This is a genomic window from Streptomyces sp. NPDC047072 (assembly GCF_040643855.1).
Lineage (GTDB): Bacteria > Actinomycetota > Actinomycetes > Streptomycetales > Streptomycetaceae > Streptomyces.
Genome location: NZ_JBEYVC010000033.1, coordinates 1 through 57671, shown reverse-complemented (window position 1 = coordinate 57671; position 57671 = coordinate 1). Strand labels below are relative to the sequence as shown.

The window sequence follows — 57671 nt, the reverse complement described above, 5'->3', positions numbered from 1 at the left end:
TAAGTGCACAGTTCGGGGGGCTCCATGAACGATGATGTTCCACCGGCGGGCTCACGCTCCCCGGAACCCGTAGCACCACCTGCTCATGTAACGCGCTGGCTCGGGGACAGCGCCGTACGCGCCGCACTGATCACTGGCGGATTCGGTCTGGTACCTCTGCTGGTGGGCTATTTGGGCCTGTCGGCAGCGGTGACGCCCCCGACTGCCGATATGCCAACGGTGACGGTGACAGTCACCGAGACGGTGCCACTGCCACCTTCCGCATCCGCTTCAAAGAGTGTGAGTGTGATTCCCACTTCAGATAGTCCCTCCTCCAAGGACTGGCTGAAGGCTTGGGAAAGGCAGGTCACGCTGGTGTCGACCTTCACTGACTTCGATGAAGACCCGCCCGCCCATGGCTTGAGCGACGTGAAAGCCGTCGGGTTTGTGGACGGCGTCTACCTCATGGCAACGGGACCGGGAAACCTGGCAAAGGTAGCAGCTGGTTCACCGGTGCCGTCCCCGGTCGCTTGCGGCTCCCTAATCGATGCGAATCACGACGAACCCAACAGGCTGCCCGTCATCACTGGCGACCGCGTGTGCTTACGGACGAACCTGGGGCGCATTGTCATCCTCGCCATAGGGACAACCACCGTCCGCGCGGCGGACAACAGCAGTGTGATCGCGCAGGCGGTCGTATGGACCGGACCTGAGACGTCTTCCTGAGGAACGGCACGGTGATGGCATGTATGAATCCACTAGCGCGGCCGATCCTCCACCACCTCCCGAGTACCCTCCGACGGTTCCGCATCGCGTCCAGGGGCGCGGATCGCTGCTCGTGGGCATCGCGGGCCTGATACTCGGGCTACTACTAGGGGCGACCGCAGTCGGAGTGCCGTGGCTAGTCAGCAGGGGTGATGAGAGTTCGCGGCCCGCCGGCCCTCTCTCCGTTCCCGAGAGGCTCGGCGACTTCGTCCACAGGGATATAGCAGTGGCTCAAACAGGGGGAAGCGCCGATGCAGAACAGGCAGCGCAATTCGTCAAAGCGGATCGGAAGAGCAGCGAATGGCTATCCGAGGCATATGGCGGCGTGCCAGCGGTCGTCCAGGGATTTACCACGAGCTCCGATAATTCCTCTTTTCAGTTGTCTGCTGTGCGCACCCTATCGCCAAAACCGTTCGTTTTCTATGAGGACCCCAAATCGATCGGGTTGGAGAAACCTCAGAACGAGGTAGTCAGCTTCCACGGCGTGGACTGTGTGATTTACAACTCGCCTACGGAATCCAGCGATGAGAGCGTGTACGTGTTGTCCTGTCAGCGCACTAGCACGGCGTTGACCGTGCAGATTCGTGATCTCAACGGCGATGTGGGCCATGATCCACACCAGGTTGCCGACCTCGTCGACGAAGCCTGGGACGCGCTGGCGTGATCCCGCCTGCCCGTGAACCGGCGTCGATGAGACGTTGCTCAAACCCACCTGCTGCCTCATCAGAGCTGGGTGCCGTCGTTGGCAAGCACGGTCGCTGAGAATGCAACGGACGTCGCGCCGAAGACGATCCCGTATCTCCGGGAACTTCGTCCCTCGGCGCTGGGATCCCCCTCCGTCGACGATGGCGGCACTACTCGAAATCGCGTTGGGGGGGCAGTATGACCGGTACGTGGTGGACTGGAAAACGGATGTCGGGCCGCGTGCTCGCATGGGCATTGTGGGGGCTCGTCGTCGTGTGTTCGGGTCTGTCGATGGTCTTGGTCGCGCTGTCGCGGTCAGCGCCAAGGCCGGACTGGCACCCATGGGAATTCGCACTCACCGAGCCGGTAGCGTTCGTCGCCTTCGCGGTGCCGGGACTGGTGGTTGCGGCCCGCCGGCCCCGCAATCCCTCCGGGTGGCTGCTGCTGTCGTGCGGGCTCGGGATGGCGCTGGACAATCTTGTCCGGGCCTACGGCGCCTACGCCCTCGTGCACGGCGCTCCGGGCGGTGTCATGGTGGTCTGGGCGGCGGGCTGGTCGTTTGTGTGTGTCAGCTTCCCGTTTTTCTTCCTCCTCCTGTACTTCCCCGACGGGCAGCTGGCCTCGCCGCGCTGGCGGCCGGCTGTCTGGTACACAGGGGTCTCCGCCGTGGTGATGTTCTTGGTGGGGGCGTTCCTGCCGGGTGCCGGCGCCTACGACTACTTCCCCACGGTGGAGAACCCGCTCGGCGTCCCTGCGCTGTCTTTCCTGCGGTCGGTCATCGGCGTGGTGACTGCGCTGTTCATCGGCGGGCCGTTGCTGGTGGCGGTGGCGTCGCTGCTGCATCGGTTCCGTGTCGCTGGCACGGTGGCTCGTAGGCAGCTGGAGTGGGTGGCCCTTGCCGTGCTGGTGGCTGTCACACTGGCGGCGGCGAGCGCAGTCTGGCAGGACGTGCTGGGATCGGTCCTGGTCGACGTGGGCACGGTGGTCTTCAGTACCGGGGTCATGATCGCCATCGTCCGGCACCGGCTGCTCGACATCGACCGCGTTCTGAGCCGCTCGTTGCTCTACGCCGCCCTCACCCTGAGCCTGACCGGGCTCTACGTCGGGGCTGTCACCTTCTTCCAACTCGTCCTGCAACGGTCCTCGGGCACGGTCCCGCTGCTGGCGACGGCGGTTGTTTCTCTGAGCCTGCAACCGCTGCGGAACGTGCTCCAGCGGTTGATCAACAGGCTGGTGTACGGGCTTCGAGACGACCCGTATGCCGTGCTGGCCGACCTCGGGCGGTGTCTGGAGGCGACGGCCGAGGCAGACCGCGTACTCCCAGAGGTAGCGCATACGACGGCGCGAGCTCTCCAATTGCCTTATGTAGCTGTGGAGTTGTGCCAGGAGAACGGTGAGCTGCAAGAGGTCGCCCGTCACGGCCAACCGGCACTGGAGCCGGTTCACATGCCACTGGTTCACCGAGGATCGCGGCTCGGAACCCTCCTCGCTTCTCCCAGGCCTGCCGAGGACGGCCTGTCGTCCGCCGATCTGGCCCTCCTGCATGAACTCGCCCGGCACATCGCCACCGCGGCCGCCGCAGTCAAGGCGGCTGAGCGGGAACGAAACCGGCTGCGCCGTGACCTGCACGACGGAATCGGCCCCAAGATCGTCGGGATCGGGTTCGCAATCCGGGCCGCTCGCGCGAGCCTGTTTCGCGATCAGGGCAGGACCGACCACGCGCTGGCCCAGGCCCTCGATGGGATCGCTCAGACGCAGTCGTCTCTCCGCCAGCTCGTCGTGGGGCTGCGACCGACCGACGTGATCGCGCTGGGCCTAGTCGCAGCACTGCACAAGAGGGCAGAACAACTCGGCCTCCGGCTCGACGTCGAGACGGTCGACCCGCTGCCTCCCATCCCCGCGGACATCGAGGCCGTGGCATTCCGCATCGGCGAGGGCGCTTTGGCGAACGTCGCACAGCACGCTCAGGTAGATCATTGCCGGCTAGATGTGACCACGGGGGACGCGACGTTCACACTGGTCATCGAGGACAACGGCCGGGGACTCAACGGCGCCCCTGAGGGGGCTGGCATCACCGGCATGCGTGAACTCGCCGGCCAGGTCGGCGCGACGTTGACCATCACGTCCATCGGTGAAGGCGGCACCCGCGTCGAGGCTCGCCTGCTCACAACCGACTCCGCGGCAAGGCCATGGCACGGGCATGCTTCCGCCAACGGGAGCGAGGACTGACATGGACCCCATCCGCGTACTCATCGCCGAAGACGAACCGGTCGCCCGCATGGGCATACGCGTCTGGCTGGAGGAGAGCGGCATCGAAGTCGTCGCCGAAGCGGACACCGGCAGCAAGGCCGTGGAACTGGCCCAGGCACACCGCGTGGACGTCGTGATCATGGACTTGAACATGCCGGACCAGGACGGCATCGCGGCCACCCGAGAGATCCGGCGCACGCGACCGGGCTCCAAGATTTTGGCCTTCACCTCTTTCTCCGACGTACGGCACCTGCGGGCAGCCGTGCGAGCAGGAGTACACGGATTCATCCTCAAGGACCGTGAGAGTGAGGACCTCGTCCGCGCTGTCCGGGCACTCGCCAACAGAGAGACTCACTTCGGTCGTGGCACCGCGCATCACGTCGTGGCCCTCTTTCAGGAAATTCCGGAACAACCTTGCCCACTGTCCTTGCAGGGCCTCAACGCCCGGCAGTTGAGCATCCTCGCTCTACTGGTCGACGGGCACGAGTACGCGGCGGGCGTCGCCCGCGAGCTCTCAGTGAGCGAAAAGACTGTCCGATCCCGCGTCTCTGAAGCCAAGGAGATCACTGGGGCCCGCACATTGGAGGAGTTGACCGAGCTCGCCCGGCACGCAGGCTTCGGCAGCCCGTTTCCCCGCAGGACCGGATCAGGAACTAGTTCTCTGGGCGCAACTGCCGATTCCCCCCGATAGGGAGACCCATAGGTGATCACTGCTGTGCACCCGTTTCCCACTCCTGTCAGTGCCACCTGCGGGTGATCGGTGAGAGCTGATCGTTATTCGGAAGCTTCCTGTCAGTCCCCTGTGTTTGGATGACGTCGACCCGGCGTGGACACGCCAGAAGTGACCGTGTCCACGCTGTTCTGACCACAAAACAGGGGACACAACTTGAGATTGAGAATGCTGCTGGCTTCGGGAGCCGCCACGCTCGGGCTCCTGGGCAGCTGCCTGAGCATCGCGCAGGCCGCCGAGGAGCCGACGTCTGGACCGGACGTCGCCGTGCAGGCCTCGCAGGGCACCGTGCCGGCGCCCGGCGACCTGGACGAGTCGTCGGAGGAACTGGACGACGAGCTCTCGGAGCCGGTACCGGAGGTACCGGAAGACGAGGTGCCGTCGAGCTTGGGCGACACTCCGGGAGACGAAAGCACTTCAGAGGACGACGTCGGGAACCCGGATCCCATGGCGGCCGCCGAGAACGACAGGATCCGCTGTACAGCAAAGATCCTGGCCGCGAAGCGGGACGGCAGTGAGGAACTCGTGCCGTGCGTGTCGTTCAACAGCACTGCGTCGGCGGCTGAGTTGCGGGCCGCGGTCGACGCTTGGCCCACCCCGAGCTGGTGTGACGATCACGGCGCCAACGGCCAGTGGTACGTCAACCGATTCAAGGCCTGCGGGGTCTTCGCCGCCGACTTGACGGTCACCAACCCCCGCACCGGGGCGGTCGTTGGCCGGATGCACTACCTCACGGTCGCCTACGCCTACAGCAAGCGCGACATCAAGACCTGGGCCTACCAAGTGCAGCTGCTGGAGGTGTCCAGCTCGGGCGTGGCCAAGGGCAGCAGCGTGGGCGGCAAGGCCACCTGCGCGGGCAAGTGCAAGGTGACCGAGAGCAAGTTCCCCTCCCAGCTGATGGGCGCGAGCCGGGACCCGGTCGGCCAGTTCTTCCTGGACACCACCATCAAGACGTCACCCAAGGGGCAGAAAGGTGAGGGCCAGGCCTCGGCGGTCTGGCAGTTCACCAACCCCCAGTGGTCCGGGCCGACCAACAGCGTTGCGCTGCCGACGCCCCCGGTGCGATGTGACAACGCCCTGCCGGGCACCTCGAAGACCGGCTGCGTCATGCCCTACATCCCGGACATGGTCTACGCGAAGAGCGGAGAGTTCCCCGAGCTGGCCAAGCACATCGAGTACGCGCAGACCACCAAGAACCTCCCCGGCAAGCACGGCACCAAGCGGTACCTGACCCGTCTGACCAACAAGGACAAGATCACCAAGAACCGCAACACGGCGTGCCCGTCGAGCCTGGAACGGCCGGCCGGCAAGCAGTGCGACGAGTACCCCTTCGCCTCGACCTGGCAGGGCGCCAGTACCGGCGGCGACTTCAGCCGGCGCATGATCAACGCGACCCAGAACGAGGACGGCGGCCGGGCCCTGAGCCGCTTCTACCTGTATAACCGCATCATCGAGAAGGACAGGTTCCTGGTGTGGATCAAGTAGCCACCTCGGCGGAGGACTCAAGATGAGCGACGAGGTCGAACGCGGCAGCGGCAGCGTCCCGGTGCAGTACCACCAGTTCGACATCAGCAACGAGGACGGGCCGACCGGTCCCGGTCTGGAGCGCGAGCACAACGGACTGGTCCGGGTCGCGAACGGCGTCATCATCGTCATGACCGGCATCCACACCGGTGACGTCGCCGTCACCGTCACCCTCCACGAAACCGAGCCGGCGCCCGACGACGGGGACTGGCAGGAGATCGTGGAAGTCTCGGCGCACTCCGCGTCCGGCGATCTCATGGTCCGCGGCATGATGGACGACCTGGACGCGGAACTCCCCGTCCTGTCGTTCAACGGTCCCGGCGACTACCGTCTGCGCCTTCATGCCCGCGGCAGGGACACCGCCATCGACCTGGCCCCGGACGAGATCACCGAGTGGTACCTCATCCAGGCCTGGCCGGCACCCATCCAGCAGGCACGGGTGCTCCGCCAGACCGACGGATATGGGGCATCGGTCCGTGCTCGCTGAACGGCCACCTACCCCTTGCCCGCCCACCGGCAGAAGGCGGGCGGGCAAGGGTATTAATTCCCTGGAATGACGTCCTCAGCCTCTGATCCCTTGATGAATCGTGCAGGGACCTCACATCGATCTCTCTGTACCCGTATTCTGAATCCTTCAGCACGCCTTCATCACCTGTAATCGGAGGTGGGGATGATGCGGCAGGATGCACTTGAGAAAGCAGTGGCTGAACTAGACCAGCTCTCTCGGGATGAGTACGATTCTGGCCTTTTCGATCTGTTAACTGATCGACATCGGCCGGAGCTGGAGAGGAATTGGCGGTTGGGTCGCCTCCTTGGAGTTGCCGTAAAGAAGCCATTCGCCGCCAAGTCGCCCCTTGACCCTGGTCTATCTCGCACTCAAGCGAGGCGCGCTTGGGAGCTCCTCCCTGAGACCTTCGACGATGGCGAAAGCCAAGCAACTTGGCAGTTCCAAGTGCTAGCTACGCTGGCGAGTGACGTCGAGGTGGCAGAGCTCTCCGGGCTATACCCTCCGGAGGAGGGTATTCCTATTACCGAACTGGTTCGAGCCGCCGCCACAAAAATGCAGCAGGAACGCGGATTCTTCCGATGTATGGCACTTTCGGCCCACAAGTACTTGTGCGGTGATCCCGCCGTGCGTGCCAATGTCGACGAATCCGTCCGCGCTTCTGGAGTTCAAAATCTTCCGCTCGATTCAAAATCTCTCGTGGGGGTTGGGGCGGCATCCGCAGCCGATGTCATATCGACTAACGTCCCTATGCTGGGCGTGAGCGGCGAGCTGCTAATCGTAGGCTTTCTGATCATCATCGGCAACATCGGCCTCGATGGCTTTTGCTCATGGGTCAGCGAAGACGTCATCAGGAGGGACCAGCCGTCAGCGGAGAGCTGAAAACGCCAACCGTGCTGGGGCGATGTTTCCCTGAGCCCGGCTAAGACGAGAGCACCTCTACGACCCCGTGTGGGTGACGTCATGCGTAGCGAGTCCAGTAATCACCCCGCAGATAAGCCAATCTCCAGCCCTGCGGATAAATCGCGCGAGTGGTGCTACTGCGAGGTACTCGACCGAGTCGAGACCCTAAAACGTCAGGAGAAGTCTGGGCCCAACTTCAAGTGCCGCAAATGCGGTCAGCTCTGGATCTGTACCAGGGCTCGACGATCTCTGGATGTGCTTCCAATAGACGGTCTCACTGCATCTGAGCTGTCGAAGATAGAAAGGAAGGATGAGCGGAAAGACCAAAAAGACTGATCAAGGGCCTCCCTCGTGAGCTGGGCATGATGTCACGTCCCAGCAGTACGTCCGACCGGGTGTATCAGCGGCCGCGTCACGGTTCCCGGCCTACTCGCACAGGTTTCAGTGATAGCGCATCGTCCAGCGCGACCGTCTGGAGTTTCGCATGAGCGTGTCCTCCCTTGCCGAGTCGAGCGCCTTGCGCCTCACGGCATCGAGCGTGCCCACCGCCGGAGCTGTCCCTGCCGCTCCTGTTATGGCAGAAGCCGCAGCCACAGCAGCCGTAAGTGCAGTCCAAGACGGAGCCGACGCAGCAACTGCAATCGAGGCGGGTAGGCAAGCGGGACAGGAAGTCCCTCTGCCACCTAGCGTCGGGCCCTCCGCCCTGGCGCAACTAGTCACATACATTCCCACCGAAACGCTGGTTCTCTACGTAGCCGTACAGACGGCTCTTGGGGAGCCCAAGGCGCCGGCTGGCGGATTGGTGTGCCAGGCCAGCTTCGGAGGGCGCTGGTGGTGGGTGCTAGCCCTGTTCCTCACCACTATCGCCCTAACGACCGGGCTCAGCTATCGCAAGCAGAAGGAAGCGAACGCCTCTGACCCCTTCCGCTTCCCTCTCGTCGAGGTGCTTGCCGCATCGGCTGGCTTCTTGGTTTGGGCCTTGTCCCTCCCCAGCACCCCGCTACGCGACTTCTGCGGCTACACCCCGTCCAGCTGGGGCCCGTTCATCCTTCTCGCTGGCACGATCACGATCGCCACGACCGTCTATATCGCCGGTAAGACCGTCACCTGGAAGAAGATGTTGACGGACTCTGGCAACGTGGTATAGGCGAGCTCAAACAAGCTCGGGAAAGCTCCAACAGTAACAACGAGCTCAGGCAAACTCGTGCAGTGTGCCGAGTCGGCGCCAGCTTCTTGTGCTGGCGCCTCACCGGGACCTGCTCAGTGAGCGGCTTCGTACTTCTCGATGACCTCACGCGATACACGGCCGCGGGAATTGACCTCGATGCCCTGACTCTGGGCCCACTCGCGAACCGCTGCCGGGTCGGGCCCTGAGCCTGCCTTCTTGGCGCTGGCGCCTCCACGGCCGCGAGACCCGACCGTGGTCTTGCGACCGGCACTCACGAAGGGGCCGAGGGCATCCAGCAACTGCTGGTAGCTGTCAGGATTAAGGTCCACTTCGTAGCCGACCCCGTCAAGGCTGAACGTGTGCTTGGCGACGTCCTCGCCCTCGATACCGGTGAGGTCGTCGAAGAAGATAGTGACTTTTCGCTGAACCATGATATTTCCTCGTTTCTAATGGGCGCGTCTGGATTCTAATCATGCGCGGCCAGGCAGCGGGCGACTTGCAACAAACTAAGTGACTATCCTGCCAGCTGTGATTCGCCGTACCGTAAAGTAGTTCGACGGTTCGGCGGTGCGTTATGCGGGCAACTCAGCACGACTGGTACGCGGTCCTCGGAGTACCACCGGAAGCCTCGCAACAAGCCATCACGCGAAGGTACCGCGAGCAGCTTCGACGTCTGCACCCGGATGTGCGCCCTGCCAACGAGCAGGCCAAAGCCAACGATGATGTCGCGCTGTTGAACCTCGCGTACGAGACGTTGAGCGACGAGCATAAACGGCGCGACTACGACCGCAATCGTCAGAGGACTGGCGCTCCGCCTCCAGCACCGAGCCCGCCTCCCGCACCACCGGACATCTTCGTGGAGCCGGCCAGCGTGGAGCTCGGAGCCGTGCAGGTCGGGCAATCACCTCAGGATCAGCGGCTAGCCATCCGCCTGAGCGATGGCTCGGTCATTGCCGGCTGCGAGCCGCTGACCGCGGCCGGTACGGGCTGGACGGTCGAAGTCGAGCGAGGCATGGGCCCGATCCTCGTGGTATGGCTGCGCGGCCGACCCGTTGCGCCGACCGCCGTGACCGGCCCGCAGGTGGACGAGTTGCGGCTGCTCATTCAACAGGCTGAGGTGGTCGTGTCGGTGACGATGGTGGTGGAAGTTCAGCACCAAGCTGTACAGCCACGGCGCCGCCGGCACGCGGCCGCTCTGGTCGTGGTCCTGCTGTGCGCGCTGGTCGGCCTGGCAGTCGTACACGGCCAACCTGGTGCCGACAGCACCTCCACCAAGCCGTACTGCGTCCTGTCGACCGAAGCGGGTAAGACGCTGTCGTTCTTCCGAACGCACTCCGGAACGGCTGAGCGGACAGGCCCGGTGGTCTGGGCGATGCGAGTGGGCAACACCAGTCGAGACCGGTTCGTGTACTGGTGGACACCGCAGTTCCCGTACTGGGAACGGGCCAACGTACAGCCTGGGCTCGTCCGGGACAGCTGGACCTATGGTCGGTACGAGTACGTCGAGGTCCTGGTCGACAAGAACAGGGGCTGGAAGCCGCTGGATGGGCTGTTCGAGCGCGAACCGCAGTTGGACTCGGTTGCCGAACGCGATCAGCGAGAGCACTTCTTGACTGGCTGGATTGGTGACCTCGACGTGCCGCAGTGCACTGTCGCCACCGGCGAGACAAAGTTAGCCCCCCGGGGTCCTGCCAAGCTGCATGACGAGTAGTTCGGACCTAGAATAGCCATGGGGATTACCCAGGGAGCTGATCCTGGTGAAGATCCGACGCCTAATCGGCCTGAACTTGGTACTGGTGGCCGCAGTTGGCTTTACGGCGCCGCAGTGCGTTCACGGCTCCTCGCCACCACCACCAACGATTTGGAACGATGCGTCACATATGCTCGGCAGCGCAATCAACCAGATCCCCCCGCTTCCAAACGGGACACGACGACTTCCAGATCTGTCCATCGTCATCCCTCCGCAAGTTGACGACTTCATCGCCCGCACTCGGCAGAAGATGCAGGAGATCACAGCCCAACATATCTCGAACCTCGACGAGGAAACGGCCCGCCGGATAGTGAGGGATGCCTGCACGACGAAGGATTGGGCCGAAGTTTTCAGCCCCTATTGGGACGAACCCTGGGATCCGGACAAGGTCTCAGAAACCGCACGTAAGGTACTGATCAACAACGGCGGCGATGTGACTCTTAAGGACCGGGTAGCGGAGTTGACCATGGACATCAAAAGAGCTGAAACATCGACGGATGCAGTAGTAAACGTCGCCTCCTTTGGACTCTGCGAGTGGGCCTGATCGTTTACACAGGTGAGTGGTGGTTGGAAGAGATCGAAGTACCTGCGGCATCGGTTGGAAGGGTGGGGTTGGCATGGCACGAGCTGGTTGGGGGCCAATTCGACACCTTCCCTCATTCGAGCAATGTCCTCCTACGGTATGAGCGGCGAGCGATGAGGGATCGGCTCCGGGGCTTCGCCCGGGACCGGCAGACCGCAGCCCACTGCTAACGTCGCGCCCATGACGCTCTCGGTTTCCAAAGGCCAGGCTGCAGATCTACGCGTACAGCCGGTTGACGAGGTTCTGGATCGCATCGAGCGTTCGCTCCAAGTGCACTTAGTCCCAGGCACGTTGGTGCGCAAGCGCCGGTCGGTCGGGGCCCAGACAGACCGCGACACCTGGGTGCGGGTCGAGCGGCGCCTGCTCGACAAGATTCCCGACCAGGGGTGGAACGGCACCGAGACCGCTGCCCTCCTGGAAGGCATCGCCCAGCCCGTGTGGCACGGCTGCGTGGTCTGGCGGGACCCGGACGAGCCCGTGATGTGGCGAGCCGACGAAACCGAGCTCCTGCCAGAGGCGCCGGTCGGCAACGCCATCCTCAGTGAGGCCCCGGAACTGCCGGACGTCTGGTGGACGGCCCTGAACGCCTCGCTCGACGCTCTGGTGGCTCAGCAGACGAGCCGGGTGGCCACCCCGGACACCGACACCATCACGCAGAGGTTGGTGACCGAGTCGATTCACGGGGTCTTCGCCGACGACTTCGATACGACCATCGAGCGGTGGGTGCCGGCCCACGCCGATTTGAACTGGGCCAACCTGACCGCGCCGGAGTTCAGCATCTTCGACTGGGAAGACTGGGGCACCGCCCCGCTCGGGCTGGACTCCGCCAACTTGTGGGCGAGTTCCCTTGCCGTCCCGACTCTGGCCGACCGTGTACGGCGCGAGCGCCGGTCTGACTTTGCGAGCCGGGACGGCAAGGTGATGACGTTGTTCGCCTGCTCGAAGATCCTCGGGCCGTACGCGCACCCGGAGGATCCCCGGCTGGAACCGGCTCGGCGGATGGCCGAGCAGATCATCAAGGAGCTTCAGGCCGGCTGACCGCGCAGACGGCCTTGGAGGAGACTGCGGTACTCCTCGACGGTCTGTTCGTCGATCTGGCCGGACAAAGCACCGACGAGTTCACCCAGGTGGGCCGGCTCGTCGGTGCCGACGGCCACGGCGTCCACCCGCGGCAGATGATAGGCGGCTCTGAACGCCGCCTGTACGCGCGCGAGTTGGTGGCTGTCGCGTAGAAAGATTCGCGGGTCGATCTTGCTCCAGACCGAGTCACTGGTGCTGCCACCGAAGGGACTCATCCCCCAGACCTCGATGTCGACCGGGCCCCATTTCTGGATGAGCGCGTCCGCGGCATCCAGCGTCCGGGCTCCGACCAGCAGGCCGGCGCGCACCATGACGACGGACGGTCTCGGTGCGATGCCGTCGATGTGGTCCAGGAACGGTGACGGGTCCCAGGAGGCGATGCCCCAGCTAGAGCACAGACCCTTGGCCGTGGCGTCGTCGAGGGCCGCACACGCCTCGGCCAGCACCTCCAGGCCGTGGGCGCCAGCCTCGCGGAGCGTGTGTTCCGGGTTGTGTAGGAACACCAGGTCCGGGTCCTGACCAAGGTCCCTCGCCGCCTGCTCGACCGCCGCGTGCAGCCGGACAGGATTAAGGGAATGCTCCGTCCCGCCAGCCGCCGGGAAGTAGCCAACCTTGGTGGAGACGGTGAACTGCGGGAGCAGGTCGCCGGCTACTCGCGCCAGGACCTGGTGCGAGCGGAAGCCGAGGTAGCTGGCGCTGGTGTCGATGGTGGTGACGCCGAGGTCCAGGGCGCCGGTCAGGAGACGGCGTTCGTGACGAGACCGGTGTAGCCCGAGGACAATTCGGGGGTCAGTACCGCGCACAGCTCCTCCTTCACCAGGATCTCGGCGACTTCCGGGACTTCGGCCCCGACGACGGCCGCGGCCTGTTCCAGCTCGACCGGCCAGCCGCCGAGCAGGAGCCGCAGGGCCGGCAGGGCCTTTGCTGCCAGCGTCAGCTTCTTACCCGAGGCCACCACATCGACGGTCTCGCCGTTCTCCTCGATCCGGGGTCGGAAGCGGGTGGTGCAGACGACGGCGTCGAGCGGCCCGAGTATGTCGAGGAACGGCACGTGCCGGGGCAGGGTCGTCTGCTGCTCGTAGGCGTCCAGGTAGTCGGCAGGCGAGCGGGTGCTGACCAGCTGGGCGGCAGCTGTGGTCAGGGCGTCGTCGCCGGTGCTGTGCCAGCGGTCGAGGTCGTGCCGGAAGATTTCCTGCTCGCGGCACCAGTCGGCCAGCCAGGCGAGGTAACTCGCTCCCGTGCGCTTGGTGATGCCGAAGGTGACGTGCAGGCTCTTGCCGGAGCCGCTGCCGGTCCGGGTGGCCTGGTGCCAGTGGCCGCGGGGGATGTGCATGACGTCGCCGGTGCGCATCAGGCCGGACCAGATGACCTGGTCGCTCGGAGTGTTGTTGGGGTCGGCGTCCCGGTACATCGGGACCGGGCGGGAGGTCGAGCGGACCTCCCACTCTTTTTCGCCGGCCAGCTGGACGATGACGACGTCGTGGTCGTCCCAGTGCAGGGGGAAGCCGGCGGCGTCGTTGGTCGTCAGGTAGGCGTTGACCTGGACCCGCTCGTGAGACCACCACTGGAGGGCCCGGCAGGCGACCTCCATGGTCGGGTCGAAGACGTTGGCCTGGTCCATGATTACGGTGGCGCCTTCGCCCAGGAGCCGGCCCAGGCTGCGCATGTTGACCATGGAGATGCTCTGGCCGCGGGGGCTGACGCTGTCGGTGTAGTAGATGGCCGGGTGTACTTCCTCGCCCTTCTGGAAGCAGCGGAACTGCGGGCGGTTCAGGCTGCGGCGCATGGCGATGTCGAGCAGGCGGTTCGGCGTCATGATCCGGGAGACGAGTCCGGGGTCGTCGATGGTCCCGCGGACGAAGTCCTTGCCGAGTGCTTCCGGTCCGTTCCATCCGAGCGCTGTCTCGATGGCGCTGATCAGGCGATGTTCCATCGCTGTGTCCTCCAGGGGTTCGACCGTGTGGTTGGGACACGGTGGGGCCGGCCAGGCCGACCCCACCGCTTAGTACCTACTCGCCGTCGTGCAAGTTGCCGTCGCCACCGGGCCACGGCGAATCACCGGAGCTGCCCTGGTTGTCGGACCGGAGACTGTCGTACCGGTCGTGAACGGCGGTCAGCTCTTTCACCGCCACTAGGAGGCCGCTCCGGGCCGGAGGCGGTGTCGTGGGTTCTGTCACTTCGAACTCCTTCCTCTTCTGTTCTCCTGCGCCGGGTTTCGGGCAGGAGGTCATGGCCGCTCCACGGCCGGGGAGTGGGGAGTTGCCGTGGAGCGGCGGTCATTGGGTGGAGCGGGTGGTCCTTACAACCGCGACCGGATGGATTCGCGGCTGCTCGGCCGGGCGCCCGTGTCCTGGTGCATGTTGATCTCCAGCACCCGCTGATCCAGTTCGTACAAACAGGCGCGGCAGGCGTAGAGGGCCGCGTGCAGGCCGCTCGACCGGACGGCTCCGATCCAGGTCACCTCGACGTCGTCCCGCCCGCACCACAACCAGCACTCGCCGTAGGACAACCACTCGTGGCGGTCCCACAGCGCGGATTCGGTCGGCAGCCGGGTAACGGGGTCGATGTCGCGGCGGGTCGGTCGGAAGACCACGTCGGGATCGGGCAGAGGGGTCGGCCGCAGCGCGTGCCGGCCCATTACACGACCGCCAGAGCCAGTGGCTCGGCCTCGGCCGGAGCCCGAAGCCTCGGCCGACGTACGAACAGTCTGCGCAGCACGGCGGCCCGGATCGCGGGAGCCGTCAGGGGCAGTTCGATCTCCGCCCAGACCCGCTTCCCTTCCGCGGACGGCTCCCAGCCGAGCCGTGACGCCAGGAGTTCGACCAGAGCCAGGCCCCGCCCGGATTCGCCGTCGATCTGGGCGCAACTCGCCTGTAGATACGCGGAGTTGCCGTCATGCACGTCGATGACCAGGCGGCCGGTCTTAAGGGACAGCTTGACGGTGACGGGTCCGGTTCCGTGGATCACGGCGTTGGCGATGAGTTCGGAGGCAACCAGCTGGATCGTGTCGGCGGTGTCGTCGTCCACCGGCACGCCCCAGGTACGCACCTGGTCGATGACCTGGTGCCGGGCGAAAGGCACTTCCGCTTTCGTACCCGCAAGGACGAAACGATGGACGAGCGTGGACATGGCGGACGCCTCCGAAGACCTGGAGAGCAGCTCCGTCCCCGACGGGGGAAACAAGGACGGAGCTGCCGATGTGGGGAACCGTTAGCGGACGCCCGACGTGGGCTCGCTGGACGGCTGATACTCAGTCAACGGCCCCAGCCGATACGGCGGAACGTTTCTAGGGGGTTCCTCATGGGGACGCCCTGTCCGTACACCGACACGCGAAGTAGCCTCGCCACAACGGCATGAGGGAATGACGGGAGGGATGACATGCCTGGTGAGCCACTGGCCGTCCACCCGCTGAGCTTCCTGCGCCAGATGCGCGGCTGGGGCAAAGCCGAGTTCGCCCGGTTCATGCAGGCCCACGGGCAGTTGCTCGGCATCCCGCTCGCGACCAACCGGACGACGGTCTGGAAGTGGGAGCAGGGCCAGGAGCCGGATGCCGACGCCCAGCGCGTACTGGCCGACCTGTTGCGGGTGCCGAACGAGCAGGTACGTGAACTGGGTTGGCCGGGCTGGCTGCCCGTCTGGGAGGTCACCGGGCTGACCGCCCCCTGGACCGAGGCCGGTACCGTTGAGGCCTTGTCCGAACTCGTCGGGAGTGGCCGCATGGACCGCCGGGGCTTCCTCACGATCACCGGCGCTGCCTTGACCGGGTTGGCGGCCAGCTGGGTGGACGCCCCCTCCGCCTTCGCCTCAGCCCTGGGCGGCGATCAGGTCACCGACACCATGGTCTCGACGATCGAGCAGCGCATCAGCACGCTTCGTACGCTCGACGACCAGCTCGGCGGCGCCCGGCTCCTGGAGCAATCCCGCGGCGACCTGGCCCTGGTGACCGGTCTGCTGAGCGCCGGCCGCTACACGGACAAGGTCCGGATCCGCCTCTACGGCCTGGCGGCCCGGGTATCCCACCTGACCGGCTGGATGGCGTACGACGCGGGTCTGCGGTCCGCCGGTCAGCGCTACTACGTCGGGTCCCTGCGCTCTGCCCGGACTGCTGGCGACGACGCCTTCGGGGCCTTCATCCTGGCCGAGATGGGCGTCCACGTCTCCGAAGCCGGCCGGACCGCCGAGCGGGTCGACCTGATCTCGACCGCCATCGACAACGCTCCCCGGACGTTGTCGCCGTACACCCAGTCGTTCCTCTACCTGCACAAGGCCGAGGCGCTGTCCCGCGACGGCGACCACCGTCAAGCCGGAACCGCCCTGAACCAGGCGGTCTCCCACTGGGAACGTCAGACGCAGGAGGAGAACCCGGACTGGCTGGACTGGTTCGGTGAAGCCCAGCTGAAGTCGACCGAGGGCAAGGTCCTGCTGCGGGCCGGACAGGTCGAGCGCGCCACCAGTTCGCTGGAGGCCTCGGTGAAGACCGCGGCCCCTCGGGACAAGGCCGTACGGTCCAGCCGCCTGGCCGAGGCCCGGCTGGCCGGCGGCGACCTGGAAGGGGCCCTCGACGCCGCCAACTACGGGGCCGGCCTCCTGGAGGACAGCGTCAGTTCCGTCCGAGCCGTCGACCGGCTGAAGGAGTTCTCCGCCCGGCTAGAACCGCGCAAGTCCGTCCCGGCTGTCCGTGAGTTCCGCGAGCGGCTCCAGGCGCTGCCCGCCGCCTGACAAGACCGATCCACCCTGTGCCACTCGCGGCTCCCGTCGAGCCCCACCTGACCGGCAGCTTTGTGCTCTGCTCCCGGACTTGCCCCACGCATCGTGGTTCGTCTCGCCCAGGATGGCAGGCTTCAACAGCGAATTATCGGCATATGGCTCACACAGATGCGAGCAATACGCTAAAACTCACCTCATGACCGACAGCTCTGAGAGAAGCGCTTCCGGCACCGCGCATGGCGCTGACGAATCCGAGACGACGCTCGATCGGGTGAACGAAGGCACGTCGACCCTCAACAATGTCCTAGCCGCAGTGGTGGCACTGGGAGGCGTCGCTGGGGGAGCGGTGGGTTTCCTCACTGAGATTCCTCATGACGTGCGTCCATTCATCCTCGCAGCCCTCGGGATCGCCGCGTCGACCTTGACGTACCGAAGCCTCTCGATGCAGGCAACCGCATCGAGGGCCGCTCGATCACAGCAGCACAGCAAGAGTGTTGTCTTCCAAGGTCTGGCTCCTTGGCTGGTACTGACGGTGCTTGCGGCTATCTGGGTTTGGCCAGACAGTAAGAGTGCAGATCAACCGGAGAAAGACGCTAAACCTCCAACGAGTACGCCTTCCCTTTCTGCGAAGAGTATTTCAGCTGCCATTTCAGAGATCAAGGACGGCATCAGGTATCCAGATCCCGATGGTGACAAGATCCATGCTTGCATCACGGTTTCTGGCGTCAGTAAGATCCCGGCAGGGTTTCAGGTCTGGGTAATGCATAAGAATGGGACCAAGGATGGCCCGGCTGGAGGCCTCTACTTCAACGTCAGGAAGGCAAATCCCGAAGAAGGATCGAAAAAGTGGCAAACGGATGAATTTTCGGTGGGTAACGGGCAGAAGGACGTGGGAAGTTACTTTTGGATCTTCCTGTACCTCGTCCCGGATTCGGCGGGGGATGTGTTTAGCATGCAGCAAGATCCGCCCACCCTTAAGGAAACGCCAGCTGACCCACCCGTGAATGCACGCTTGATCACAAAAATTCCAGTGATCAAGAATGACAATATTTGCCCCAAGATGTGAAGGCGGTTGGTGGCTCAACTCGGGTCCTTGCAGAGGAACCCGTGCCCGAGGAGCGCCTGCGCCTCAGTGCCAGGATGGCCCCATGACGATGATCCACGGTGAGGTCGCGGCTGGGTTCGAACCAGTACGGCAGGCATTCGAGGCGAACTTCGCCCAGCACGGGGACGTCGGGGCAGCGGTCTGCGTGTATCAGTACGGCCAGCTGGTGGTGGATCTGTGGGGCGGAGCTGCCGATCTCGGGACCGGTCGGCCGTGGACGAAGGACACGTTGCAGCTGGTCTACTCGGCGACCAAGGGAGCGACCGCGACGGCGGTGCACATGCTGGTCGACCGCGGCCAGCTGGACCTCGATGCGCCGGTGGCCAAGTACTGGCCCGAGTTCGCCGCGAGCGGCAAGGCGGACATCCCCGTCCGGTGGTTGCTGTCCCACCGGGCCGGCCTCGTCGCGTTGGACGAGCCCGTACCGCTGGCCGATGCCCTGGCCTGGCACCCGATGGTGGCCGCGCTGGCCGCCCAGCGCCCGCAGTGGACGCCAGGAACGGCCCACGGGTACCACGGCCGGACCTGGGGATGGCTCGTCGGTGAGGTAATCCGCCGGGTATCTGGTCGTTCGCCAGGCCGTTTCTTCGCCGACGAGATCGCCGTCCCCCTGGGGCTGGACTTCTTCATCGGCCTGCCAGCCAGTGAACGGGACCGGGTGAGCCGGATAGTCTACCAACCGCCTAATGTCGACCTCACCGCCGTACCGCCGGCGGACCTCCCCGAGGACCTGCGCGAGCTGGTCGCGGCCTGGCGGGACCCGAACTCGCTGAGCAACCGGGCCTTCGCGGTTACCGACCCGACCGAGATCGACTTCAACTCGCCCGAGGTCCAGGCCGCCGAGCTGCCGTCCTCCAATGGCATCGGTACCGCCCGCTCGCTGGCCCGGATGTACGCCGCCGTGATTGGCGAGGTCGACGGCGTACGGCTGCTCAGCGCAGAAACGCTCGCCTCGGCCACCAAGGAGCAGGCCTGGGGGACTGACCAGGTCATGGTGCTGCCGAGCCGGTTTGGCTCCGGATACATGCTGCCCACCGGAGACAATCCCATGACCGGGCCGAAGGCCTTTGGCCACACCGGTCGAGGCGGCTCCCTCGGCTTCGCCGACCCCGAGCACGGCATCGCGTTCGGATACGCGATGAACAAGATCATCAGCGGGTCCGACGACGTCCGTGCGTCGTCGCTAGTTGAGGCAGTACGAAGGTACTTGACATAGCTGATTGAACTTTTTATAAGTGTTGGAAACTGTATTCCCAGCGATCAATGGAACCAAGTGCCAAAAATCGATCCCCGGGAAATACTGAATCCTGTGAGCCGCTCATACAGGTCGACGGCTTGGTCTTCCGTTAGCGAACAGAGGTAGTCGCAAACCGCCCGACCGCATTTCTCGTCCTCCGAAGCCCACCACCGTGTTTGCGCCTCGTCTAGTATGATGCTGAGGTATATTTCCCGTAGGGTAACGGGTATCTTATCCATTCCTCCTTGCAGCAGTTCGATCAATATGTCGAATAGGTTCCCGATGATCGCTTCCTGGCCCTTTTGTGCAACCAGCAAGGGTGGTCTATCGATAACATAAAACCAGTGGATTTGCTTGAGCACTTCTGCGCGATGTAGCGCCCAGCCGTCGATATCGATGAACCTTGGGGAAGGGGCAGGATGCAATGCTCTCGCCAGCTCGGCTATTTGACGTGTGACGAAGTTGACAAGACCAAGGCGGTCATAGCGAGAGTCGGTGTACTTTCGCAGTGGAATTGAAGGGAGAATGCGTTCAAATTCCCTTTGGTAACTATCCCAGTCGAACCCTTCCGGGAAGCTGTCAAATCCTCCGCACAACTTAGTCTTGGAGTAGGTGAAGAATGCATCCTGATCTCTAGGCAGACGGAGATCCTGGAGGGGGATCAGGCCGGCTTTAAAGTAATCATCTATGTCATGCGTGGCGAAGGAGATATCATCTGCCCAATCCATCAGAATTGCAGCCACGCTGCGAGCTTCATCTGGCCAGGTGCCCTCGAATTGCTTCCGGGCGTGGATAAATTCCTGCCGCTCACTCCCATATACACCCCACTTTGAACCCCGACTCCTGTCAGTAAATGGGAGTCTTGAGCTGACTGTCTTGGGGGGCACTTGTTCTCGGAATCTCGGATACTTCAAGATTCCATTCAGGGATGCACGCGTCAGATCGAGGCCAGAAGTGGTCCTTCTTCGAACTGCCAACTTAGTCACTATGCGGAAGGACTGAGCGTTTCCCTCGAACCCTCCTAGAGGTTTCATCCTTCTGTCGAGAACAGATTCAGCGATGTGGCCAAAGGGTGGGTGGCCGATGTCGTGTGCTAGTCCAGCGGTCTCGGCTATATCGGGCAAGCTGGCGGCGGAATCCGGTTCTAGATCGCTTTGAAATCCCTCGATGCGCACGAGGCGCTCTGCTGTTCGCCGGGCTATCTGCGCTACCTTGAGGCTGTGGGTTAGTCGGTTGTGCAACAGTCGGTACTCACGAACTGCTGCGACCTGAGTTACGCCGGCGAGTCTCCGAAAAGCCGAACTGTAGAGGAGCCGGTCCCGATCATGCTGGTAGGGGGTCCTGGAATCCTCGTGTGGTATAGGCGGAACTTCTCCGCTTGGACGCTCGGCGTCGAATGACTCTGGTGAAGGCATCTGGTCCATGACTTCCCCATATAGGAAAACCCCCACAGCGGACATGCCGTGGAGGTATAGTATCTAGGTTTGCTCGTAAACCCCGCTCATCAAGTCGCCTGCGTGATCACCGTGGTACTCGCGCAGGTAGCCGTCCACAAGTAGATCGTTGACTGCTTGCCAAACATTCTGCCAGGGAACGTGGGTTGCAGCCACTATCCGTTCTTGCAGGTCCTCGCGCGACCATGGGCCTGATTCACTGCGAGCTATGCTCAGCAGTTCGTCGATCGCCTTTTGGTGGAGGCTTAGATCTTCTCTGGCATCGACGACTGCCTCGTCGAAGTTAATCAAGCCCATTTCGATCAACTCGTCGTAGATCGGCTTGTGCAACTCTTTCCACCTCTCGGTGATTGCTGTCGTGAAAGTTCCCCCGGTAGACGACAGCCTCACCGAGCTTCGAAAGCATTGCAATCCTCGATCTTCGTTTGTGATTGAGGTAACGCTTCCGAGCCTCTGGTGGGTGCGGATGGTCGCCCCAGCCGTCAGGGGTCAACCAACTCGCGCAAGCATTGATGTACAAATCGGACATTTGAATCATATGTGTAGCGCTGTAGGTTCGTCAAATCGACAGCTTCCGGGATGTCCAATGATGGTCTATTGCTGACGACTGCGCCGAAGTGCCTTGACCCGAGAAGCAATCAGAGGCCCTGGTGAGGCAACTGGCAAGAATCTCAACTCTGTAGCGAGGTGCGGCATCTGGAGGCGACATCGTTTCCTGATGACACTTTCAGGGGCGAAGACCATGAAGGGGAGCAGGGATCGCTTCGAAGTCCGGGGTCCCTCGCGTGAGTTCAGACGGTGCTTCGCTTGGTGACGTATCGAAGGGGACAGTCAGACCGCCCACTGGCCGATTCGCGACGCGACACAACCAGGATCACCATTGAAATATGGCCTGGCATCGTCAGCTCTACGCCGCGACGGCCACAGCGGTACTCGTCGTGGTGGTAGCGGCTTGCTCGGACCGTTTGAGCACACAGGACGGCTCGGCGACTGGGAAGCCCCTGGCGGACGTCTCCAGCAGCTCCTCGTCGGACGACGGCAGTGGCTCTACGGCCGGCGTGCCGCTCGGTGCCAAGGTGCTCGGTACGGTCCGGCTCGGTGAGGCTTTCGTCTTCACCCTTCAGACCGCGGAGACGTCCGGTGAACCTCAGCGGTGGAAGCTCGTCGTTCGCAACGTGGACTGCGGCAAGCCCCTCGACCCGGCCGTGATGGCGTACGCCGCGGATTCGGTCGGGGCACCTACGGCTACGCCGGTCCCGGATACCGGCAAGCAGTTCTGCGTATTGACCATGGACGGGACCAACGTCGGTAAGAGCATGGCGAATTGGGACGCCAGCAACACCGTCAGCTTGAACGTAGGGGACGTCCGATACACAGAGTCGCAGCAGGACGCCGACTACGCCCTCGACTACGCCCAGTACTGGAACCAGCAGGGGCAGACCGCGCCGGCTTTCGGGCTCAACCCAGGCAGCCAGGGACCGGTCCATGGTGTCTTCGAGATCCCGGCCGGCGACAAGCCGACCAACGTCTGGGTGACGGCGGGCACGGCCATCGAGACGATCTACGGTGTGCAGCCGGGGTACCTGGTGCTGCTCCAATGATCCCCGGCGGGCCGTGGGCGTCCGGTCCCGGGCCAGCAGCGCCTCCAGCGCCAGGACCAGCGGTTCGTTGGTCCGCTGACTGGATTCCTCCCGTGTGATGAGCATTTTTCCGGGAAGAAGCAGGTACAGCCCTTACCCCTGCTATCGAGACGACCCATGGCCTTTTTTGCACTCTCCCGTTCGCGACCTCTGACCTTGCGGTCGGCCACCGATCTGGCGATGGAGAACGAGGCCTCGAAACCGAGTGCGCCCATCTCCTGCAGGCCGTCACGTCCCACGCCACGGTTGACCAGGCGATCGGAGCGGTCGTCGTCCTGGGGCAGATAGCGCCCGAGGAGGCCTGGAGGGTCCTGCGCGACGTGTCCCAGCGCACCAACACCAAGCTGCGGGTCCTCGCCGAGCACATCTTGGCGTTCGCTCAAGGTGCCGACCTGCCGGAAACCGAGCTGGCCGAGCTACAGCTCGTGCTGTGACCGTGTTGGTTCGCCGGGTCGATGGTCGTGGCGGTTGGGTGTGGGGTGACTCCGAGCCGATCGCTGGAGGCGCGGTGGCCGAGCCTGTGCGTGTGCGCAGACTGACCGACCAGGAGGGGCAGCGGCTGCAGCAGATCGTGCGCCGGGGCGGCACCCACTCCGTGCGCTCCCGGCGGGCGATGATGCTGCTGGCCTCGACCGGGGGAGCCGGGTGCCGGTGATCGCCCAGTTGGTGCAGGCCGACGAGGACACCGTCCGGGACGTGATCCACCGGTTCAACGAGATCGGCCTCGCCTGCTTGGACCCGCAGTGGGTGGGAGGCCGTCCCCGCCAACTCAAGCCTGACGACGAGGATTTCGTCATCGCGACGGCCACCACCCGTCCGGTCAAGCTCGGCCAGCCTTCCACCCGCTGGTCGATCCGCGCCGCCCGCCCGGACGGCGCCCCGATCTACGTGACCCTGGACAACCTTTCCGCCCACGAGGGCGCCGACATCCGCCGCTGGGCGCGGAAGAACAAGGTCGAGTTGTGTTTCACGCCGACCTACGCCTCGTGGGCGAACCCGATCGAGGCCCACTTCGGGCCGCTGCGGCAGTTCACCATCGCCAACTCGAACTACCCGAACCACACCATGCAGACCCGGGCCCTGCATGCCTACCTGCGGTGGCGCAACGCCAACGCCGGCCACCCGGGCGTCCTGGCCGCCGAACGCAAGGAACGCGCCCCCATCCGCAGCGAGAAAGGCACCCACTGGGCGGACGCCCCCTCACCACCGCGGCCTGGCTAACCCGGCGAACCAACTCGGTCACAGCACTCGAGAATCGGCACCCTCCCTGGTCACAGAGGCATTCTTCGTCTGCGCCACGCTCACATCATCAAGGTCGCCGACGGATCCGGCGGATGTGTCCGGGAATGACCTTGTCAGGACAATTATGCTGATTCTAGGCTCTAAGCTACGTCGGCATTCGGGGGGTGCGAAATGTCCGGACAACCGCTGGAACCGGGTGGTATCGAGGAAGGTCCAGGCGGGGCGGGGCCACCGACGGCCGAGGCACCGGCTGAGCGGTATGGCACCGCGGTCCGGCAACTGTTCGACAGCGACCACGTCGTGCGAGAGGCGCTGAGCGATAAGCTGGTCGACATCACCGCCCAGTCTCTGGAGCTGCGGGCGGAGGCGGCGACCGCTTTCTCCGGCTTCTACCCGGGCCGGATCCCGGAAGCTGATCGCGGTATGACGACCTACTTCGCGCCGGGTGACGACCTGGTCGAACTGCAGACCGAGCAGACCAACGAAGCGCTCGACCAGCAGCGGGCGGCGGGCGGCGGGCGGTTGCGTCTCCACCTGACGCCCGCCCTGCTGGAAATTATCGATACCTCCGACGCGAACGACCAGCGGGTCGGCCGGATCCCGCTGACTGTGCTCCTCGAGCGGCTGCGTGACTCGGTGCCGTTGCCGCCGGCCGATCCGGTATCGGTATGTCACGCGGAGGCCCGGGCCGACGACCTGCTGAAGGCGATCACGAAGCCTCCAGCACAGCACGGCGAAGGCACCGATCAAGCTGTCGGGACACCCATACCCCCGGAGTTGCCGAAGTGTGAGCCGAACCAGCCCAAGGTGCTCACGAAGATCGAAGAGCTTCTCGCGGTGATGCGGAATCCCGAGACCGCCCCGGCCTTCGAGGTGCCCGCCCGCGCCGACCTGGGCACCGTCCGCGAAGGCCTGGCCACCTTCGAACTACGTTCCGGCCCGGCCGATGTCACGTCATATCACGACTTCACCAGCCTGCGCATCGCGTTCCAGGGTGTGTGGACGGAGGTTTTCGACGGGAAGCTCGAGTCGGTCGGCCGGCAACTGTACGAGGAGGCGGTCAAGCTCAAGACCTTCACTGGCCTCAACCCGGAGGCGCAGGGCATCGACACCCTCGACGACCTCAAGCGCCTGATGGAGGAGGTGCGCGACCTCGCTCAGATCACGGTCGACGCCACCCCCGGCGAGGTCCGGCCGGCCGCCTCCGGTGGCGGCTCGGTCAGCCAGAGCACGACCGCGGTCGACGTGGCGAAGAACGTGCTGCTCGGCGGCCCGACCGGCGATCCGCTGGCCGACGCCATCCTCAACCCCGGCGGCGCGCTGATCGAGGCGATCGGTAATCTGTTCGCTGGCAAACCACAACTGACCTGGGATTCGTTCCCCGGCCCCCTGCCGGTTGGGAACGACATAATCTTGGTGCGGTTCGAACCCGAGACCGTCCCGGCCGGCACCGTCGAGATCGTGATCGAGAACGGCCCGCAGGCCTGGTGGTGGAAGGGCATCGAGTTCCGGGAGTTCGACACCGCCGGGAACGTGATCTCGAACTTCCGTATCTCCAACGACCCCCGCGATACCGGCGTGTGGCAGCAGAGCAGTTACAACCGGCTGCCGCTCTATACCCCGCAACTGCAGAACGGCGTGCTGGAGTTTCAGAAGGCCGCGACCGGCCTCGGGTTCGGCGTCCACACCGGGTACTACCTACTCGCGGGCCTGCCGGATCGGATGCCCGACCGCATGCGGGTGATCTTCCGCTGGGAGAAGGACTCCTGATATGGCGATCGCCGACGGAAACGGCAACGGAACCGGCGCATCCCGTCTCGAGAACCTGCTGCGCGAGCTCGACCGGATTCTCAAACAGCCCTACGCATTCGACGTCTTCAAGGCCGACTCGGTCAACTTCGGCGTCCTGACCACCTACAGGCAGACCTGGGAGTCGCAGAGCTATCAGGTCGGCGACCTGGTCACCACCATGCCCCTGGCTCCGAAGGAGGTCCAGCGCTACACCACCCGCCGTGTCGACAAACGGAGCCGGGCGAAGAAGGAGGTCGACGACAACCTCCGCACCCAGCGGACCGAGACCGCCGACACTGGCCGCGCCGAATCCGAGATCGTCGAGAAGGCTTCCAAGAAGACGAACTTCCAGCTGACCGCCAACGAGAGCTTCGGCAGCGACGAGACGATGAAGGTCACGGCCGGCCAGCTCGTCGCCGGGTCGCAGGAGAAGGAGTCGCAGAACACCAAGCGGACCTTCAACGAGAACGTACGCAAGAGCGCCCAGGAGTACCGCCAGCAGCACCGCACCGAGATCGACACGACGAGCAGCACGGAGTTCGAGGAGACCACGTTCCGCGAGATCCAGAACCCGAACGACGAACTCGCGGTCACCTATCTGTTCTACGAGCTGCAGCGCACCTATCGGCTCTCGGAACGGCTGCAGGGCCTTGCCCCGGTCGCGCTGGTCGCGAATGAGGTGCCGGCCCCGGATGCGATCGACGACTCGTGGCTGGTGGCGCACGACTGGATCCTGCGCCGGGCCATCCTCGACGACTCGTTCCGGCCCGCTCTCGACTACCTAACGAAGAGTTTCGTCGGAGCCGAGGTGAACATCGCGATCCTCGAGTCCAACGCTGAGGCCCAGAAGAAGGTTGTCGAGGCGCTCGGTGAGCAGGTGCGGGCCCAGAAGGGCATCCTCAGCGCGTACGAGAGGGATGTGCTCTCCGCCGTACAGAATCTGGGTTCTTCCGAAGAGCAACAGGGTCTGATCGACATCGTGAAGGGGATCTTCGACCCGTTCGGCATCGCCGGCACCTCCGACACCGGCGCGGTCGACGCGGCGCAGCTGATGGTCGACTACGCGAAGGAGACGCGCGACCGGGCCGAGCGCGAGCGAGCCCGGCTGCTCGACCAGTTCACGCTCGCCGTGAGTGCATTGCAGCTGGCCATCGACAAACTCTCGGTCGCGGTGCGCGAGCACTACGACAACGTGGCCGCCATCGACCGGCTGCGGGTGCACGTGAAGGACAACATCCTGTACTACATGCAGGCGGTGTGGAGTCACGAACCACCTGATCAGCGCTACTTCCGCCTCTACAATATCGACGTCCCGATGGTCGAGCTCACCTCCGACAGCGTCATGGTCGAGGTGATGAGGGACGGCGGAAATCTCACCGACGATCTGCTGGACCGCGAGGTCGGAGCCGTCGAGCTGCCCCTGCCGGAGACCACCATCGTGAAGCGCAAGCTGGCCGATCTCGCCGATCTCGACCAGGTGCTCGGCTTCAAGGGGAATTACACGATCTTCGCGCTGAAGGAGAACAACTACCTGACGCTGCGCATGATGCAGGAGTACCTCGAGGTCGGCGACGATCTGGTGCTGCGCGACCCCGACGAGTTCGGTGAGCTCACGGTCGAAGAACTCACCGAACTGGCCGCCTGCCTGCACCACCGGGAACCGGAACGGTTCAAAGAACGTTCCGCGCGGATCCGGGCCGCGCTGGTGGAGAAGCTGGCCTCCCCCCGCGCCGGCTCCGACCTCGTGATCGTACCGACGTCGTCCCTGTACATCGAAGCCCTCGTGGGCACGCACCCGCTGCTGGAGGACTTCAAGCTGATCCACCGCGCTCTCGACGTGAAGAAGGTCCAGGCCGACGTGCGGCACCAGGAGCTGGAGAACCTCCGCCTGGCGCGCCGGCTCTTCGCCGGCAAGGACGACGACCCCGACATCGACAAGAAGATTGTCATCTCCCCAGGCATGCCCCTGGCCGTCGATACGGAGTGACCCGGGTGAACGCCACGCCACAGCAGCGGGCTGCGGCCGCGCGGCTCGGCACCGCCTATCTGATCGCGACGGCCCTAGGCGGCCGCGTCGATCAGGAGGCGATCCCGTCGGCCCCGCAGAACGGTTCGCTGCGGCCCGCAATGCTCGCGGCCCTCGGCAAGGTCTACGGGTCAGACGACGAGCGGTCGCGGCAGCCGGGCCCGTATCGCAACCGGTATGCGCTCTACAAGGCTGACTACGACGCGGTCATGCCGCTGGTGGAGACCACGATGCGGCGCTGGACCAGCGCCGCGCTCACCGCGGAGCTCGTGCAGTTCACCATCCTCACCTCCCGGCTCAAGGAGCCCACGGTCGGTTCGGACCTGCACTTCCGGGCCGAGAGGGTGGGCGTCGCTGCCGGGGGATACAACCCGAGAGCCGACGAGATCGACGCCGTCTACGGCAACGCCAGGCTGCGCCAGTCGACGAACCCAGTCTGGGATCCGGCGCGCCAGCGCCCTGTCGTCGTGTTCGCCCCGCTGCGGCAGGAGGAACGCCTGCAGCGCCTGGTCCGGGCACGCGTGGCCCGGGCGGTGGCGCAGGAGAAGGACGCGACCCTCTCCACCCTCTTCGCCCACCCACGCGGGGTCGACATCCTGGCCGAGTACCGGTCCGGGGCCGCAGCCGGGCTCAGAACCGCTAGCTGGTACGTGAACGCCGCCGATCGCGCCCTATTCCAGCTCTTCGGCCGCCTGACCACACCGGGGAACACCGACGTCTGGAGCTGCCCACTCCTCGTTGCGGGCGGCGTGGCCGGCGCCGGTCTGGGTGACGTCGCCGGTTTCCCGCAGTACGCGGTGTCGATCGGCCAGGTCCTCGGGGGCAGCAACTCCCTCGAGACCTGGCTCGGGGCGGCTGGAATCGCGCTGCTCGCCCTGGCGATCGTATTCACCGGCCCGGGGGCAGCGCTGATTCTCTCCGGTCTTGACCTGGCGCTCGCGGGGGCCAGCCTCAGCGTAGCCTTCCTGCGTGATCTCGAGCAGGACCTGACAGCGCAGGCCACCTCGTTCCGCCCCGAAGAAGAGCGGCTGGCGGAGCCGAGCACCTACAGCGGCACGCTCTTCGCCGGAGCCGCGGCGCTCCTGAGCGGCGTGGGCTTCTTCGCTGCGGCCAAGGAGTTCCGGGCGGTGGCCCAGGCCCGGCCGGCCTCGGTCTCCCAGGCGCTGACGCACCCGGAAGCCGCGATCCCCGGCTTGGTGCGCGCTGGGAAGGCCCGAGAGGCCACGATACTGGAGCGGCCGGCCGGGGTTCCTGATCTCGCCGCGCGAGGCAACGCCTTCGACCCGGCCACGTACCGCGCCGTCCAGCGCAGCCCTGAGGGGATGCCGACCCAGAGCGCACGGTCGACCGGTCAGGCCGCGCGTTCGGCCGAGCCGGCTACCGTCACCGCGCGCCCGGCGCCCGAACCCCAGCCACAGACCCCGTCTCTCACCACCGAGCCCCAGCCGCCGGGCCAGCGGGACGTTGCGCCGGCCTCCGCCGAGACCCCACCGGCTCCCGAGACGGCCGGCGGCACGCGCAGGTCCGAGTCCGGCCGCTCGACCGGCTCGGGCACCGACGAGCCGGTGTCCCGGTCCGGCGATCCGCGGGCGACCGGTGAGCCTGGAACAGGCTCGCTCACGGCCCGCGAGCAACTCCAGGCTGACCGCGAGGAGCTCCGTGCCACCCTGCAGGCGGAGATTGATTCCGTGGAGGCCGAGCTGCGGGCCGAGCGCCGGCTGAAGGTCGACACCCAGCGCCAGGTCATGGATCTCCGCCGCCAGCTGTTAGCCACTCGCAGAACCGGCCGCGCCGGCGAGATCGCCGCTCAGGAGAAGACGCTCGCCGATGCGGAGGAGAAGCTATCGTCGTTTTCCCTCGAGGGCTACGGGGTCGACTGGGACCGGTTGCGCAGCATGCTCGGGAAGAGCACCGAGCAACACTTCCTGGCGATCACCGGAACCGCCGCCCGGCACCCGAACTCCATGCTGGTGCGCAGCGGCCCCGCCAGTCCGTTGTTCCGTCCGTCCATGACCGGGACCTATTCGCTCGAACACATCTGGCCCCGCAGCCAGATGTTCCTCGAACCGGAGTTCCTGAAGCTCACCCCCCGGCAGCAGGTGGCGCTGATGGCCTACCGACCCAATCTGATCAAGATTCCAGCTGCGGCCAACTCGGCCCGGGGGAACCAGGCCTACCGCAACGTCAGCAACGAGTTCACGAGGAACTACCTAGCCGGGCCAGCCGCGCAGGCCGAGTTAGCACGAGCGGAGGAACTGCTCAAGGCAGAGATGATCAACCTGATGAAGAACCCGCGCCTCATCCCGCTATGAGCAGCCGGGAAAGGTTGTCCAGGGTCACGTAGATCGGGGCGAAAGAGAAGCGGGGAAGAACCGCCACAACCTCCCCAGGCACGAGCGGCCCTTCCCCGGCCACGCCGCCCGGCTACCCCCAAAACTGCCACGCACGCCCAGTCCGCCAGCCCCGCACCATGGCCTCTACAGCATCCATGAGCTGGCGGGCGAGGGGTAACAAAGGGGATCGAGCTACGGCTTGCCGCCGGTCCGGATCTCCTCGGCGAGCCGATGTAGTAGCGAGGCCGCCATGCCGTTGAGCGCGATGGCGTCAGATCGCACCCACGAGGCGCTACCGATCGCGCCGTCGTTGTGCTGAGGGCCGCTGGCCTGGCTGAAAACAGCCTGGATCAGGTCGGCGTACCCGTCCGCCTGGTCCGCCAGCCGGTCGAGGAGGGCGCCGTACCGGTCGTCCTGGTCCTGATCGTCGCGCTTCTTGCTGCCGTTCTGCGGCCAGATGTTCAGCTTGCGCATGTCGGTCACGGCCAACCGGGTCTCGCGGATGGCGTCCGGGTACTCGCCGGCCGTGATCTGCCGGTCGGCGTTCCGCAGGTGCTTCGCGGCGGTGGCGAGCGGGCCTTCGTTCATCGGCAAGGGCACGGTGACGGTGAAGGACACGGCCAGCCCCAGCTGCTCGATCTGGTTCTCCCAGACGCTGGCCGGGACCCGCCGCACCTCCTGGACGTGGGCGAACGGGTGCCCCATGCTCTGCGGCAAGGCGCCTTCGACGTCGAGCTGGACGGCCATGTCCTGACCGTTGCGGTATCTCTCCAGCTCCAGGACCTGCTCGGAGGTGACCGGGACGATCAACTCCACGGACTCCACGTTCACCTTCGTACGCAGAGGCACTGAGACCGGCAAGATCGACCCGATCCAGCGGAGGCTATCCGCAGCCCTCAACTCACCTGAGAACGTCACCTGGTTGACGGCTTCGGCGACTTCGAGCCGTTCAACCTCGACCCGCACGGCCAGGCGGTGCGCGCCGAGGCCCGGCATGAGGGACAGGGGCGGCATACCTCCCGGCTCCGGCGACCTCAGCCGCAGCAGCGTGCCGTCCTCAAACTTCATGTCCGAAGCCATCGTGCCTCCTTGTTCAGAAGGCGATTGTCGGCCAACTGGCGTCCGGGCGCACTGCATTTCGGGCGTTGGCGAGGCCGGTTTCGCTGAACCCGGGGACCCTTCGATCCTGGCGCATGATCAGGCAGGGCTGCGATGGAACAAAAGTTCGACGATAGGTGCTTTGCTCACTTTGGGCTGGCGCCTCCGATGTGCCTGCTACGCTCCTGAGCCCCGGTCACATCAGTAGGCATATATGGCGACTACTGTCACTGACGCTCACTTTGGGCTCGCAGAAAACGCCGGGTGATCGTAAAATGAGACATATGTAATCCGGGGGGATTGTGCTCACCAAGATCGTCATCAAGAACTACCGGACGTTCCAGGACTTCACTCTTGAGTTCGATCCGAAGATGAACATCTTGGTCGGAGACAACGACCGGGGGAAGTCGACCCTTCTGGAAGCGATCGGCCTGGCGTTGACCGGCCGGATCCGAGGCCGACTCCTGGCGCAGGAGCTGTCGCCGTACCTGTTCAATAAGGACGTGGTCGACGGGTACATCGACGCCTTGCGTGCTGGCGCTCAGGCTCGCCCACCCGAGTTGATCATCGACCTGTTCTTCGACCCGAAGACGGCACCCCCGACCTTGAAGGGGACGAACAACCTGCTCAAGAGCGACGAGCCCGGCGTCCGCATCCGAGCGTCGCTCAACCCGGACTACGAGGCGGAATACCGGGAGTTCGTCGCGGACCCGTTGCAGGTCCGCCTGGTGCCGACCGAGTACTACAAGGTCGACTGGCTCGACTTCGCGGGCAACGGCATCACCTTCCACCGGATGCCCGCCACAGCCTCCCTGATCGACGCCACCAACATCCATCTCCAGAGCGGCGTCGACTACTACCTCAATGGCATCATCAGCTCGCACCTGAAGGCCGGCGAGCGCGTCGAGCTGGCCCGCGCCTACCGAAGCCTGCGCGAGAACTTCGCCGACGACGACGCCATCATCAAGATCAACCAGAAGTTGCGCGGGGCCCAAGGTGAGGTCAGCGACCGGGAGTTGACCCTGAGCATCGACGTTTCCCAGAAGACCAACTGGGAGAGCAACATCGTGCCTCATCTCGACGACCTGCCGTTCCAGTTCGTGGGCAAGGGCGAGCAAAGCACGCTCAAGATCCTCCTGGCCCTGAACAAGCAGGTGGAAGACGCTCACGTCGTCCTGGTCGAGGAGCCCGAGAACCACCTGTCGTTCCCGAACCTGGGCAAGCTGATCCGCAAGATCAGCACCAAGTGCGAGGACAAGCAGGTCTTCATCACCACCCACAGCTCGTACGTCCTGAACAAGCTCGGCCTGGAGAACCTTGTCCTCTTGTCCGCCGAGCAGGGTTTCCGCCTGTCGAGCCTGCCGGCCGATACCCAGGACTACTTCCGCAAGCTGTCGGGCTACGACACACTGCGCGTCGTGTTGGCCCGCCGCTCGATCCTGGTCGAGGGGCCGTCCGACGAGCTCGTCATCCAGCGCGCCTACCGCGATGCCCACGGATGCCTGCCAGTAGAAGACGGCGTCGACGTGATCAACATCCGCGGGCTGTCTTTCAAGCGATTCCTGGACATCGCGTCCTTGCTGGAGCACAACCAGGTCGCCGTCATCACCGACAACGACGGCAATGACGCAGCCGAGGTGAAGGCGCGGTACGACGCCTTCGGCGGGTTCGACAACATCTCGGTGCACGTCGGCGAGGACAAGAACTTCCCGACGCTGGAGCCGCAGCTGCTCAAGGCGAACGGGCGCGAGGTGCTCAACACCGTCTTCGGAACGACCTTCGCCACAGACGACGAGTTGCTTGCGTACATGAAGGGGCGCAAGACCACCGTCGCTCTGGCCATCTTCGAGTCCGCCGAGTCCGTCACGATGCCGGGGTACATCGCCGATGCCGTCGCCTAACAACCTCGCCGTGCTGGCCGCGGCCGGCTCCCGCAAGACACAGCACATCGTGGACTGCGTCCTCAGCGACCCGAGCCAGCAGGTGTTGGTCACCACCTACACGACCGAGAACATGAACCAGCTGGTCGACCGCCTCAGTGCTGGTACTGGGCTGCTGCCCAAGCACGTCACGGTCATGACCTGGTTCACGTTCCTGCTCAACCAGTGCGCTCGCCCGTACCAGAGTGCCGTCCTCAACGACGTGGGGGTGATGCGCGGACTGAACTTCATCGGCGCACGCAGCAGGTTCATCCCCAAGACGAACGTCCAGAAGTACTACCTCGACTCCCACGGCGACATGTTCCGTGACGGCGTAGCCGCGTTCGCCTACGAGTGTGATCAGCGGACCGGAGGCAGAGTCGTAGACCGGCTGACCGAGATCTACGACCACATCTACATCGACGAGGTCCAGGACCTCGCCGGCTACGACCTGGACCTCCTCGACCTCCTGCTGAAGTCGTCCACCGCGGTCACCGTGGTCGGGGACCCGCGACAGGCCACCTTCGCCACGAACAACGCGACCAAGAACAAGCAGTACAAGGGCAGAGGCATCGCCGACTGGCTGGACGAACGCAAGGACATCTGCCAGATCGAGCATCGGCTTGAGAGCTACCGCTGCAACCAGCACATCTGCGACTTCGCCGACGGACTGTTCCCGGAGCTACCTGGAACGATCTCGAAGAACATGGAGATCACCGGCCATGACGGCGTCTCCGCCATCACGCCGGCCGATGTGCCGGCGTATGTCGAGAAGTACGACCCGGTCATCCTGCGCTGGGATCGGCGGACCAAGACGCAGGGGCTCGACGCCATGAACTTCGGCCAGTCCAAGGGCTGCACCTTCGACCGGGTGTTGATCTTTCCGACACAGCCGATCACGCAGTACTACCGGAACCGTGAGTCCGAGCTGGCGGACGGTGGCCGCTTCAAGCTGTACGTCGCGGTGACGCGGGCGAAGTACAGCGTGACATTCGTGATCCCTTAAGCGGCAAGGGTTGAAAGACGTGCGGCTGAGGTGCCAACGGCCCTGCTCGCGGCGTAGGCGTACCCACAGCTCTGTGCCAGCCGCCTGCAGCGACGTCTCTGATCACTCGAAGGGCTCAACTGGAACCACGGAGCAGGCGGGGGCTGCCGTACTGACGCACGAGCCCCAAGGTCAATCGGACTTCTCTTGGAGCTTGGGACCCCGCCGCCCGTAACGAGGCGTAATTATGTTGGCCAACGATTGAAATAACCGCTGCAAGACGGTGGGGGGCTGCGCCGAAGCCGCGTGGCGGACTTTGGTGAAATACGATTCGCTGGGTTCGGCGCCTGACATCCAGCGTGGTCCGAGTTCGGCGATCAAGCTTTGTCGGTCAGCCATGTGATCCCCCTTGAATGCATCTACCGACATCTGTCTGATCCGTGAGATTACTACCCATCCTTAGCCCCCGTAGCACTCGTCTCCGAATCGCCTGGTAGTGCGGGGTGTGGAACAGTACCGGCGGAGCCGCCCCCGTTGTACGGCCGGATCACTTGCGACACTCCGAGCATGTGTGCGATTGCCAGCAAAGAGGGAAGATCGTCTTCGCAAAGGTCGCCAGGATTCGGCGCCTCCACGATCAAGAGGCCTTGTGTTATTTCACCGGCTCGCGTTCGCATGATCCGGGCGGTCTGGTATCCATCAGATAGAGAAATTCGGTAGGCGTCGGGGTCTTTGGCGAGATCGGCGATGTATCGGTCTCGTGAGCCGCGGGCGACACTCAAGAGGAAGTCGCTACGTTCATCGCCCTGAGTGTACGTCTGTGCATCATGGCTATTCGTGCCCGATGAGGCCCGGCGGACAAGACGGTCTCGATCTTGCAAGGCGTAAAAGATGGTGCGAGCTCGCGGGTGAGCCAACTCAGACGCGGTATCCACGAGCCGGTCATTGATCGAACCGAGCAGCTCCTGATGCTCCGTTGGGCTGACAGACAGCCGTCCCATGTACTCGGCCACCGGACCCATGGCTGCTTCTAAAACAGCAGCCCGTTCACGCTCCTGCTGGATTCGTTCGCTATCTGCTTGCACTTTTAGCGTGGAGAAAGCGGCGGCGGCAGACAGCAGGGCGCCTCCAATGAGGCAGACAACTCCGCCAGTCCCATCAGTGTCGGCCGCGATGCTTCCCAAGGCGAGCGAACCCCCAGAGAAGGCGCCCACGGTGCCAGGTACGGAATAGCGACGCAGCGTTGTTTTCCAAGTCATTCCTTCGGTCCCGCCCCCTCGTGTCGTTGCTTCGAGCGCTGACAATGACACCAGACTCAGACCGGCGGTTCCTCACGTACCGTCACTTCACTCAACAGTGCCGAGGTGGTGAGGAGGCGAAAGGGGCGCACTTGAAGCAGTTCGCGCTCTACCTGAAAACATGTTCGGGCTACCTGTACAAGTGCGGGGCGCCCTTATGCCGTTTGGACCAGGGCGTCGATCTCCCCGATGGAGATGACCTCGATCCCGTCGAGGTAGGCCGTGAACATGATCCACAGCCGCGGCCCGGTTCGCAGCGTCCAGACCCAACCTCCAGGAGCGGGCCAGGAGTTCGGGTCGACCAGGACCTCGGCGATGAGCTCCATGACCTCTCGACGGTCATCCTCAGGCAGCTCCGCCAGAGCCTTTTCGACATCCTGCCCAAGACCCACCGTGTACGTCATCTCTTGCTCCCGCGCTCCGTGATCGTCTGGAGTCGGCACCGTATGGCTTGTCCGGCGACCGCGTGAGGGCCTGTGGATAACTCAGGCTCCGCATCAACTCCAGGGCGCCTGTTCAGCGTGAGGACCAGATAACTACCGCCGTGGGTAGCCGAGTTGGGTGCTTCAGTACTTGCTGGCACGGTCCCCTCGGACTGAAGGCCCGGAAAGCTCTTGCGGTCGTCAGGGGAACCGGAGTCGAACACTCGGACGCTGGGTCGGTCACGAAGAAATAAAAGCTCCTTAACGCCACGGAGTTGGTGCCAAACTTCCATTCCTGACTTCAAGGGGGATTCATGTCATACCCGCCGCCGTCACCTCACCCTTATCAACCGCCGCAGGCGCCTCAACCGGACCAGCCGACGCAGGAGCGGACCGAGCGCTGGTCGGCAGTGGCGACTGTCGTGAGTGCCGTCGTGGCCGTGCTGACGTTCCTGGTCGGATTCATCGGCCTGCCAGCCGCCGGGGTCTCCTCGCCGACGGGTGGTACGGCGACCGTAACGGCCACTGTCAGAGAAACGGTCACCGCGACGGAGACTGCCACTGCTGGCGGTAGCAGCGGGACCACGGAGGCGTCCCCCTCGGTGTTGGACTCGGTCGTCCGGTGGGCCGGCCCCATCCTCGTGGGAAGCGGCAGTGGATTCGACCTCGACACCTTGCCACCCGAGGAGAGCACCTTTACTGGCCCTCAGGACTTCCAGGCGAACGTCTCGGACGATGGTACGCAGGCCAACTTCCCATATGGGCAAATGGCTGTAGTTCCCAGAGATCAGGATCCCAGCTACGAAGACTGCGTACTTCTCGCAAAAACCCAGCCGCAATATCCATTGATTTCACCAGGGAATTCCGTATGCCTGATCACGGGTGAAAAGCGGGTCGCCGTGGTCACGGTTACGGCGGTGCACCGCGAGGCGGAGAACGTGAGCATGCGTGTCAGCATCTGGGAAAAACCCATCGAGTGAGCGGCTGCGGAACCTACCGGATTTTGGCTGACGAGACTTCGATGAAGGCACGCAGCGCTTGGCGGGTTGCCTCGGTGCGGCTCACGAGATCTTCCGTGTCGGCGGCTTCGTGGATGCCGCTGGCCATGCGCAGGAGTTCATCCGCCAGTCGCAGCAGTTCCGGATCCGGGAGGTGGAACGTCAGACCGTTGACGGCCTGGCGCGCAATGCCCCGTAGCCGGTGTCCCTCGAAGCGGGCAGCGCGATGTTCTGGTCCCCCGCGTTCCTCGTCTTTCCGGTGGTACCACTCCTGCTGGCTGCGGATTACTTCCGTGATGGCGTTACTGAAGGAGAGCGCAGCTTCCTGGCGGTCGCGCCGAACGGTGCTTCGGCGCTGGAAAACGTAGCCGAGCGTGGCGCCGAGGAGGGTCCCGACTACGGCGACGAGGCTGGTGAGCACTTGGGTCACAGGTCAATGCGAGCACGCCGCTTGCAGCCAGCGCTAGATCGGGTACCGGCGAGCGGCTGGGATCGGCCTGCCGCGGAACAACCTGGCAGGCTCTGCTACCAGGCACCACCTAGCGTGGAGGAGAGTATGTTTCCAACGGGTGGACGATCTACCCCCGAGAGGCCAAGACCGCAGCTACCTGTTGGACCTAGCCTCTTCGTGCCAGCGTGTAACTCCCGGTGAGCTCAGCCTGCCCCGTTGCGAGGAAGTAGAGATGCCTGACGACAGCGGCCCGTCGAAGAGCCTGGAGCAGCTGGCCGCACTGGAGCAGGTCGGATCCCGTCTGCAGTTTCGGTCAGGCCAGGTGATCGTGCGCGAGGGCGAGCCGTCGAACCATGTGGTGATGCTGCTATCAGGCTCCGCCAAGGTGGTGCGTCAGAGCGGCGTCGGCACGGAAGTCATTCTTGGCCTGCGGCAAGCTCCCGAGTTCATCGGCGAGATGGCTGCGCTGAGCGGCGCACCCAGATCCGCCACGGTCATCGCGCAGACTGACGTAACGGCGGTGGCCGTTCCAGCTGATCGGTTCAAAGCCTTCCTTGCAGAGCACCCCGACGTAGCCCTTGCTGTCATGACCGTGATGACGGATCGACTGCGCGAGGCCGACCAAGCCCGCCAGGCATTGGCCACTCAGACGGTGACGCAGCGCGTGGCTGCGCGACTGCTGGAACTGGCGGGCCGAATCGGAGTTGTGGAGGACTCGACTGGTGACGTCCGGATGGAGCTGTCACAGCAGGATCTCGCAGCATGGGTCGGGGCATCGCGAGAGGCAGTCGTCAGAACTCTGCGGATGCTGAAAGAGCGGGACGTCGTTGCCACCGAACGACGACAGATCGTGATCAAGAACTTCGAGGTTCTTCGGTTCTGGGCTGCCGGCCAACCCTGAGTGGTATTCTGACGCACTCAGAGTGCGGAAGAATACCGCTTGGGGGCGTGACCAGGTGATCGAGCACGTGCGCAAGGTCTTCATGGGCCTGGACATCGCCGGGTTCAACCGGGCTGGACGTTCGGACCTCTGCGGCCTCGGCATGAGGCAAACGCTCTACAGAGCCCTAGAGGGCGCGCTGCTCGACATCGCCGTGCAGCGGGACGAGTACGAGCTGCTTGACCGCGGTGACGGCATCATGGCCGTCCTTGATCCGCTGGTGGACCTGGACACGCTGGCCTACTTGGTCCTACCGGCTCTGGCCGCGGGGCTACGCAATCACAACGCCACCGCGGACGCGCAGGACATCATCCGAGTTCGTGCGGCGCTGCACAAAGGTGATGTCATCCGTGATGATCGCGGTTATGTCGGCAAGGAGTTGAGCCATGCATTCCGGCTGCTCGACTCACCGCAGCTGCGAACTGCCTTGGAGCAAAGCGGAACTGAGCTAGCACTTGCGGTCTCTGCCGTTGCTTGGCGGCAGATGAGGCACGCTGGCTCGGGAGGACCCCACTTTGAACCCGCCTTGGTCACCACCAAAGAGCGCGCCGTACGAGCCTGGCTGGCTGACGTCGCCCCTTCTGCCTCGTTGGTGCGGTGAACCGCGATGGATCCCTCATCGGTCGCCCGAGCGCTGGCTCTTCCGTTGCGTGCCGTTCCAGCAGTGCTCCTGGTCATTTTCGCTGGCATTGTCGGCACCATCGCCCTGGCCTGCTCTAGCGAACGGCGGGCCTACGCTATCGAGTTGGCGCAGGTTTGGACGACGGCGGCCTGCGTGATCGCTACCGGGCAGCAGCTGAATCGACCGCGCCAGGTGAACCGCCGATCGGACAACTGAGCGCAGAGCGAGCGGCGATGGCATCGGCCTCACGCCTTTGACAGACCGGCCAGCGCCAGGGCGATGACCAACTCATTCTTTTTCTCGCTATCCCGATTACAGCCTCAGCTCAAACGGCAGTTCCAGTCCCGGGGAGTTCCCCATATTTAAAATTCCCTATTGCTTCGCTAAAAATTGAAGCCTAGAATTAAATAAAGAGGTTGTGTTTAATTCCCGGGAGGAGGGTGTGTGGGCGATGGCTTAGGCCGATTAATGAAGTGGTTCCGGGAGGTGATGCCGTCCAGACGCACCATGCGTCGGACGTGGCGACAAGCCGTCGTTCTCCGGCCTCAGGTCAGCCGCGGCTTCATGGCCAGCGTGGCCGTAGCCGCGGTCGTGCTGAACATGAGTGGTTCGACGCTCGTGACGCTGGCCGGCCTGTACGAGGAGCAGCAGGCCCGGATCCCGCACCCGCTGGCCGCCGCGGTACAGCAGCCGTCGGCGCCGGCCGTAGATGCCGTGGTTCCTCGCGGTGTGGCCGCGGCCCTGCCGGCCGAGGTGGTGGCCCAGCTCGAAGCCGACCGGACCCAGGCCACCAAGGGCAAGACCGGCGACTTCAAACACGTGCGCGTGCTGGAAGAAGGCCGTAGCGCCACCGACAAGGTCTGGCTCAACGCCGACGGCAGCAAGTCGCTGGAGCGCTCGGTCGAGCCCACCAGCTACCAGGACGGCGGGCAGTGGAAGGACATCGACGCGTCCCTGGCCCAGGACCAGGCCACGGGTGCGTGGCGGACCAAGGCCAACGCCTGGCAGGCCCGCTTCGGCGCCGTTTCTGAGGCCGGCGGAGTCGAGCTGGCCAAGGGCGCTGCCACCATTACCTTCAAGCCGCAGGGTGCTGCCCTCGTTGATCCGGTCGTGACCGGTGAGGCTCCCAACCAGGTCGTCCGCTACCGCAACGTCTGGCAGGGCATCGACCTGATGTACCAGCTGACCGGCTCGGAGCTCAAAGAGAGCATCATCATCAAGAGCCGGGCCGCCGCCAACTCCTTCGACTTCGATCTGGCCGGCGCCAACCTCGTACCCGACCCCGACTTCCCGGGCGGTTACGTCGTGGCCAGCGGCGACCTGGCCGGCTTCAAGGTGGCCGCTCCGACCATCGCCACGGCCACCCAGGGCGTCATCGGCGCCGACCCGCTCGTCCGTCAGACGCTCAAGGGCAACCGCCTGACCGTCACCCTCGACCGCGGCTGGATGACCAAGCAGGACACCGACAAGTTCCCGCTGGTCATTGACCCGTCGTTCTGGAGCTACAGCGGCCCGAACAACTGGTACAAGAACTTCAAGTCCGACGGCTACATCTGCAACCCGGGACAGGGCTGCGGTAACAGCGCGGGCAACGCCAGCAACGCCTACTGGCGCTTTGCCTTCCACGTCGACTTCCCGCAGATCAGCGGGTCGTACCTCGTTGGAGCGGCGCTTCACCTGGAGATGCCGAACCCGGACGGCGTCCACTACTACGGCCAGTACACGAACCGCATCCTCTACATGGAGCACGCTGGCTGCCTGACCTCGTTCAACTGCATCGACTACAGCTACGGCGACACCGCTGGCATCATCGCCCAAACCGGCGAGTTCGATGTAACTCCCCAATTCCGTAAGGCCGTTGAGGGCGGCGACTGGGGCACCTGGATGATGGTCCACGGCGAGGAGACCCCGGGCTACGAGTCCTACAAGCTGTTCGCCTACGACCGGACGAAGGTCTGGTTCAACTACCAGAAGCTGCCGCAGCCGAGCCTGATCGCGACCGGTTCGCCGGCCAACGGCGGCACCGCGGTGACCACCCAGCCGTCGCTGAAGACCAGCCCGGCGTACGACGCCGATGGTCCTGGTCCGGTCGTCTACCGCTACCAGGTCGCCACGGCCAAGACCGGCAACGGCACCGCCACGACCTCCAGCCCGTACGGCACAACCTCGGCCCTGAGCAACATCATCGCGGACTCCGGCAACTTGGCCGCGCCGAAGTGGACCGTGCCCGACAACGTGCTCCAGAACGGCACCACCTACTACTGGCAGGCCCTGACCTGGGACAGCTTGGCGAGCTCCGGCTCCACCTACAGCCCGGTCTACTCGTTCAAGGTAGACGTGCGCAACGGCAAGTCCAACACCCAGGCCTTCGACACGGCCGGTCCGGTCAACGTCGACCTGGCCACCGGTAACGTCACCACCGACGCCGCGAGCCACAGCCTGGCTGCGCTCGGCGGCGAGGTCGGCGTGGGCCTGAGCTACAACTCGCCCCAGCGGTCCCGCCAAGGGCTGGTCGGCCAGTACTGGAACGGCATCCAGAACCCGCCGACGACGCCGGCCGCTCTCACCAAGGTCGACTCGGACATCAACTTCGACTGGGGCAACGGCACGCCGTACGCGGGCATGATCAGTGCGGACAACTTCACGGCCCGCTGGAGCGGCTACCTCGTCGCGCCCTACACCGGCACGTACACCTTCGGCTGCCGCGGTGACGACTCCATGCGGACGATCGTCAACAACGTCACCGTGATGGACAAGTGGACCTCGGGTGGCTGCTACGGCACGACGACGACCTGGGGCACCACCACCTTGTCCCTCACGGCCGGCCAGGTCGTACCGTTCTTCACCGAGTACGCCGAAGCCACCGGTCTGGCGTACGCCGCGGTCTACGCCAGCGTCTCGTCGGGCGGCAGCACCTTGTTCGCCGGTGCGATTCCGACCTCGTGGTACCAGACCGGCGTCCGGCCGGTCGCCACGCCCCACGGCCTCATCGGCCGCTACTTCACCGGCAGCACCCTGCCGACGGACGGCGACACCACCGGTCAGTTCCTGGCCCGGACCGACACCAGCTTGAACATGGACTGGGGCAACGGCGCTCCGGTCCCGAACGGCCCGACGGACAACTTCGTCGTGCGCTGGAAGGGCTACTTCAAAGCCCCGCAGACCGGCAGCTACATCTTCGGCGGCCGCGGCGACGACGGCATCAAGGTCATCGCGAACGGTACGACGCAGATTGACCGTTGGTCGTCCGGCGCCACGTACGCACCGGTCTGGGCGGGCAGCGGCATCAGCCTCAGCGCCGGCCAGACCATCCCGGTCACCGTCGAATACAAGGAGCTCACCGGCGGTGCCAGTCTCGGCCTGTACGTCAACGGCCCCGGCCTCGACTCGGCCGCGCCCGTCCCGAGCGACTTCCTGCTGCCGCTGGCCCAAGTCCTGCCGGACGGTTGGAGTTTGGGCGTCGATCCCGACGGCAACCTGAGCTACGACTTCGCCCTCATCGGCGCCAACAGCGTCGTCCTGACCGACTCCACCGGTGAGACCCACGAGTACAAGTGGACCGGTACCGCCTTCACCCCGCCGACGGGCGAAGACGGCCAGATGGCCCGCAACGTCGACGGCACCGTCACGCTCCAGGACTCGGACGGCCGCACCTACGTCTTCAACACCGACGGCACCTTGCAATCGAGCACCACCCCGGCGGATGACCGCCAGCCGGCCGCCCTCCAGTACACCTACGGTGGCTCGCCGGCTCACCTGACCCAGGTGACCGACGGCGTCACGAGCGCCCGCTGGGCCAAGCTGCACTACTCAGGCGACAGTGGATTCACCTGCCCAACCGCCAGCGGCTTTAGCAGCAGCCCGACGGCCGGCCTGCTCTGCCAGGTCGAGACCTCCGACGGCCGGGTGACCAACCTGTACTACTCGGTCGACTCCGGTGGGCACTTCCGCCTCGGCCGCCTGGCGCACCCCGGCAGCGCCCTGACCGACTACGGCTACCAGACCGAGGACTCGGCCGCGCCCAACAGCTGCCCCGGCTGCTTGGCCAGCGTCCGCGACACCCTGGCCAACGACGCCATCTCGGCCGGCGTGCGGACCCAAGACACCACCGTCCTGACCGAGCTGGCCTACGACGCCCTCGGCCGGACGGCCAGCGTCACCCTGCCCGCGGCCACGGCCGGTGCCAGCCGGTTGTCCCGGACCTACGAGTACCAGTCGACGGTCGGCCTCTCCACGGAGTGGAAGCGCTACATGCTGCCGGGCGGCAACTGGGACCACGCGGCCCTGACCGCGGACCCGGCCCCCGGCTACGGCCTGGAGGTCAACTTCGGCTCGCTGCTCAACAGTGCTGCCACCGGCACCCACCCCCTGTACGACTGCCTCAACGCCGGATGGGACGACATGACGTCACCGGCCTCGAACTGCGAGGGCACGACTGTCCGTGGCCTGCTCGGCTACGCCTACGACACTCAGCAGCCCGGCACCGTCCCGGTCTACCGCTGCACCATTGGCTCCGACCACTTCGATTCGCTGCAATCCAACTGCGAGGGCCAACACTACGAGTCCCTGCTTGGCTACGTCCTGGCCAACCCGTCCGTCACGCCGGCCTCGACCAAGCTCCACGTCACCGGCGCCACCGAACCCAACGGCTTCTACCGCAAGGTCACCTACGACGACACCTTCCGCACCACCGGTGACACCGACGCGGCCAACCTGACCACGACCACCAGCTGGGACACCGCCAAGGACCTGGTGCTCTCGACCACCGACCCGGCCGGCCTGATGTCGAGCACGCTGTACGACTTCGATGATCGGCCCACCGACCAATACGGTCCGGCTCCAGCCGGTTGGTTCGGCTCAGATCGCAAGCCTCTGGCGGCCAACGATGCTGCCACGCCCCATAGCCAGTCCGGCTATGACGAGAACATCCGTGGCCTGGCCATCAGTGTCTACAACAACAAGAAGCTTCTGGGTGTACCCAAGGCTCACGCAACCGGATTCAACAACGTGCCTTACGCCTCTTACGGCCTCGACGCAGCGGCGGGCGTAGTCACACCGACTGACGGTCTGAGCTTGCGAGCAACTGGCAAGATACTACTGAGTCAAACCGGCGTTCACAGCTTCCGTGCATGGCACAGCGACGGCATGCGCCTGTTCATCAACAACCAACTTGTCATCGACGAGTGGGTCGACGGAGCGGAGCGGTTCAGTGTCAGTGGCACCTACAACAACACTGTCGCAAACAGCTGGGTTGATTACCGGGTCGAGATTTACCGTGCAGGCACCACTGGTCGCGTCTTTGGCCAGCTGTTCAAGACTGCCCCGGGCGGGGCCGAGCAGGCCGACATCTCGGGGTTGATGACGCCGGCCTACAGCCTCACCACCAACCAGACGACCTTCGACTCCAGTACCGCCGTCGGGGACGTCACCTCGACCACCAACTACGGTTCGACCCCCGAGCTCGGCCTGGCCCAGAGCTCGACGCTCGACAGCACCGGCTTGAACTACACCAGCTCGTCCGCGTACGAGACCCCCGGCACCGGCAGCTTCCTTCGCCAGACCTCCAAGACCCTGCCGGGTGGCACCACCACCAGCTACAGCCACTACTCGGCCACCGACACGGCGGACAACCCGTGCACCACCGGCGCGACTGAGGCCTACCTCCAGGCCGGCCAGCTCAAGCTCAAGACCGAAGCTGACCCAGACGGCGCTGGCACCCTGACTGGCCGCACCACCGAGACGATCTACGACGACGCCGGTCGGGTAGTGGCCACGCGCTACAACGTCGACGACTGGACCTGCACCACGTACGACAGCCGTGGTCGCGTCACCCAAGTCGTCGTCCCGGCCTTCGGCAGCCAGACCGGCCGTACCGTCACTAACAACTACGCCGTGGGCGGCAACCCGCTGGTCACCAGCAGCACCGACGCCAGCGGCACGATCTCGACCACCGTCGACCTGCTCGGCCGGACCACCAGCTACACCGACGCCAACGGCCAGACCACGACGACCAGCTACGACAGTCTCGGCCGCGTATCCGGCCGCGCCGGCCCGCTCGGCACCGAGGCCTTCACCTACGACAACTACAACCGACTGACGGCGCAGAAGCTGGACGGGACGACCATCGCCAGCCCGAGCTACGACGCCTACGGTCGCCTCAGCGGCGTGACCTACCCGACGGCCGGCGCTCAAACTCTGGCGGTCTCCCGCGACTCGCTCGGCCGGACCATTGGGCTCGACTACACCCTGGGCAACGGCACGACCCACGTCACCGACACGGTCACCCGCAGCCAGAGCGGTCAGATCCTCTCGGGCACCGAGCTGGGCACCTCGAAGAGCTACGCCTACGACAAGGCCGGTCGCCTGACGAGCGCCACCATCGGGGCCAACGGCTGGACGTACGGCTTCGGCACGCCGACCAGCTGCTCGGGCACCTACAACACCAACGCCGGCAAGAACTCCAACCGCACGAGCGTGACCAAGAACAGCGTGACGACGACGTACTGCTACGACACCGCGGACCGGCTCGTCTCCAGCTCAGACGCCACGGTGGATGCCCCGCAGTACGACAGCCACGGCAACACCACCCAGCTCGGCACGACGCCGGTCACGACCTTCGGGTACGACTCGTCCGACCGGAACGTCAGCATCACCGAGGGCTCGAAGTCGACCACGTACACGCGTGATGTCCAGGGCCGGATCGTCACCCGGGCCTACAACGACGGCACGACCACGACGACGAACAAGTACGGCTTCACCGGGGCCGGCGACAGCCCGGACCTATTCCTCGACAACTCGAACAACGTGGTCGAGCGGTACCTCCAGTTGCCAGGTGGCGTGCTGCTGACCAAGCGGGCCAGCACCAGCGTCTTCTCGCTCGTCAACCTGCACGGTGACGTCTTCGCCACCACCGACGCTTCCGGCGCCCAGACCGGCACCTACACCTACGATCCATTCGGCCAGGTGCTCGGCGCGGCCACCACCAATACCGCCACGGGTTCGAGCTACGGCTGGGTCGGTCAGCACGAGAAGGACACCGAGAGCGCCTTCACCCTGGCGCCGACAGAAATGGGCGCCCGAGTTTACCTGGCGAGCCTCGGACGATTCCTCCAGGTTGACCCGGAGGAAGGCGGCACGGAGAACGCCTACGTGTATCCGCCCGACCCGGTGAATGACTTCGACCTGGATGGCAACAAGGGTTTCGATTGGAAGGCTGCTATCCACACTGTTACCCGCGTAGCCACCGTGGCCAGCTTCATTCCAGGACCGGTAGGTATCGTCGCCAGCGGAGTGGCTGTAGCTGGCAATCTAGCGCAGGGCAACTATAAGGGCGCGGCGATAGCGGCGATTGGACTGACTGGCGCCGGGTTCATCGGTAAGACCGCAGTCAAGTTCGCCGCCCTGAACAAATCCGTTGCTCCTATCGTTCAGATGCAAGCGCGACTTCCGGGGGTCGGAAAGTCGAGCTTCCTGTTTGGTAATTCGCGCTTCACGTCATTTGGTCGCGGTTTCGCGAACGGAAGATTCACGAGTCCAGTTAAAATAGGATGGAGCCGGTATGGTGGAAATCTTACCTTCAGGGTAGGAATTGGCAAGGCCAAGGCAAACCCGAGGGTGAGTAAGTATCACATCGACTACGGAAGACTAAATATAAGGTTTTAAGCAATGAAGAGCAGTGTAATTGAAAACGCCGATAACTTGTTTCAGATGCTGATCTCGTCTGGAGCGGTAGAGAAAAACGCTACCGGCGAATCTAGCATCTACAGGATCAGTAAGGAAATTGATGGGCGGAGGGTAGTCCTTGAGTACAGCATCCAGCCTTACCCGGGCGACAGGGAGGGGGGAGACGCTCATCTGCTATCAGAAGGGTTGCTGGACCTTCGGTATGAACAGGTGTCATCTGATGAAGAGCTGAGCCGATCCGTCAAAGAAGCAGTTCAATACTTTGAAGCAATCAGTCAAGGGAAGGCTCGCGTGAGAAAAAGAAGGCTGCTAGGTGTACCAGTTGGAAAGGTGCTGGAAATTGATAGGTAGTACTTCGACTGCCGGAAATGATGAAATTTGGCGCCAGGGGGAACGATCAACCGAGCCGACTGCTGAGCTAATAGATAGGGCGGCGATCTACCTCGGTGGCAAGCAAGCATGAGTAGGCTCTGGAAATCTTTCTTCTGGATTTTCTTGGCGTTCGGTGCCTTGTCCCTGGTTGGTGAAGATGGGGTTACGCTATGGCGTCTTCTAGACGTTCTACTGAGCGCCCTTGCGGGCATAGCACTATACGGTCTCGCTTATCGAAAGAGTCTAGGCGGTAACCGTTTTTGGATAGGTGTAGCACTTGGCTATCCGGTAGTAGACCTCTACTATAATCTCTCCGTGCTCCATGGCCTCCGTGATGCTGTGGGTATGAATTATTCGGAACTCGGTGTGACCCTCATTGGATTCACGGTAGCCGCAATGTCATACGTCGGTGTGGCGAAATATTCGCGGGTTCAAACGTTGAGGGGGTGGCGTCAAGGAAAACCTATATGAACGTCGGCATCTGCCAGGTTACTCAATTCATCGACGGACAGCTATCGGGTAACGGCTATAGCAAAACTTGGAATAAGCATACAAGGAGATGGCGATGAAAAAATTAAGCGCTCGGCGATGGATTAATGCAACCTTACTATTGGCGATGTATGCCGGCTGCTACTACTTCGGCTATGTTGCTCCTGATGACCATACTGGGCCTCAGGGTGGGGCGCGAGGCATAGTCATGGGTGTCCCCTTAGTGGCTTCGATTGTCGCAGTCCTCACCATTTATCACACCCGAAAGAGCGGCGGAGACTGGAAGAAGGTTCGCAAGAATCTCAAGCATAACTTCCTAGGCATGCTGTCCTACGCCTGGAGAACAGGGAGGTAGTGAATTACTGCATATGTGACGGAAACCCTAAATCAAGCGTTGACCAAGGAGGACTCATTGGCGGATCGGCGATACATCTCGTCATCATCGCCGGCCTGGGGCTGGGCTTCGGGCTACGGGCAATGGAAATCTACGGGGGGTTCCTCGCCTGTGCCACTCTGCTCCTGATGATTACCAACGCCGGGTCTCGTCATAGTTGGAAGTGTTCTGCACGGAAAGCACTGATCCAAGTCCTGTCTGTCGGCCAACTGGCCTTCTAGCTCCATGCCAAATCGCCAACAAGATTAACCCTTACCGACGCTACAGATAGGAGTATTTGACCATGAGTTGGCTTAAGAAGATTCTCAACGCAAAACAAGATTCGACAGAGGATGAGGTCCAGCAGTACGAGGAGGCTGTGATCATCACCTTCGATCTCTCCGAGGAAAGGGGGACGGAAGAAGAGGTAAAGCAGGCGCATGAACTTAGTGATGAGTTGAACAAGCTCATCGCCGAGAAATCAGCCGGAGAGTATGACGGAGACGAGTTCGGCGGCCACGAGTGCACCCTCTACATGTATGGGCCGAGCGCCGATGCCCTCCTTGAGGCTATTAATCCTGCTCTCGAAAAATCGACGTTCAAGCCGATCAGGGTACTGCGTCGCTATGGCTCGGTGGATGACGCCGCCGCGCGTGAAACTAAGACCCGCATCGCGTAGTGGAACTGGCTGCATCCAGAGGGAGCGGTGATTTGTCGCATTAAAGGGCCAGCGGGTGCGGCAGTTATCGTCGCAGCGCCGACGGCAAGCAAGATCGCGTCTACTCGTGAATCAATCTCCTCGGCGGTTTACATAGAACCCACCAGCAACACGCATTTCTCCTCCAGTCAAGAAGTTCATTCATTTGTGCAACTTCTGCACCGTTGACGACCCATGTCGCCGATGTCATCATTCGGCCACTGGGTCGTTCGGGGAGGGTAATGTGGGGAAGGTCAGTGAGCCGCCAGACATTGGCAGCAGAGAGCCGGGCGTGAGCATCAGATTCGAGGGGGAAGTCTTTGTCCGCCTGACAACCCTCACAGATAACCTTCGCGATGCTGAGACTCCAGAAGAAGCAGTGGCCATCGCGATTGAGCTGCTCTACCGGGCGGTGGGCAGGGAGATACAGATCGGGCAAGGCAAATCGGCCCAAATTTTTGATCTTTGGGAGTAGGTATCCGGGAGGACGCGGTGACCTCAGAAGCATCTGGCACGGGGAGATCCGTCAGGCGAGCTGCGAATAGCCGCCAAGCAGCAGAGGCCCTCAAAGCCGGGGAAATCTCCAGCAAAGATCGAGCGAGCCTCATGCGCGAGGAACAGCGAGCCCGCCGAAACATCGCCGTGGTACTGGTTTATGGATACATAGGGATCACGCTGCTGAGCATCTTGGCTCCGGTACTCATCGTGAAGCTGGTTGGTAGCGCCGAGATCGAAGCAGTCAAATCGACGACCGAGGGGATGGCGCCGATTACATCGGGCCTAGTGGGAGTCCTTGGCTTCGTCTTGGGCTACTACTTCAAGTCAGAGGAGAAGGGGGGTAGCTGATTCATCCGCATGATGACAGCGCCTCGGCTGTCCTCTCTAAATCTTTCCGGATATCGCCATTGCGGGCCTCACCGAGATGGCTAGGGCGCCTGCCTCGATCTGGCCGTGAGGTTCACGGCCAGGTCGACGGTATAAGCGTTATTGGGCCAGGACAAGCTCCCGCTCCAGGCCGACTCCCGTCAGGTGGTCTTGAACTTCGGGCCAGCTATTCATGAAGGTGCCGCATGCGCAGAAATAGCGTTCCCGCGGAGGCTGATTCCGGTAAATCTGCGAGCCCTACGGTTGGGGCAGGAGGTTGTCCGGAGGAAAATGAGACGTCCGCCCAGGTCAGACCTGTGCGGACGCTGCACGATTCGTATGCCAACCCGTGGTCTGAGAGTAGGCCGACGCGAGGCCCAGTCACTCCAGCTTGTAGGCCGTCTCGACCCCGGCCGTCTGTCCGTCCGGCGTAGCCACCACCCGGATAACCCCTCGGGAACAGCAGACGCCTCGCCCCGCGGTGATCTTCTCGGGCCCGATCTCGCCCTTGTCGTTCACTCGAACGAGACGACGTTCCGCCTTGTCTTCCGACAAGGTCGTACCAGGCCCCGCGACCAACTCCACCAAGACATCGGTCCCGGGCTCGAAGCCCTTGCCTGTCAGGATGAAGGGTTCGCCAGCCGGGCCCACCGCCGGCTCGACCTTGACCTTGGTCAGCGGTGAGCGCTGGGTGTCGCGGGACAGTGCGGAGGCCGCTGACCGCGAGGCAGTCGCTTCGGCTGAGCTCGACGACTGTCCGGTCGACCCTGACTTCGGCGTCACCGGTGCCGCGTCCTCCTCAAACCAGGTTGGCGCGTTCACGATCAATGGCATCAATACGGCGATCACGATGCTGACCAAGCCGAGCCGATGCGCCCTCAACCACGGCTCTCGAGCGTCCCTCTGCAGGAGGATGTACGTCGCAAAGCGGCGTCGTACCACCAGCGTGATCAGAAGGAGAGCTACGGAGAGGGAGGCGGCGGTAACTGCTGCGACCCAACCGACCATGAGCGCAGTCATCAGGACTGCGACCACGGCCAGAACCGATTCCAGCGGCAGCAGGAACCAGTCGATGATGCGCCGCGTATGCGTTGGGAGGATGCGGTGCAGTCGGGAGGCGTCCCTCGTGAGGATGTCCTTGATTCTATGACCGAACCCCACGGAGAAGTATTGCTCGCCTCCAGCAGCGTCGATCTCGATTAGTCCATTCTGGGCGCTGAAGGTGAACGACTTGGTCCCGCGCACAATTTTGATCGTCAGATTATCGACGAACGTAATGCGGCCCACCTGGGCCAAAACCTCTTCGAAAGACTTCCCATCATAGACGCTTTCCCCCACCGCTATAGAAAAATCGTCCTCTGGTGATGGGCCAAACTCACGGCGCACCTCCTCAAGGAGGTCATCCAGCTGATCCTTGCGGATCGTCCGCCCGGAGAGCTTGCGCGGCACCTTAAGCGCCATCGAACCTTTGAACCCTTCGCTCGCATCACCCGTATTAAGGGTTTGAGTGACAAGCGCTGGTGGGAGGCTCCCACCAGCGCGAATCAGAACAAAGCACTCTTGGGGGCGCAGTAGGCGGGCCGCCTTGAGTCGAGTCGAAGATTAGTGCATCGAGGTCCGCTTGGCGTGTCTGCGTGCGTCGTCACCAAGTCGACATATCGAAGTGTCGTGACGGATTCCATCAGGCGTATAAATCTATGGCCAAAGCAGAATCGTTCAGCCGCCGGTTGATATGAAGCCAAACCGGACATTCCTTGCCGATGGTCTGGCGGAATTCCCAACAGGATGGCACGGAAGTCAACGCGTCTGATCGTCAACCTGCTTTACCGCGACACGCCGAAGAGGCCGTTCTTCTACCCGAACGGGCTACGTGAGCACCTCTGGGGACTTCGGTTCAGGGGGCGTTGCCCGCTCGTTTGGTCCTGCGGGAGGTGCGTGCGCTGGCGTACGCACCTCCGTCAGTGTCACAGCTTCCACTGGATCTCGATGAGATCCGGATTGAACCGGTAGCCGCGCCACCTGGCACTTCCGGGATGCCCGGGCTTGACGATGACCTTCTTGATGACGAGCTGTGCCACGCTGCGTCGCCAGGTGAGCCCGGAACTGTCCCAGGCGTCGCGGATCGTCTGGTCGGCCGGGAGCCGGGCCGCGGTCGTCTCCTCCTGGTAGTGGGCCAGAGCTTCCCGGGCTTCCTGGACCGACGCCTCGGCGATGCCCTTGGCCTGGACGAACTGGTCCCGGGTGAGGACGTCGGTGGCGTAGTCGGTGACCAGTTGGTCGAGCTTGGCCTTGCGGCGCTCGTACTCCTGGACCAAGCCCCTGACCTTGTCCTTATCTACCTTGGGGGCCAGCGTCACGGCCACCTTCGGGTCGTCGAAGACGTGACAGATGGCCTCCTTGACCAGGAGTTCGACCGGTTCGGCGATCCGGAAGCTGGCGCCGCAGCCGATGACCCGCCCGTGGTTGTCTGTCCGGCGGCAGCGGTACCGCATCTGGGCTGGCCGGCCGTTTTCCTCCGACCGGCCTGACCCGACCATGACGCCGCCACACTTGCCGCAGTAGATCAGCCCGGTCAGTAGGTACTTACGGACACCGGTCTGCCCCTTGGGCCAGCGGTACCGCTTGCTGAGCCGCCGGGCCTCCATGCGGTCCCACTGCTCGCGCGTCAGGATGGCGGGCCACTCGGCCGGGTATTCCTGTCCTTCGTACTCGCGCACGCCGATGTAACGTTTCTTCATGATCGTGCGCTGAAGGTTTTCGATACGCCACTCCTTACCCATGGCGGTACGGATGTCGCGGGCGTTGAGGTCGAGCACGATGTCCCGGATGGACTCGCCGGCGATGAACCGCTCGGCGCACTCCCGGATGACGGCGGCTTCGCTTTCCCGGATGGTGAGGCCGTCGGCCTCGTAGCCGAAGGGGCGGCCACCGCCGTGAACCTTGCCGGCCATGGCCCGGGCCCGGGACTTGCGCTTGATGCGCTTTGACATGCGCCCGGCTTCGAGCATGGCGTTGTTGACCGCGTTGATCGCGGCGTGGATGCCCTCGGCCGTCGACAGGTCGTAGTTGATGCCGTCGGTGGTCTGGATTCGTCGCAGGCCCGTCGTCTCGGCGAGCTTGATCACCGTCAGCAGTTCTTCCAGTCGGCGGTACAGCCGGGGCATCTCGGTGATGAGGATGACGTTGATCTGGCCGCGGCGGACGGCGGTCAGCATCCGGTCGTAGTCGTCCCGAGGTTTGGTCGAGTACTTCGAGGCGCTGATGTCGTTGTCCTTATAGATGCCGACGACCGGCCAGCCCTCGTCGTCGGCGTAGGCGCTCGCCTCGGCGATCTGGATGTTGACGTTCTCGCTCAGCCCGCTACGGTCTCGGCTCAGTCGCGCATAGATGGCGGTGTCGTACCGGCGAGATTGGGCAAAAGTGGATGAATTGGACATAGTGCTCGACTCCAGTGAAGCGCGCTTGGCGCCCTGGCGGTAGCCCTAGATCCGGTTTGTCGGGGGTGCACAGCCCTTCTCTGGCAGAGACGCCCGAGTTCAACACCCAGGCCCTCGACGCGCTGCGTCAGCCGTTGGAAGCGGGGCATGTGGTGATCGCGCGCAGTGCGGGTGTGGTGCGGTTCCCGGCGAAGTTCCTGATGGTGCTCGCGGCCAACCCCTGCCCGTGCGGACGGTTCTCCCAGACCGACGACTTCTGCGAGTGCCCGCCCTCGTCGATCCGCCGCTACCAGGCCCGGCTCTCGGGCCCGCTGCTCGACCGCGTCGACCTGCGCGTGGAGGTGGACCGGGTCACGCGGGCCCAGCTCACCGAACGGGGTGCCCGGGGCGAGTCCACCGCGGTCGTCGCCGACCGGGTGCGGGCCGCCAGGGAACGGGCCGCCCTGCGTCTCGCGGGCACTCCCTGGCGGACCAACAGCGAGGTGCCCGGCCGCGAACTGCGCACGCGCTGGCACGCGTCGCCCGGTGCGATGGACGAGGCCGAACGCAGCCTGGAACGAGGGGTGCTGACCGCCCGGGGACTCGACCGTGTGCTGCGGGTCGCCTGGACGGTCGCGGACCTCGTCGGGCACGACCGTCCCGACGTGACGGACGTAGCCCTGGCGCTGCAACTGCGTACCGGGGTGCCGCGGGGCGTGCCCATGGCCATCGGAGCCCTGACGTGACCGCTGCCGACCCCGACGGCGAACTGCTCGACCGCGTCTTCCTCGCCCGCGTCCTCGAACCGGGGGACGAGGTCGGGGGGCGGTGGGTTCGGGAGGTCGGGGTGCGGGAGGTTGCTGATCGGTTGCGGGGGAAGGGGGAGTCCTTCGGTGGGGTGAGTGAGAAGCGGTGGGAGGGGTTGCGGGCTCGGGGGCGGGTGGCCGAGCCCGGGAGGGATCTGGAGGTCGCTCGGGAGGCCGGGGCTCGGTTCGTGTGTCCGGGGGACACCGAGTGGCCCGGGCAGCTCGATGATCTCGGGGATGCGAGGCCTATCGGATTGTGGGTTCGGGGGCTGCCGAGTCTGCGGATGTGGGCGTTGAGATCCGTCGCCGTCGTCGGGGCCCGCGCCTGCACCGAGTACGGCGCCCACATGGCCGCCACCCTCGGGACGGGGCTCGCCGAACACGGGTGGGTCGTCGTGTCCGGCGGGGCCTACGGGGTCGACGGCGTCGCCCACCGCGGAGCCCTCGGCGCAGGCGGTGCCACCGTCGCCGTCCTGGCCTGCGGGGTCGACCGGCCGTACCCGCGCGGACACGTCCAGTTGATCAACAGGATCGCGGAACAGGGGCTGGTGATCGGGGAGTTGCCGCCCGGCGACCACCCGACGCCGAGCAGATTCGTGCAGCGCAACCGTGTGATCGCCGCCCTCACCCGGGGCACCGTCGTCGTCGAGGCCGCCCACCGCAGCGGCTCCCTGGTCACCGCGCGGGCGGCCCAGCGACTGGGACGCCACACCATGGGCGTGCCGGGGCCGGCCACCAGCGGGCTGTCCGCCGGGGTGCACGAACTCCTGCGCGGCGACGCCACCCTGGTCACGGACGCGGCGGAAGTCGTCGAGATGGTCGGCGAGATGGGAGAGCTGGCTCCCGACCGGCGCGGGCCCGTGCTGCCCCGCGATCTGCTGGAGGCCGCCGCCCGGCGGGTGCTGGCCGCGCTGCCCGGACACCGGGCCGCGCGGGTGGACGAGATCGCGCGGGGCGCGCAGACGACGGGGGACGACGCCGTCGCGAGACTGTACGAACTCCGATCACTTGGTTACGTCGAACGACACGGCGACGGCTGGAAGTTGACACGCCAGGCGATGACCTCCGTATGGGGTGGCCGCACCCCGTGTTGACCGAGGGGGTTCGGCCGTCCGGGGGAACCCCGATGCCCTTGGGAATTCCCGCAGTTGGCGTTCGCGGGGAAGGCCGTGGGGTGATCGCCGCACCTCGCGAGGAGGGTGAGCGGAACGTATCTGCGCATGGTTCCGGCGGCACTCATCGCGCACTGCGACGCTTCAGTCACGCTACGCTCACGTGGATTCCGACACAGTCACCCACTTCTCTCGCTTCCTGTACATCACGTACTTCACGGCAGAACGGCACAAGGCGACGAATGCCCCAGCACACCTCCGGGTCCGACCGGGCGGCGGCGATCCCCCCAGCCGCTCGTGACGGTGGCGACGTGCGGCCGCCCGCTCCCTCGACGCTCGACGAGCTGTGGCGGTCGTACAAGGCGACAGCGGACGAGCGGCTGCGCGAGCAGCTGATCCTGCACTACTCGCCGCTGGTGAAGTACGTGGCGGGACGGGTGAGCGTCGGCCTGCCGCCCAACGTGGAGCAGGCCGACTTCGTCTCCTCCGGGGTCTTCGGGCTCATCGACGCGATCGAGAAGTTCGACATCGACCGGGAGATCAAGTTCGAGACGTACGCGATCACCCGGATCCGGGGCGCGATGATCGACGAACTGCGGGCGCTGGACTGGATCCCGCGGTCCGTGCGGCAGAAGGCGCGCAACGTGGAGCGGGCGTACGCGACGCTGGAGGCGCGGCTGCGGCGGACGCCGAGCGAGGGTGAGGTGGCGGCCGAAATGGGGGTCGCCGTGGAGGAACTCCACGCGGTCTTCAGCCAGTTGTCGCTGGCGAACGTGGTCGCACTGGAGGAGCTGCTGCACGTCGGGGGCGAGGGTGGCGACCGGCTGAGCCTGATGGACACGCTGGAGGACACCGCCGCCGACAATCCGGTGGAGGTGGCCGAGGACCGGGAGCTGCGGAGGTTCCTGGCGCGGGCGATCAACACGCTGCCCGAGCGGGAGAAGACCGTGGTCACGCTGTACTACTACGAGGGGCTCACGCTCGCCGAGATCGGTCATGTGCTCGGGGTGACCGAGAGCCGGGTGAGTCAGATCCACACCAAGTCGGTGCTCCAGCTGCGCGCGAAACTGGCGAGCTTCGGACGCTGAGAGGTCTGAGTCACTCCCGTCGGCAGGGGCACGTCCGTAGAGTGGTTGACGTGCCAAGGATTCGAGCGGCCTCCGTGGCCGAGCACCGGTCGATGCAGCGAGCCGCCCTGCTGGACGCGGCTCGGTCGTTGTTGTCCGAGGGTGGGACGGAGGCGCTGACCTTCCCGGCGCTCGCCGAGCGGACGGGGCTCGCCCGGTCGTCCGTGTACGAGTACTTCCGGTCGCGGGCCGCGGTCGTCGAGGAGCTGTGCGAGGTCGACTTCCCGGTCTGGGCCGCGGATGTCTCGGCGGCGATGGAGCGGGCGTCCACGGCTGAGGGCAAGGTCGAGGCGTATGTGCGGCAGCAGCTGGCGCTGGTCGGGGACCGGCGGCACCGGGCCGTGGTCGCGATCTCCGCGAGTGAGCTGGACGCGGGGGCGCGGGAGAAGATCCGGGCCGCGCATGGAGGGCTGGTCGCGATGATCGTCTCTGCGCTTGGCGAGATGGGGCATGAGCAGCCTCGGATGGCGGCGATGCTGTTGCAGGGCGTGGTGGATGCGGCTGTGCGGCGGATCGAGCTGGGGGCTGCGGAGGAGCCGGCGGTGATTACCGAGGCGGCTGTGCGGATGGCGCTGCGGGGTGTGCGGGGCTGAGGCTCGTCGGGGCTCGGCCGGGGTGGGTTTCGCTTGCCCGCGCTGGCGGGGTGCCGCTGCGCCCACCCGTGCCGCCCTGCGGCACGACTGCCCGCAGCTACGTATCAGGGCAGGGGGATGCCGAGTACGGGGAGCAGTCTTGGTGGGCCCCGGCGCAGTAGCCAGGGCGGGAGCAGCGACAGAGGGTCCAGGTAGGTGTCGCCTCTCAGGAGGCCCCAGTGGACGCAGGTCGTCGTGCAGTGGGAGCCGGTCGGTTCGACCGTGCCCACGGGATCGCCGGCTGCTACCTCGTCGCCCTTCTTCAGCGACGCCGTCACCGGCTCGTACGTTGTTCTGAGATCCGTTCCCGTCAGTTCCACGGCGACCACGCCACGGCCCGCCACCCGCCCCGCGAAGGACACCCGGCCCGCCGCCACCGCCCGTACCGGGGCCCCGGCGGGCGCCGCCAGGTCGACGCCCCGGTGTCCCCGGCCGTAGACCGTCGCCGGGGGCTCCCAGCCGCGCAGTACCGCGGGGCGGGTGCCCACCGGCCAGGCGCGGGCGATCGCCGGTGCCGGGACGGTGTCCGTGCCCGCCGGCTCCAGGAAGACCGGCCCAGTGGCCGGGCGCATGCCGGTGAGGATCAGGACCAGCAACAAGAACGGCACCAGCAACGGGAACGCCGCCGGTAACCCCGTACCGCAAAGTTTCGCTCGCATGCGAGAACCGTGCCGCAATCCGTCCGATCATGGCCGGGACCTGTGGACCACTCCCCGGTTGTGGATATCGGCGTCACCCGGTACCTCGCGGGTCCCGTACACTTCTTCTGGCGATCCGGGTCACCGGGTCGACTTCGCACGCCCCGACATCAGGCCGTTCCACGGTCGGTGTCAGCGCCTCTCGGTCCTTTGTGGCAAGGCGCGTCGCGGGCGTCAGGCGCGAGTGCCCTCCGGTACCCGCGGTACAACCGAGAACACCAAGGAGAACGGCCATGGCCGTCGTCACGATGCGGGAGCTGCTGGAGAGCGGCGTCCACTTCGGTCACCAGACCCGTCGCTGGAACCCGAAGATGAAGCGCTTCATCTTCACCGAGCGCAACGGCATCTACATCATCGACCTGCTCCAGTCGCTGTCGTACATCGACCGCGCCTACGAGTTCGTCAAGGAGACCGTCGCCCACGGCGGCACGGTCATGTTCGTCGGCACGAAGAAGCAGGCGCAGGAGGCCATCGCCGAGCAGGCCACCCGCGTCGGCATGCCCTTCGTCAACCAGCGCTGGCTGGGCGGCATGCTCACCAACTTCTCGACTGTCTACAAGCGTCTGCAGCGCCTCAAGGAGCTCGAGCAGATCGACTTCGAGGACGTCGCCGCGTCCGGTCTGACCAAGAAGGAGCTTCTCGTGCTCTCGCGCGAGAAGGCCAAGCTGGAGAAGACCCTCGGTGGTATCCGCGAGATGCAGAAGGTGCCCAGCGCCGTCTGGATCGTGGACACCAAGAAGGAGCACATCGCGGTCGGCGAGGCCCGCAAGCTCAACATCCCGGTCGTCGCGATCCTCGACACCAACTGCGACCCCGACGAGGTCGACTACAAGATCCCGGGCAACGACGACGCGATCCGCTCCGTCACCCTGCTCACCCGTGTGATCGCCGACGCCGTCGCCGAGGGCCTCATCAGCCGCTCGCGCGTCGCCACCGGTGACAAGGGCGAGAAGGCCGCGGGCGAGCCGCTCGCCGAGTGGGAGCGCGACCTGCTCGAGGGTGGCGAGAAGAAGGCCGAGGAGGCCGCTCCCGCCGCCGAGGCCGCCGAGGCGCCTGCCGCTGAGGCTCCCGCTGCTGAGGCCCCGGCCGCCGAGGTCCCCGCTGCCGAGGCCGTCGAGGCCCCCGCCACGGACGCCGAGCAGGCCTGACCCCTCACCGCTTCGGACGACGGGCGGGGGGGGGGGGGGGGGACCCCCCCCCCCCCCCCCACGAA

At 64.6% G+C, this 57671-nt stretch carries 46 protein-coding genes and 3 pseudogenes; 34 read left to right on the top strand and 15 right to left on the bottom strand.

The genetic code is table 11. The features are described 5' to 3' along the window. Positions 1-24: 24 nt before the first annotated feature. From ABZ896_RS17185 to ABZ896_RS17150, 8 genes are all read left to right on the top strand, one after another. Positions 25-705: a hypothetical protein gene (locus ABZ896_RS17185; protein WP_360928782.1), complete on the top strand. Its 681-nt coding sequence runs from the start codon at positions 25-27 to the stop codon at positions 703-705. A gap of 19 nt (positions 706-724) precedes the next feature. Further along, positions 725-1408, top strand: a complete 684-nt coding sequence (locus ABZ896_RS17180) for a hypothetical protein (RefSeq protein ID WP_360928779.1) — start codon at positions 725-727, stop codon at positions 1406-1408. Positions 1409-1626: 218 nt separating this feature from the next. Further along, positions 1627-3657: a histidine kinase gene (locus tag ABZ896_RS17175; RefSeq protein ID WP_360928776.1), complete on the top strand. Its 2031-nt coding sequence runs from the start codon at positions 1627-1629 to the stop codon at positions 3655-3657. Between the two features lies 1 nt (position 3658). Continuing rightward, complete coding sequence (locus ABZ896_RS17170; protein ID WP_360928773.1) at positions 3659-4369, top strand: response regulator transcription factor; 711 nt, start codon at positions 3659-3661, stop codon at positions 4367-4369. Positions 4370-4564: 195 nt separating this feature from the next. Next, the gene (locus ABZ896_RS17165) at positions 4565-5893 is read left to right on the top strand and encodes a NucA/NucB deoxyribonuclease domain-containing protein (RefSeq protein ID WP_360928770.1); all 1329 of its coding nucleotides are present in this window, start codon (positions 4565-4567) and stop codon (positions 5891-5893) included. A gap of 22 nt (positions 5894-5915) precedes the next feature. Then, on the top strand, positions 5916-6419 hold the full coding sequence (locus ABZ896_RS17160; RefSeq protein WP_360928767.1) for a hypothetical protein: 504 nt from the start codon (positions 5916-5918) through the stop codon (positions 6417-6419). A 183-nt stretch (positions 6420-6602) separates the two neighbouring features. Then, positions 6603-7319, top strand: coding sequence for a hypothetical protein (locus ABZ896_RS17155; protein ID WP_360928764.1), 717 nt, complete (start codon positions 6603-6605; stop codon positions 7317-7319). Positions 7320-8178: 859 nt separating this feature from the next. Continuing rightward, positions 8179-8487: a hypothetical protein gene (locus tag ABZ896_RS17150; RefSeq protein ID WP_360928762.1), complete on the top strand. Its 309-nt coding sequence runs from the start codon at positions 8179-8181 to the stop codon at positions 8485-8487. A gap of 113 nt (positions 8488-8600) precedes the next feature. Here the strand turns inward: ABZ896_RS17150 and ABZ896_RS17145 are convergent, their stop codons facing one another. Further along, on the bottom strand, positions 8601-8939 hold the full coding sequence (locus ABZ896_RS17145) for an Lsr2 family protein (RefSeq protein ID WP_360928759.1): 339 nt from the start codon (positions 8937-8939) through the stop codon (positions 8601-8603). Between the two features lie 143 nt (positions 8940-9082). On the opposite strand from ABZ896_RS17145, the gene ABZ896_RS17140 reads away from it, so the two are divergent. From ABZ896_RS17140 to ABZ896_RS17130, 3 genes are all read left to right on the top strand, one after another. After that, positions 9083-10219, top strand: coding sequence for a J domain-containing protein (locus ABZ896_RS17140; protein ID WP_360928756.1), 1137 nt, complete (start codon positions 9083-9085; stop codon positions 10217-10219). Positions 10220-10265: 46 nt separating this feature from the next. Further along, positions 10266-10802 (top strand): hypothetical protein, encoded by a 537-nt coding sequence (locus ABZ896_RS17135; RefSeq protein WP_360928753.1) that lies wholly within the window; start codon positions 10266-10268, stop codon positions 10800-10802. A 219-nt stretch (positions 10803-11021) separates the two neighbouring features. Further along, a complete protein-coding gene (locus tag ABZ896_RS17130) occupies positions 11022-11879 on the top strand; it encodes a hypothetical protein (protein ID WP_360928750.1) in 858 nt (285 codons plus the stop codon). Here the strand turns inward: ABZ896_RS17130 and ABZ896_RS17125 are convergent. The 4 genes from ABZ896_RS17125 to ABZ896_RS17110 all read right to left on the bottom strand — a co-directional run bounded on the left by ABZ896_RS17125 (position 11867) and on the right by ABZ896_RS17110 (position 15002). Continuing rightward, positions 11867-12724: an aldo/keto reductase gene (locus ABZ896_RS17125; RefSeq protein ID WP_360928747.1), complete on the bottom strand. Its 858-nt coding sequence runs from the start codon at positions 12722-12724 to the stop codon at positions 11867-11869. The two genes, ABZ896_RS17130 and ABZ896_RS17125, sit on opposite strands and share 13 nt — an antisense overlap. Beyond that, entirely contained in the window at positions 12658-13854 is a 1197-nt protein-coding gene (locus ABZ896_RS17120; protein WP_360928744.1) for a cupin domain-containing protein, read from the bottom strand. The genes ABZ896_RS17125 and ABZ896_RS17120 overlap by 67 nt, the downstream gene beginning before the upstream one ends. A gap of 366 nt (positions 13855-14220) precedes the next feature. Further along, positions 14221-14514: a hypothetical protein gene (locus tag ABZ896_RS17115; protein WP_360928741.1), complete on the bottom strand. Its 294-nt coding sequence runs from the start codon at positions 14512-14514 to the stop codon at positions 14221-14223. Between the two features lie 44 nt (positions 14515-14558). Then, positions 14559-15002 (bottom strand): ATP-binding protein, encoded by a 444-nt coding sequence (locus tag ABZ896_RS17110; protein ID WP_360928739.1) that lies wholly within the window; start codon positions 15000-15002, stop codon positions 14559-14561. Positions 15003-15299: 297 nt separating this feature from the next. On the opposite strand from ABZ896_RS17110, the gene ABZ896_RS17105 reads away from it, so the two are divergent. The 3 genes from ABZ896_RS17105 to ABZ896_RS17095 all read left to right on the top strand — a co-directional run bounded on the left by ABZ896_RS17105 (position 15300) and on the right by ABZ896_RS17095 (position 18949). After that, on the top strand, positions 15300-16640 hold the full coding sequence (locus tag ABZ896_RS17105; protein WP_360928736.1) for a transcriptional regulator: 1341 nt from the start codon (positions 15300-15302) through the stop codon (positions 16638-16640). Positions 16641-16824: 184 nt separating this feature from the next. Then, complete coding sequence (locus tag ABZ896_RS17100) at positions 16825-17694, top strand: hypothetical protein (protein WP_360928733.1); 870 nt, start codon at positions 16825-16827, stop codon at positions 17692-17694. A gap of 82 nt (positions 17695-17776) precedes the next feature. Beyond that, positions 17777-18949 (top strand): serine hydrolase domain-containing protein, encoded by a 1173-nt coding sequence (locus tag ABZ896_RS17095; RefSeq protein ID WP_360928730.1) that lies wholly within the window; start codon positions 17777-17779, stop codon positions 18947-18949. Between the two features lie 44 nt (positions 18950-18993). Here ABZ896_RS17095 and dgt read toward each other — a convergent pair whose 3' ends face one another. Together dgt and ABZ896_RS17085 are read right to left on the bottom strand one after the other, a co-directional pair. Continuing rightward, a complete protein-coding gene (dgt, locus tag ABZ896_RS17090) occupies positions 18994-20385 on the bottom strand; it encodes a dGTP triphosphohydrolase (protein WP_360928846.1) in 1392 nt (463 codons plus the stop codon). Positions 20386-20448: 63 nt separating this feature from the next. Continuing rightward, the gene (locus ABZ896_RS17085) at positions 20449-20754 is read right to left on the bottom strand and encodes a hypothetical protein (RefSeq protein ID WP_360928727.1); all 306 of its coding nucleotides are present in this window, start codon (positions 20752-20754) and stop codon (positions 20449-20451) included. Positions 20755-21311: 557 nt separating this feature from the next. Here ABZ896_RS17085 and ABZ896_RS17080 point away from each other — a divergent pair. The 5 genes and pseudogenes from ABZ896_RS17080 to ABZ896_RS17060 all read left to right on the top strand — a co-directional run bounded on the left by ABZ896_RS17080 (position 21312) and on the right by ABZ896_RS17060 (position 27084). Continuing rightward, positions 21312-22025, top strand: coding sequence for a hypothetical protein (locus ABZ896_RS17080; protein WP_360928724.1), 714 nt, complete (start codon positions 21312-21314; stop codon positions 22023-22025). 143 nt (positions 22026-22168) lie between these two features. Next, positions 22169-22375 (top strand): annotated as a pseudogene (locus ABZ896_RS17075) (hypothetical protein); the annotation flags it as partial. 197 nt (positions 22376-22572) lie between these two features. Further along, a pseudogene (locus tag ABZ896_RS17070) lies at positions 22573-23278 on the top strand (helix-turn-helix domain-containing protein); the annotation flags it as partial. 199 nt (positions 23279-23477) lie between these two features. Next, positions 23478-25076 carry a hypothetical protein gene (locus ABZ896_RS17065; protein ID WP_360928722.1) on the top strand — a complete coding sequence of 533 codons (1599 nt, stop codon included), beginning with the start codon at positions 23478-23480 and terminating at the stop codon, positions 25074-25076. 1 nt (position 25077) lies between these two features. After that, positions 25078-27084, top strand: a complete 2007-nt coding sequence (locus tag ABZ896_RS17060; protein WP_360928719.1) for a hypothetical protein — start codon at positions 25078-25080, stop codon at positions 27082-27084. A 1805-nt stretch (positions 27085-28889) separates the two neighbouring features. On the opposite strand, the gene ABZ896_RS17055 is transcribed toward ABZ896_RS17060, so the two are convergent. Next, the gene (locus ABZ896_RS17055; RefSeq protein WP_360928843.1) at positions 28890-28934 is read right to left on the bottom strand and encodes a hypothetical protein; all 45 of its coding nucleotides are present in this window, start codon (positions 28932-28934) and stop codon (positions 28890-28892) included. A gap of 714 nt (positions 28935-29648) precedes the next feature. After that, complete coding sequence (locus ABZ896_RS17050; protein WP_360928717.1) at positions 29649-30524, bottom strand: hypothetical protein; 876 nt, start codon at positions 30522-30524, stop codon at positions 29649-29651. 332 nt (positions 30525-30856) lie between these two features. Here ABZ896_RS17050 and ABZ896_RS17045 point away from each other — a divergent pair, with 332 nt between their 5' ends. Both ABZ896_RS17045 and ABZ896_RS17040 read left to right on the top strand, forming a co-directional pair. Then, on the top strand, positions 30857-32455 hold the full coding sequence (locus ABZ896_RS17045) for an AAA family ATPase (RefSeq protein ID WP_360928714.1): 1599 nt from the start codon (positions 30857-30859) through the stop codon (positions 32453-32455). Then, entirely contained in the window at positions 32442-33479 is a 1038-nt protein-coding gene (locus tag ABZ896_RS17040; RefSeq protein ID WP_360928711.1) for a UvrD-helicase domain-containing protein, read from the top strand. The genes ABZ896_RS17045 and ABZ896_RS17040 overlap by 14 nt, the downstream gene beginning before the upstream one ends. A 428-nt stretch (positions 33480-33907) precedes the next feature. Here ABZ896_RS17040 and ABZ896_RS17035 read toward each other — a convergent pair whose 3' ends face one another. Together ABZ896_RS17035 and ABZ896_RS17030 are read right to left on the bottom strand one after the other, a co-directional pair. Continuing rightward, positions 33908-34717, bottom strand: a complete 810-nt coding sequence (locus ABZ896_RS17035) for a hypothetical protein (protein ID WP_360928708.1) — start codon at positions 34715-34717, stop codon at positions 33908-33910. A 194-nt stretch (positions 34718-34911) separates the two neighbouring features. Continuing rightward, on the bottom strand, positions 34912-35082 hold the full coding sequence (locus ABZ896_RS17030; RefSeq protein ID WP_360928705.1) for a hypothetical protein: 171 nt from the start codon (positions 35080-35082) through the stop codon (positions 34912-34914). A 410-nt stretch (positions 35083-35492) separates the two neighbouring features. On the opposite strand from ABZ896_RS17030, the gene ABZ896_RS17025 reads away from it, so the two are divergent. Continuing rightward, a complete protein-coding gene (locus tag ABZ896_RS17025) occupies positions 35493-36158 on the top strand; it encodes a hypothetical protein (protein ID WP_360928702.1) in 666 nt (221 codons plus the stop codon). Positions 36159-36171: 13 nt separating this feature from the next. Here the strand turns inward: ABZ896_RS17025 and ABZ896_RS17020 are convergent, their stop codons facing one another. Then, the gene (locus tag ABZ896_RS17020) at positions 36172-36606 is read right to left on the bottom strand and encodes a hypothetical protein (protein ID WP_360928699.1); all 435 of its coding nucleotides are present in this window, start codon (positions 36604-36606) and stop codon (positions 36172-36174) included. Between the two features lie 253 nt (positions 36607-36859). Here ABZ896_RS17020 and ABZ896_RS17015 point away from each other — a divergent pair, with 253 nt between their 5' ends. From ABZ896_RS17015 to ABZ896_RS16985, 7 genes are all read left to right on the top strand, one after another. Then, entirely contained in the window at positions 36860-37528 is a 669-nt protein-coding gene (locus tag ABZ896_RS17015; RefSeq protein WP_360928696.1) for a Crp/Fnr family transcriptional regulator, read from the top strand. Between the two features lie 55 nt (positions 37529-37583). After that, positions 37584-38168: a hypothetical protein gene (locus tag ABZ896_RS17010; RefSeq protein WP_360928693.1), complete on the top strand. Its 585-nt coding sequence runs from the start codon at positions 37584-37586 to the stop codon at positions 38166-38168. 585 nt (positions 38169-38753) lie between these two features. Then, the gene (locus tag ABZ896_RS17005; RefSeq protein WP_360928690.1) at positions 38754-45851 is read left to right on the top strand and encodes a PA14 domain-containing protein; all 7098 of its coding nucleotides are present in this window, start codon (positions 38754-38756) and stop codon (positions 45849-45851) included. 3 nt (positions 45852-45854) lie between these two features. Next, positions 45855-46223: a hypothetical protein gene (locus ABZ896_RS17000; protein WP_360928687.1), complete on the top strand. Its 369-nt coding sequence runs from the start codon at positions 45855-45857 to the stop codon at positions 46221-46223. Between the two features lie 1187 nt (positions 46224-47410). Continuing rightward, on the top strand, positions 47411-47785 hold the full coding sequence (locus ABZ896_RS16995) for a hypothetical protein (protein WP_360928684.1): 375 nt from the start codon (positions 47411-47413) through the stop codon (positions 47783-47785). A 310-nt stretch (positions 47786-48095) separates the two neighbouring features. Then, positions 48096-48278 (top strand): hypothetical protein, encoded by a 183-nt coding sequence (locus ABZ896_RS16990; protein WP_360928681.1) that lies wholly within the window; start codon positions 48096-48098, stop codon positions 48276-48278. Between the two features lie 131 nt (positions 48279-48409). Then, positions 48410-48649 carry a hypothetical protein gene (locus ABZ896_RS16985; RefSeq protein WP_360928678.1) on the top strand — a complete coding sequence of 80 codons (240 nt, stop codon included), beginning with the start codon at positions 48410-48412 and terminating at the stop codon, positions 48647-48649. 399 nt (positions 48650-49048) lie between these two features. Here ABZ896_RS16985 and ABZ896_RS16980 read toward each other — a convergent pair whose 3' ends face one another. Both ABZ896_RS16980 and ABZ896_RS16975 read right to left on the bottom strand, forming a co-directional pair. Further along, positions 49049-50128 (bottom strand): hypothetical protein, encoded by a 1080-nt coding sequence (locus ABZ896_RS16980; RefSeq protein WP_360928675.1) that lies wholly within the window; start codon positions 50126-50128, stop codon positions 49049-49051. A 503-nt stretch (positions 50129-50631) separates the two neighbouring features. Further along, on the bottom strand, positions 50632-52104 hold the full coding sequence (locus ABZ896_RS16975) for a recombinase family protein (RefSeq protein WP_360928672.1): 1473 nt from the start codon (positions 52102-52104) through the stop codon (positions 50632-50634). An 86-nt stretch (positions 52105-52190) separates the two neighbouring features. Between ABZ896_RS16975 and ABZ896_RS16970 the strand changes: the two are divergent. From ABZ896_RS16970 to ABZ896_RS16955, 4 genes and pseudogenes are all read left to right on the top strand, one after another. Further along, positions 52191-52829: pseudogene (locus tag ABZ896_RS16970) on the top strand (ATP-binding protein); the annotation flags it as partial. Then, complete coding sequence (dprA, locus tag ABZ896_RS16965; RefSeq protein ID WP_360928670.1) at positions 52826-53983, top strand: DNA-processing protein DprA; 1158 nt, start codon at positions 52826-52828, stop codon at positions 53981-53983. The pseudogene ABZ896_RS16970 and the gene dprA, both read left to right, overlap by 4 nt. Positions 53984-54243: 260 nt before the next feature. Continuing rightward, positions 54244-55089, top strand: a complete 846-nt coding sequence (whiG, locus tag ABZ896_RS16960) for an RNA polymerase sigma factor WhiG (RefSeq protein WP_360928667.1) — start codon at positions 54244-54246, stop codon at positions 55087-55089. Between the two features lie 74 nt (positions 55090-55163). Then, on the top strand, positions 55164-55721 hold the full coding sequence (locus tag ABZ896_RS16955; RefSeq protein WP_360928840.1) for a helix-turn-helix domain-containing protein: 558 nt from the start codon (positions 55164-55166) through the stop codon (positions 55719-55721). Positions 55722-55825: 104 nt separating this feature from the next. On the opposite strand, the gene ABZ896_RS16950 is transcribed toward ABZ896_RS16955, so the two are convergent. Then, a complete protein-coding gene (locus ABZ896_RS16950; protein ID WP_360928837.1) occupies positions 55826-56332 on the bottom strand; it encodes a M23 family metallopeptidase in 507 nt (168 codons plus the stop codon). 359 nt (positions 56333-56691) lie between these two features. Here ABZ896_RS16950 and rpsB point away from each other — a divergent pair, with 359 nt between their 5' ends. Further along, complete coding sequence (gene rpsB / locus ABZ896_RS16945; RefSeq protein ID WP_360928664.1) at positions 56692-57606, top strand: 30S ribosomal protein S2; 915 nt, start codon at positions 56692-56694, stop codon at positions 57604-57606. Positions 57607-57671: the final 65 nt, after the last annotated feature.

Excerpts from the sequence above, each read along its gene's own strand:
- ABZ896_RS17185 (WP_360928782.1), top strand. The coding sequence starts at position 25 with ATGAACGATGATGTTCCACCGGCGGGCTCACGCTCCCCGGAACCCGTA.
- ABZ896_RS17180 (WP_360928779.1), top strand. The coding sequence starts at position 725 with ATGTATGAATCCACTAGCGCGGCCGATCCTCCACCACCTCCCGAGTAC.
- ABZ896_RS17175 (WP_360928776.1), top strand. The coding sequence starts at position 1,627 with ATGACCGGTACGTGGTGGACTGGAAAACGGATGTCGGGCCGCGTGCTC.
- ABZ896_RS17170 (WP_360928773.1), top strand. The coding sequence starts at position 3,659 with ATGGACCCCATCCGCGTACTCATCGCCGAAGACGAACCGGTCGCCCGC.
- ABZ896_RS17160 (WP_360928767.1), top strand. The coding sequence starts at position 5,916 with ATGAGCGACGAGGTCGAACGCGGCAGCGGCAGCGTCCCGGTGCAGTAC.
- ABZ896_RS17155 (WP_360928764.1), top strand. The coding sequence starts at position 6,603 with ATGATGCGGCAGGATGCACTTGAGAAAGCAGTGGCTGAACTAGACCAG.
- ABZ896_RS17145 (WP_360928759.1), bottom strand. The coding sequence starts at position 8,939 with ATGGTTCAGCGAAAAGTCACTATCTTCTTCGACGACCTCACCGGTATC.
- ABZ896_RS17140 (WP_360928756.1), top strand. The coding sequence starts at position 9,083 with ATGCGGGCAACTCAGCACGACTGGTACGCGGTCCTCGGAGTACCACCG.
- ABZ896_RS17130 (WP_360928750.1), top strand. The coding sequence starts at position 11,022 with ATGACGCTCTCGGTTTCCAAAGGCCAGGCTGCAGATCTACGCGTACAG.
- ABZ896_RS17120 (WP_360928744.1), bottom strand. The coding sequence starts at position 13,854 with ATGGAACATCGCCTGATCAGCGCCATCGAGACAGCGCTCGGATGGAAC.
- ABZ896_RS17105 (WP_360928736.1), top strand. The coding sequence starts at position 15,300 with ATGCCTGGTGAGCCACTGGCCGTCCACCCGCTGAGCTTCCTGCGCCAG.
- ABZ896_RS17100 (WP_360928733.1), top strand. The coding sequence starts at position 16,825 with ATGACCGACAGCTCTGAGAGAAGCGCTTCCGGCACCGCGCATGGCGCT.
- ABZ896_RS17095 (WP_360928730.1), top strand. The coding sequence starts at position 17,777 with ATGACGATGATCCACGGTGAGGTCGCGGCTGGGTTCGAACCAGTACGG.
- dgt (WP_360928846.1), bottom strand. The coding sequence starts at position 20,385 with ATGCCTTCACCAGAGTCATTCGACGCCGAGCGTCCAAGCGGAGAAGTT.
- ABZ896_RS17080 (WP_360928724.1), top strand. The coding sequence starts at position 21,312 with ATGGCCTGGCATCGTCAGCTCTACGCCGCGACGGCCACAGCGGTACTC.
- ABZ896_RS17065 (WP_360928722.1), top strand. The coding sequence starts at position 23,478 with ATGTCCGGACAACCGCTGGAACCGGGTGGTATCGAGGAAGGTCCAGGC.
- ABZ896_RS17060 (WP_360928719.1), top strand. The coding sequence starts at position 25,078 with ATGGCGATCGCCGACGGAAACGGCAACGGAACCGGCGCATCCCGTCTC.
- ABZ896_RS17050 (WP_360928717.1), bottom strand. The coding sequence starts at position 30,524 with ATGAAGTTTGAGGACGGCACGCTGCTGCGGCTGAGGTCGCCGGAGCCG.
- ABZ896_RS17040 (WP_360928711.1), top strand. The coding sequence starts at position 32,442 with ATGCCGTCGCCTAACAACCTCGCCGTGCTGGCCGCGGCCGGCTCCCGC.
- ABZ896_RS17035 (WP_360928708.1), bottom strand. The coding sequence starts at position 34,717 with ATGACTTGGAAAACAACGCTGCGTCGCTATTCCGTACCTGGCACCGTG.
- ABZ896_RS17030 (WP_360928705.1), bottom strand. The coding sequence starts at position 35,082 with ATGGAGCTCATCGCCGAGGTCCTGGTCGACCCGAACTCCTGGCCCGCT.
- ABZ896_RS17025 (WP_360928702.1), top strand. The coding sequence starts at position 35,493 with ATGTCATACCCGCCGCCGTCACCTCACCCTTATCAACCGCCGCAGGCG.
- ABZ896_RS17015 (WP_360928696.1), top strand. The coding sequence starts at position 36,860 with ATGCCTGACGACAGCGGCCCGTCGAAGAGCCTGGAGCAGCTGGCCGCA.
- ABZ896_RS17005 (WP_360928690.1), top strand. The coding sequence starts at position 38,754 with ATGGCCAGCGTGGCCGTAGCCGCGGTCGTGCTGAACATGAGTGGTTCG.
- ABZ896_RS17000 (WP_360928687.1), top strand. The coding sequence starts at position 45,855 with ATGAAGAGCAGTGTAATTGAAAACGCCGATAACTTGTTTCAGATGCTG.
- ABZ896_RS16995 (WP_360928684.1), top strand. The coding sequence starts at position 47,411 with ATGAGTTGGCTTAAGAAGATTCTCAACGCAAAACAAGATTCGACAGAG.
- ABZ896_RS16985 (WP_360928678.1), top strand. The coding sequence starts at position 48,410 with ATGCGCGAGGAACAGCGAGCCCGCCGAAACATCGCCGTGGTACTGGTT.
- ABZ896_RS16980 (WP_360928675.1), bottom strand. The coding sequence starts at position 50,128 with ATGGCGCTTAAGGTGCCGCGCAAGCTCTCCGGGCGGACGATCCGCAAG.
- ABZ896_RS16975 (WP_360928672.1), bottom strand. The coding sequence starts at position 52,104 with ATGTCCAATTCATCCACTTTTGCCCAATCTCGCCGGTACGACACCGCC.
- whiG (WP_360928667.1), top strand. The coding sequence starts at position 54,244 with ATGCCCCAGCACACCTCCGGGTCCGACCGGGCGGCGGCGATCCCCCCA.
- ABZ896_RS16950 (WP_360928837.1), bottom strand. The coding sequence starts at position 56,332 with ATGCGCCCGGCCACTGGGCCGGTCTTCCTGGAGCCGGCGGGCACGGAC.
- rpsB (WP_360928664.1), top strand. The coding sequence starts at position 56,692 with ATGGCCGTCGTCACGATGCGGGAGCTGCTGGAGAGCGGCGTCCACTTC.